The following is a 57,671-nucleotide window of genomic DNA, read 5'->3' on the forward strand; positions in this document are numbered from 1 at the left end:
GGAACACGGACTTAGCCGTGTCCATGCCGATACGCACTGGTGTAACCATGTTGCTCTCCTCTCGACTGGCTTGTTGACGCTAAGCGCCATCAAACCGTTGGGATGAGAGGCCGTCCACACCAACACACCGACTCAGCCCTTCAACCAGAGTTCGACGACCCAGCAGTCACCGTCCGGCTCGAACCCGAGAAGCTGTTGGACTGCTGCATGTTCAACGGCCGGATGAGCGGCCCAGAAATCGCGGTCGGTTTTCCATTCGCCGGACAGGCGCATGTCAGCGGGCCGATCAGGTTGCTCGGTCTCAGGCGCTTCCGGCCATTCCAGCTGAGCCAGAAAGATCCGAACGGCTTCCTGGTCGACGCCGGCGGGGGTGGCGTGCGCCTCGGCGATCAACGGATGCTTTTGCCAGAACCAATCGGGCGCCCGCGTGCCCGTGGCGATGAGGGCCGCGCCGTCGGCGTAGAGACGTCTCATCTCGCCGGTCTCGGAATTGACGGTCATCCAGTGGACGGTCTCGGCGGACATGCGGATCTCCTCGAATGGCAAGCTAACGACGGTCTTGAACGGCGCCTAGGGCAGGGGCGGGTACTTCAGGCGCCGCGCGACGGCGTTGTAGGCTGCCTTGGCGCGCGCCATCTCCTCACGCTCCTGCTGCGCCTGGGCCGCGGCCTGGCGCTCGCGAAGCGCCCTTAGAGGCCTGGCCGGACTGCCGTAGTGGAAGCCAACGCGGCCGCCGCAGCCCTCAACGCGGCAAGGGGCCGTCCGGTCGACGAGGCAATAGGTCGGCCCCTTCTGGCGTTGGATCTCGAGGAGATCGACGTGGCCCCAGGCCTTGCACGCGCGGCACGACCAGATCACCCGCTCCTGGGCGTCGATCATACCCGCGACCGTCCACAGATGAGTGTGAAGGTAAGCTGGATTTTTGCCCATTCACCCGCCTCCACCGGCTGCGGCGGGCTTTTGCGACGGAAAGCAGGGCCTTGTCTCCCAGGCGACGGCGCCGCAGCGCTCGCAGCCCCGCCGGAAGGTGTGCGCAAGCGCGCGTATCCCGGTGTGTTCATCGCCGAGGCGTCGCGCGATCAGGCCGGCGATCACCGCCTCGAGGTCAAGCAGGGTCATCTGGGCGCAGCTGTTGCAGTGGAGCTGGATGCTGGCGCCATGCTGTCTGTAGTGGTCCAGGGGTACGCCTGGGTCAAAAGCTTCAGGCATGGGCGAGCGCTCGCGCGCGCGGAAGAGCGCGTTTGGCCAGCATGGCGATGTCTCCGAATGTTCTTTTTCTGTTCTCATCGCGCGCCGTCGCGGAGTCAAGCGCGACAGTAGGGCGCAGCTGGGCGATCCCCGCCGACAAGGCTGTGGTGATCGCGTCCAAGCGGGCGCTATAACGCTGCCTCCGAAGGCTGCTCAAGGGGGCCCGTCATTCGAACCGGCACGCAAGGAAACCCCCTGACGGCCGCCGACCGCGTGCTCGCGGTCGCCCAACTGCCGGCGACGGCGCGCGGCCTGGCCGATCGCCTGCAGGTCAGCCGCCAGGCCGTTGAGCGCATTCTGCGCGCGCTCGTAAGCGACGGGCGCCTGGTCAAAGGCCCTCGAGGACCGGGCGGACACATCTATCACCGGCCTGGCGCGCCGCCCGCTGAGACCGGTCCCGCCCCGGCCGCGCGCGCGCTCCTGGATCTGCTCGCGGCGGATCGCTTCACCCCGCTGAGCGAGCTGCTGCCCAGGCTGGGTGTCGCGAGGACCTATGCGTCGACCTTGGCCAACGAGCTTGCCGATCGAGGGCTGGTCGAGAAAATCCGCCGGTCAGGCAAGCCCTATCTCAGGCTCAAGGTCGACACCCCGGCGGCGGCGGAGCCCACCTATGTCATCGCAGAAGGCAGACGGGCCATCCTTGAGGCCTTGGGGGTCCACGGCGCCCTAAGCACCGCCGAGATCCGTCAGCAAACCGGCCAAGAACGCTGGGCCTCGGCGAAGGTGCCCCTCAAGGTCGAGATGCAGATCCTTCGAAAGCAGGCCCTGATCGAGGCGGTGGACGAGGACACCGGCCGCCCACGCTATCGCCTAACGGAAATGGGGCAGGGCGGCTTGGCGCAATTGGAGCGGCCGAGCTGAGCGTCGTCCGGGCCGCTGGGCCTGTTCGCCTGGCTCAATGACACATCCTTGTCAGGATGGCCGCGCCGCGTTGTATTTTTCCGCGATGAGCCAGAACCAGTCTATGTCGAGGTCGGATAGTCTGGCTGTCTCGGTAATGGCGTCTTCCGCGCGGTTGAAGATCGCGTAGCAGGTCTCGAAGGGATCGTGGCGAGAACTGTAAGCAATGCCGTCGTATCGCGCCGGATGATCGTACAACGCTTTTGCCCAGTCTTGTGCGACGTCATAGGGTACGTCACCGTGAGTGACGGTGGCCGTCGCACCGAGAATTGCCAGGCCCGGCCCGTCCATATGCGCGAGCGTGAGCGGGCGCCCCACCTCTAGCTGGACATAGCCCTTGGACTGCACGAGCGCCATGTCGACCATCCGGCGCCCAGGCGTCCGGAGGAAGGTTTCGACAAATCCGCCGTCCGGGTGTTCAGCCGCGTACAGGGCCCCGAAGCTTGCGTCAGGCGCGTTGAACCGGCTTGTGGGACGGGTGTCGAAGAAGATCGGCTCAAAGGGCTTTGTGTAGAACCGGTGCAGGATCACGCCGCGCTCGAGCGTGATCAGCCTCGCAGTGCGTGAGGAAAGATCCGTCGGCGGTGGCGGCGTCACGCGCTACGAACACCAGACTGCATGGCCGCCTGAACCACCTTCGAGATCTCGCCACGCTTCAATAGGTCGGCGGGCTTGGCGTTCGACAGAAGGTCGTGCGGGTTGACCAGGAAATTGAGCACCGACCATGGACTGCTGAAGCCGAGCGCGGCCTGAACATCTTTCAGTCCACGCAACGGCGTGCCGTCATCACCAAACTGCACGACGGGGAAACGACGCTTCCCGCTGGGTCCCGGGACGGCAAGCAGCGATCCCTCGTTGACCTTCTTGTCGATGGCCTGGCGGCTCACGCCTCTCAGGAGCTTTCGGACGGTCTCGATATCGAACGCGCCGCCAGACTCCTTCAGGTCGAGTTCGGAAAACTCCACGCCCCGCAAAATGGCCCGCGCTTTTGGTCCCGGCTCGAAAGCTTCAGGCTTTAGCCGAGTTTTCGCTAACTTCCCGACCCGAATGGCTTCCGCTCGCGTGCCAGCAGTCGTGAAAATCCTGCTGCCAAACGCGCTCTTCCAAACCTTATATCCTTGGTGGCGCAGCTCTGTCTCGGCGTCTGCGGTCTTCGGAATAACCAGAAGTTCGGTCTGTGGCGGTAAGCTCGCCAACTTAGTAGGGGCCACGACAAACGCGTTGAATTGGCCGAACACGCCAGTGGTGGCGGCGCGCGAAACGCCTTTCGGACGAGGGGCGAGCTTGCTCATTCGGCTAATATGGGCGCAACTGGCTACTTCGGCAACCCGATGCTCGTGTATGGCGAGCTTACTGGTGATAAGACGTTTAGGACCAAGACGCCATGACCGCCGAACAGAACACCGCCATCGTCGAAGCCGCCCGCCAGTTGCTTGCCCAGCTCGCCGCTGCGCGCATACCCGGCGTCACCGACGAGGGCGTTGAGATGCACGCGGTGGACCTTGGCGAGCGCATCGGGCAAATCGCGGGCCTGGCGCTGCTGGTTGGCGCGCCCACAGAGGGGTTCAATTCCTTTGGAATCCTGTACGGACTGGGCGTCGCGATCGGCCAATGGACAGCAGGCGAGGCCGATTATCAGCGGGACGTCATGCTAGATGAGATCAAGAGAGGGATTGTCCACGGCGCCAGTCACCCCTTGCGCGCCGGAGGCCTATAGTCACTGCTTTGAATGCGCGGCAAGGTAGCGGAGAAATAACGTTCGCCTAACCAAGGGCGCTTAAGCCTATGCTATCGGCCAACTCTAGCTGGTGCATCTAATGACCCAACCTGTCGCCTTGTTGAACGCGCTACGAGCGGCGCCCTTGCGGTCAAAGCTGCAGCTTGCATCGCTGGCTATCAGCGCGACGGGCCTTCTCGTCATTCTTGGTTCCGGCGTGGCCTGGGCGATTTGGTCGCGGATCGGCGGGCCGGTCATGCTCTTCGACCCGCGGTTCGATCTTTGCCAGTCAATCGGGATGGCTGGGTTCGTGATGATGGCGCTCGGCGCCTGCGCCTTGGGCCTTGTTCACGGCGATTCCAGCTTTCGGTCTCGCCTTGGCCGTTACGGCGCGATCGCCTTTTGGGCGTCGCTTCTGGCCATGACTGCTCTGCCCCACATGTCGATTGCTGAGCTCACGACGTCCTTGGTCGGTAGAGTTTTGATTTTCGGGCTGGCCGTCGGTGTGCTGGCCAGCGCCGTGACGGTGGCTCTGGATCTCGCGGGCAAATTGTCGCCGAGCAGGCAACCTTCCGTCACGGACTAGCGGAGGGGGCCTCCGAAACTGGCGGGACAGCCAGTTCTGGACTTCGTCCAGCTCTCGGACCGCCCTCTCGACCTCGATCAAGGAGTCACGCAGCGCACATCTGAAATCGCCGAAGCGGGGCGACCTGAGAGGTGTCCAATCTGGCGAACTCGACGTATCGTTGCCCGCCGACGTGAATGGCGGCCATACGACATGGGTGCGGGATGATGGAAGCGGCCAGTGCAGGTTTGAGCGGTCCGCTTCGCGACGCCGTGCAAGATGTTGTTGCGCTCGTCCTGTATGTGATCGAGCGTAACCCCAGCGTTCACATAGACAGGCGTGCTCTGGGCGTCGTTACCGTCGCGGACTTGCTGGAGCAAGAGTGCCCGCCGGTGTCATATGGTTATCCAGACGATGGGGTTGGCGAGGTTAAACGGGCATTCCATCCGGCCCCTTCCAACGCCGGCCGCTTCACCGGAAAGGACGCGCTGCGGGAGCGTCTCACCGCTCCCCTTTTTGTCGGTGAGTATGCAATTTCCGACCTACAGACCGCCGATCGGGTTCACTATGCTCTGGTAGAGTTCGGTTCGACCAACATCCAGGATCTGTTCCGACGGCCGATATCGCCCAATGGTTGGCACCTCGATCCCGAACATCCTGATCAAAAGCCATTCTGGGAGCCTGTCCGCCATGAGAGCGACGGCCGCCCGCAGCCCAGTCGCTTGTTCACTTCAGCGCTTCCGGTCGGCCAACTGGTCGTCAGCATAGCTGACGACGGCTCCGACGAGTGCGTGTCATTCCGCCTTGTCACCGCGACATTGAGTGGGGACACCGGCGTCATTTTTCGGGCTAGAGGGGAGATAGTACGTCCGTCCGAGCAACTGAGTGACGCTGCCATCCAGGACGCGTGCGAACTGATCAGCGATGAACTTGGAGCCCTCTGCTTCGCATTCCTCCGCGAACATCCTTTTGCGCGCACGTTCCGTTACGGCGCTGCGCTGTTCTTTCTGCAAGACTGGGAATCTTGCACGACACCCCACACAGCTAAGGTCGCGATCGCAGAGATGATCAGGTTGGTGAAAAGGTCCTATGTGACACTGTCGCAAGTGATCGTGGACGCGACGCCTCTGCCCTATGAGCGTCACCCTCCGATCGGTCTAGCAGAGATGCTTGGCGACGAATTTGTCATAGAGATCGCCATGCGACTGGCCGACTTGCCGTTCGGCGAGCAAGCGCCGGGCGTCGCTCTGATTCCAGCCTTGCCATCGCGTGAGCTGACGGATCAAACCGGTGACGGACGGGTCATGGCTATCATGGCTAATTCGGACCGCGACGATGATGCAATCCTGCCGGTGACGGCGGCGTTGCGAATGGTTGGACGAACGATGGGACTTTCGATTGAAGATCGCTGACTACGAAAGAAAATAAGATAACGTAAGGATTATTATCGTATCTTATCGGTCCTTCGCGAGGGTCCGATGAGCATCACCCCCATAGGCGCCAAGGCCCTGGCCAAGGCCGACGTCCTCCGCGACAAGGCCGACCGGCCCGCCACCGTACGGGCCTACGGCCGCGACGTCGACCGCTACGCCGCCTGGTGCGTTCGCGCCGGGCTCACCGCGTTTCCGGCGACGCCGGCGGTCGTGGGTGCCTATCTGGCGGCCCATGCCGGCGACTTCGCCCATCGCACCCTGGTGCGCTGGGTGGCCGGGATCGCCTGGCAGGCGCGCCGCGAGGGACAGGGCCTGGACACCAAGCACACCGCCATCCGCGACGTGCTGCGAGGGATCAACCAGGAACGGCCCGAAGGCGCGAGCGGTCGCCGCGCCGCGGCCGTCACGATCGACGAGCTGCGCCCTCTGGTGGACTCCTGCGGCCAGGACATGGCCGGGGTCCGCGACCGCGCCTTGCTGCTGATCGGGTTCGCTGGAGCCCTGCGCCGCTCGGAACTGGCGGGTCTGGACGTCGGCGACGTCCGCTGGACCAAGTCGGGCCTGGTCCTTGCGCTCGGCCGGTCCAAGGGCGATCCGGACGGCGAGGGCGTGGCGGTGGCCATCGCGGGCGGCCGTCATCCGCAGACCTGTCCCGTGACGGCGCTGCGCGCCTGGCTGGACAAGGCTAAGATCTCGGCTGGGCCGGTCTTCCGCAAGGTGGCGCGGGGCGGTCACGTCCAGAAGGCTCGGCTCAGCGACGGCGGGGTCTGGCAGATCGTCACCCGGCGATGCCAAGCGGTCGGCCTGAAGGCGTCCAGCGGCGAGTATCTGAGCCCCCACAGCCTGCGGGCCGGGTTCGTGACCACGGCCTACGCCAACCAGATCCCCGACGAAGAGATAATGGATCAAACCCGCCACAAGAGCCTAACTACGATGCGTGGCTACGTGCGACGGGCCAAACTCAAAGGAGGCGGAGCGAGTGGCAAGGTCGGCTTGTAGCCGCAACGGCGTCTCAATGGGCGGTTCTAGCCCGTTTGCGAAGCGACCCCATGTAGTCGAGCATCAACAAGGCCTCGACCAAGCTTTCGGTAAGCTGATTAAGGAAAATGGCGGACCAGGTCACATTCTGCTGCGGGTGAAGTCCCTTTGGCATTGGGCTAGTTAGCAACCAATGATGTGACGCAGCTGCTGAGGCGTCTGGTCCGTTTAGTACCGCTCTCATGTAATCCGAAATTGGCCCCGAGAAGCCGACCGACGCTCCGCGCTGAGCCATATCGCCTGTAACGAGGGACAGATCGACCCAAGCCGTGTTCAACGCCTTATCGAGCGCTTGGCGCCCGAGGGGTGTCGCGAAGGTCATCAACATGTCGGCCGCTGCGCGTTCCTGCTGTTCCCGCGAGAACGTTGTTTTCGGCGCGAAGGAAACCCGTTCCCAGCGCTCATAGACCGAGGCTGCGTGCTCGCGGGTAAGAGCAAGTAGGTTGCCGTCCTGCCGACGCAGCCAATCCGATATCGTCTGCGCCCACCAGCGAAACTCAGGAGTCCGGCGAAGCCGACGGAAAGCCGTCTCCCGAACGATGACGTCTTCCGGATTGCGGAACGGACATTCACGCAAGAGCACCGTCGTCTGCTCTAAGAAGTAGCGAAGCCTTTGGTCACGAGCAAAAGCGGTCTTGGCGTCGATGTCCGAAGCGGTGAAGTTGCGCACCCTCAACTCACATTCGGAGTGAAGGCTTTTACTCTCCTGGTAATGCGCAAAATAGTGCGTTTCGCTTCGGATCCGCTTGAATAATGGTTCTCGGCAATTCGGGCAGACGATTTGGAAATCTTCGCAATCGCCGTAGTCCAGCACATCCGCCAAGACTAATTCGCCTAGGATGTTGCTGTACCCGTGCTTCACGCCGAACGCCTTGGTGACCGTTGGCAGCATATGAAGCGGTTTGCCCAGTCCGGACAAGGGCGCACGCTGCAGGAGGCGATCGGAGAGCTGTGTGGCTGTCGGCGCTATCCCCCTGCTTTTGCTGCCCCTTGCAGGAGGGCTCACCTCAAGGTTTGTGCGCTAAAAGGCGCTTAGAAGCACGAACCAAGAACATGAGCTAGCAGGCTGTTGAAATTCGATTTTTGCCCCCTGGTAAAGAGGCTGAAGTCACCAGGGCGAAATCAATAAGCCAATGTTTTCAATAGCCGGATTTGGCTACAGTTCGCGCTAAGCGAGCCAAATCGCGGAAATCGGCCTGTCGGAGCGACTTTTTCAACAGCCTGCTAGGCGACTCGGTAGAGCCTGTCAGCAGGATCGTTCAGCGGCCTGAGCCCGCCTGCCGTGGCAGCGTCGGCCCAGAGGTAGTCGCCCGTCAGACCGACATGGGCCCAGCTCATCGGCGAGAGGTGGGCTAGAAGCTCATCGGGCGCGGCCACGCCCCTCTCCCGCAGATGCTCGACGGCGCGCTGCATATATAATGTGTTCCAAAGCGCGATGGCGGCGATCACCAGGTTGAGGCCTGAAGCGCGGTGTTCCTGGTTCTGTAAAGTGCGATCGGCGATCCGCCCCTGCTTGTGGACGAACACCGCCTGGGCCAGCGCGTGGCGCGCCTCGCTCTTGTTGAGCCCGGCCTGACAGCGGCGGCGCAGTTCCGGGCTTTCCAGCCAGTCGAGCGTGAACAGCGTGCGCTCGATCCGGCCGACCTCGGCCAGGCCCATGTCGAGGCGATTTTGGCGTTTGAACGCCGATAGCTTCTTGAGCATCACCGACGGCGCGACCGATCCGGCTTTCAGCGACGCCGCCAGACGGACGATGTCCTCCCAATTTTCCTCGATGACATCGACCCGGATCGGACGGCCAAGGAGTGGTTCAAGGATCTTGTGGCGCGGCTTGGCTCCGATGATCGCCAAGCGGCGATCCTGCAGATCACGCAAGCGCGGTACGAACCGGTATCCGAGAAGGTGGCACAGGGCGAATACGTGGTCGGTCGCCCCGCCGGTGTCGGTGTAGTGCTCCCCGCCGCCACGACCAATCAGGCCGTCGAGCACATAGGGCGCCTCCGAGGAAGTGGCCGACAACACGCGGGTGTGGAACGAGCCGTGCATGTCCGACAGGTGGGTATAGATCCGCAAGCCAGGCTCAGGCCCGTACTTGGCGTTGACTTCACCCGCTCCGCCGCGTCGGCGGCCCGAGCGGAAGAATTGGCCGTCGGAAGACGAGGCCTGGCCATCGCCCCAGTGTCGGGCGAACGGCTGCGCGTGGTGGACCTCGATAATCCTAGCCAGCGCGGCCTTGTAGTTCTCTTCGCTCAGATACCAGCTCTGGGTCCAGGCGAGCTGAGCGTAGGTGACGCCTTGGCTGGCGTTGGCCATCCGCTCCAGACCAAGATTGGTGGCGTCGGCCAGGACCGCGGCGAGGATGCAGCTGGGATTGTCGTGGACCTTGCCCGACCTCAGCTCGCGGAACGTCGACGAGAAACCCGTCAGGGCGTCTATCTCTCTGAGCAACTCGGTGATCCGGACCCGGGGAAGCAGCGCGTCGATCGCCCGATCTAGCGACCTGGCCTCGTCCGGCGCATTGGCCTTCACCGGCGTCACCGACAGCTCGTCGCCTTTCAGCGTCACGCCGACCAGGTCGCCCTTGGCTAGGCGCCGTGAGAAGCTGGCGAGCCGCTGATCCAGCAGGCTGGCGCGCTCAGCCAGATAGGTTCCCATCTCGGTATCGACGGGCAAGGTCTCGGCTTCGGCGGCGACTTCGTCCTTGGGCAGCAGGTAGTCGGCGAAGCGCTTGTAGGATCGCGAACCTTCGATCCACACGTCGCCAGAACGGAGCCGATCACGCAACGTCGCCATCAACGCCGTCTCGTAGAGCCGTCGGTTGATCGGGCCACCGATGGGCTTGACCAGGGCTTTCCAATGCTTGGAGACGAACGGCATAGGCGCGTCGTCGGGAATCTCGCGCCGGCCGGACCGGTTGAGGTCGCGGAGGAGTTCAAGGGCCTTCAGCAATGAGGCGCCGCCCGTGCCTGACCGGAAGCGTATGTGTTCCAGGAAGGTCGGAACAAACCGGCGCAGGGCGCCGTAGCGGTCGGCGGCGCTAACCAGTGGATCTTCCACCGCCAGCGCCGCCAGGGCCTCGATCTTCGGTCTGGCCTGAATGACCTTCCACCATCCAACCTGGGCGTCGAGTGTGTCGAGCACGTCGCCGCCGTCGGCCCGGGCATGTTCGACCGCGCCGATCACGCCGCTGAACAACCGCATGAGGTTGCTGACCTCGCGGCTGCTGGCCTGGTACTTGCGCTCGCGCCCCCGACGGCCCTTGGCGAACAGCGAGCCGACCATCTTGTCGAACATATCGACCGCGGCGTCGCTCAGGCGGCTTTCGAGAAAGATCAGCTGCGCGACCACGGTCGCCCGGCGGCGACCCACGCCGTAACCGTTGAGCAGGAAGGCCGGCGCGACCGCTCCCTCTCGGACATACTGCTCGAAGCGCCGTTCGTGGATGGTCTCGGTGATCGCCGGATTGATACCGATGGCGCGAACGTAGGCCAGACGCTCGGTGATCCCCGCCATCGACGCGGCGCTCGGCGACTCCGGGATGTCGCGCAGCCAGGCCAGGGCCGATTTCTTGAGGTTGGCGTCATTGACCAACAGTTGGTCGATGCGGTCCAGTTGCGAGAGCGAGATCGGCGCCAGCAGATCCTCAGCCGCCTTGCGTCTTGCCTGGGAGCGGCCAGCCAGGCCGACGCGCTCCAAGGTGTCGGGAGACGGCAGGATGATCCGTCGCCGGCGCAGTTCTGCGATCAGGGCCTCCACGATGGCTCCGCCCTTGTCGGTGGCGACGGCCGCCGCGGCGGCGATCGACACCGCCAAGCGAATATCGCCACGGACAAACAAGCGTATCCCTAGTCGCTCATGAAGCTGACCTGCGTGCTCGCTGCGTGTTTTTAGTCTTTTGGCATAGTCGCCTAGCGCTTCAGGTGAAACATGCACTTGGTCGGACAAAAAGCGCAGCACGATCGGGGGAACAACTTGACCAGGCAGCCACCCAAAACCTGGATGGCGTAGCAGCGCCATTTGCACAGCGGAGCCCAGCTTGTTGGCTGGACGTTTACGCTCGTCGATCCACTTGAGATCGTCTGGCACCAGCGTGTAGCAGCGCGCCACCTCTCGGTCGGTGACCGGAGGCTCGAACAACCTTCGCCGTTCGTCACCCGTGAGCAAGCTTCGCCGCGCCATGGGATGGTCCTGACCGCTTCTGCAGGTGGCTCATAATTCGCGAAAAATGAGACGCTGACTAGCCTCAACGATTTCAGCGGCTTGCGTGTCTCGAATTATAGTCTCAGAAATAGGCGCATGATTTACGGATATGCACGGGTTTCGACCGACGGTCAGAGCGTCGAGGCGCAGGTCGCCGAGTTGACGGCGGCCGGTTGTGAAAAGGTGTTCAGCGAGACGGCGTCGGGCGCCAAGACCGACCGCAGCCAGCTCAAGCGCGCCATCGCTTCGCTGGCGGCAGGCGACGTGCTGATGGTCACTCGGCTCGATCGCCTGGCGCGCTCGACACGCGATCTTCTCAACGTTCTGGCCGCTCTCACCGAGAAGGACGCGAAGTTCCGCTCAATTCGGGACACCTGGGCCGACACCACCACCCCGCACGGCCGGTTGATGCTGACGGTGCTGGGCGGCTTGGCCGAGTTCGAGCGTGAATTGATCAGGTCGCGCACCAGCGAGGGCCGCGAACGCGCCAAGGCGCGCGGCGTCAAGCTTGGACGCCGCCACAGCCTGACCGTGGCGCAGCGCGCCTTCGTCGCCCAGCAGCGGGCCAATGGCGAAAGCGTGCGCCATCTGGCTCGGGTTCTGGGCGTCAGCAAGGCGACCATCGGTCGTATCCCGCCGTCCGAGGGATGAAGACACTTAGATGGTAGAGAATCGACAGGTTGGGCCGCTATGCTCTTGGCGCCGGCGCGCGGGGCTCGGCATAGAGGGTGTCGATCAGCGGACATCCTGGATCCTGCCCTGCGTCGCAAGCTCGGACGGAGTCAGCCAGGACCCGCTCCATCCGCTTGAGATCGGCGATCCGCGCTCGAACGTCCTTCAGATGAACGGCGGCCAAGTCGCGCACCTCTGCGCAGGTGGAGTGTCCGCCAGCCGCCAGGCCAAGCAGCGCTCGCACCTCATCGAGTGTGAAGCCGAGTTCGCGGGCGCGGCGCACAAATCCGAGCCGGACCACATCGCCTCCGCCGTAACTGCGGTAGCGGCCTCGCCGAGGCGGCGCGGGCATCAGGCCGATCCGCTCGTAGTAGCGGATCGTTTCGATGTTGCAGCCCGTGCGCCGGGACAGTTCGCCAATCGGGATCGCGGTATCCGCCATGCTGTTCTGCGCCTCTCAATTTTGGGCTTGAGTCTGTAGTCACTACAGATCGTATGTAGTGATCTTCAGCCCTCACGGGCAAGCTGCGGTCATGATCGCAGCGTCGCTCTGACGGTTCCACCGAAGTCGCCGAGGCCATTTGCGATGCCCATCCAGAATCCCCTCACACGCGCGGCTGACAAGGCGGGCGTCATCGGCTCGATTGTCACCGCCATGGGGTGCGCGGCGTGCTTCCCGGCGCTCGCGAGTCTTGGCGCCGCGCTGGGCCTTGGTTTCCTGAGCCAGTACGAAGGAGTCTTCATCCGTTACCTCCTGCCGCTGTTCGCCGTGATCGCCCTCATCGCCAACACGGTCGGCGGGCTTCGCCATCGTCGGTGGGCGCGAATGGCGCTGAGCGTCGTCGGGCCGACATTGGTGCTTGCGGCGGCTTTGCTCATGGCCACCCGCGGCTGGCCGACGGCGTGGCTCCTCTATCCCGGACTGACCTTGATGGTGGTCGTGGCGATCTGGGATCTCGCCGCGCCGCCTCGCAATGCTCCCGCGCGCCCCCGCGAAGGGGTGGTTTCTTGACGCCATGGCGAGGTTTATCGAAAGGAGATTCTCCGTGTCGGAATCCAAAAGCGGCCGCAGCGCGTTGGCGCTTGGCGGCTTGGCCGCCATTCTGGCCTCGACCTGTTGCCTCGGCCCACTCCTCTTGGTCGCCCTCGGATTCAGCGGGGCCTGGATCGGCAATCTGACCGTGCTGGAACCGTACCGTCCGTTGTTCATCGGCGCGGCGCTAGTCGCCATGGCCTTCGCCTATCGCCGAATCTTCCGCTCGGCCCGCGCCTGCGAGCCCGGCGAAGTCTGCGCCGTGCCCAAGGTCAGGACCACCTACAAAGTGATCTTCTGGGCGGTCGCGGCGCTCGTCCTTGTCGCGCTGGCGTTCCCCTACGTCCTGCCCCTGTTCTACTGAAAGGAAGCCCCCATGAAGAAGCTCGTCTCCCTGATCGCCCTGATGGGCGCGCTCAACTCTCCCGCGTGGGCCGCGACGAAGACGGTCACCCTGACGGTGCCCGGCATGACCTGCGCGGCCTGCCCGATCACCGTCAAGACAGCGCTTGCCAAGGTCGCCGGCGTCGAGAAAACCGAGGTCAGCTTCGAAAAGCGCGAGGCCGTCGTCACCTTCGATGACGCCAAGACGACGGTCGCCGCCCTGACCAAGGCGACTGCGGGCGCGGGCTACCCGTCCACCGTGAAGCGCTGAGGAACCTGCCCCGTGACCGACGTGATCGCCCTGCGCATTGACGGAATGACCTGCGACTCGTGCGCCACGCACGTGAGGGAGGCCCTGGAGCGCGTCCCAGGCGTGCGCTCGGCCGCCGTCTCCTATCCGAAGGCGCGGGCGGAGATCGCGGCCGATGCGGGGGTGAGCTCCGAGACCCTTGCGGCCACGGTCGCGACGCTCGGATATCTCGCCTCGGTCGACGACACGGGCGCGGCGCCCCCAAGTGTCTTCGACAAGGCGCTGGGCTTCCTGGCGGGCGGGGCGCAAAGCGGCGCCGGCGGCGTCCCGCTGCACATCGCCGTCATCGGCAGCGGCGGCGCGGCGATGGCGGCGGCGCTGAAGGCCGTCGAGCAGGGCGCCAAGGTCACCCTGATCGAGCGCGGCGTCATCGGCGGAACCTGCGTCAACGTCGGCTGCGTGCCGTCCAAGATCATGATCCGTGCGGCGCATATCGCCCATCTGCGCCGCGAAAGCCCGTTCGATGACGGGATCGGGGCCTGCACGCCCGCGATCCTGCGCGAGCGGCTGGTGGCCCAGCAGCAGGCGCGCGTCGATGATCTGCGGCAGGCGAAATACGAGACCATCCTCGCCGACACCCCGACCATCACGGTGTTGCGCGGCGATGCCCTCTTTCGGGACCGCCACAGTCTGCTCGTGCGCCAGGCCGGCGGGGTCGAGCAACATGTGCCCTTCGACCGCTGCCTGATCGCCACCGGCGCCAGCCCGGCCGAGCCACCCATTCCGGGCTTGTCGGATACGCCGTACTGGACCTCGACGGAGGCCCTTGAGAGCGAGACCCTCCCGTCGCGCCTGGCGGTAATCGGCTCGTCGGTCGTCGCCGTCGAACTGGCCCAGGCCTTCGCCCGGCTCGGCAGCAAGGTGACGATCCTGGCGCGCAACACCCTGTTCTTCCGTGAGGACCCGGCCATCGGCGAGGCGGTCACGGCCACCTTCCGCGCCGAGGGCATCGAGGTGCTGGAACACACCCAGGCGAGCAAGGTCGCCTACGCCGACGGCGAGTTCGTCCTCGCTACCGGCCAAGGCGAACTTCGCGCGGACAAGCTGCTCGTCGCGACGGGCCGGGCGCCCAACACCCGAGCGCTCGCCCTGGAGGCGGCCGGCGTCGCCGTCAACGCGCAGGGCGGCGTCGTGATCGACGCGGCCATGCGCAGCAGCACGCCGCACATCTACGCCGCCGGCGACTGCACCGACCAACCACAGTTCGTCTATGTCGCGGCGGCGGCCGGAACCCGGGCGGCGATCAACATGACCGGTGGCGAGGTCGCCCTAGACCTGGCCACGATGCCGGCGGTCGTGTTCAGCGATCCGCAGGTTGCCACGGTCGGGCTCAGCGAGACGGAGGCCCGCCGCGCCGGGATCGAGACCGACAGCCGGCTCCTGACCTTGGACAACGTCCCGCGCGCCCTCGCTAACTTCGACACACGCGGCTTCATCAAGCTCGTCGCGGAAGCCGGTAGCGGCCGGCTCATCGGCGTCCAGGCCGTGACGCCGGAGGCGGGCGAGATCATCCAGACGGCGGCGCTCGCCATCCGGGCGCGCATGACCGTCGGCGAGCTTGGCAACCAGCTGTTCCCCTACCTGACCATGGTGGAAGGCCTGAAGCTCGCGGCCCAGACCTTCTCCAAGGATGTGAAGCAGCTCTCCTGCTGCGCCGGTTGAAGGTTCAGTTTGGGCGGCGAGCGGAGCGCGCACCTCATGATGACGCCTAACCCTCCAGGCGAGAGACTGAAAGGTCTGCTTTCCGGCTAGCGAGCGCGCAGACGACCAGCCACGCGCCGACACGCGCGAACGCCGACTTCCGCACCAATGTTCTTGGTTCGTACTTCTAAGCGCCTTTTAGCGCACAAACCTTGAGGTGAACCCGTCCTCAACCCGATGCTGCGCCGTTCAGTCCGCCGCGTCGGTGATCCATGCGATTCCGTCCAAGGGGGCCAGAGCGCGGATCATTCGCTCGCGGTCCGCGCTCGCCGGCGTCAGCCAGCGCGACGCGGCCGCGCCAATCCGATCGTGTTCGAGCGCGATCGTAGCGGCGAGCAGGCCCCAGACCCTATCGAAGACAAGGGCCAAGCGGTCGATCTCGAACCCGACCATCGCGCCGACGCCAGGGTCGAGCGCGCTGATCAAGCCGATGACCTCGGCGCGTCGCACGCGAGGATGGGGATGATCGCGCCCGCCCAGGAAGGCGGCGGCTTTCAGTTGGGCAAGGTCGCTCGCCTGCTCCCGGGCGAAGAGCTCGGGGCTGACGATCTGGGTCAGCATGCGGTGGACGGTGTCGAGCGCCAGCAAGAAGGCGCCCGCGCCCGTCACGTTGCCCGGCAGGCTGTTGGTTCGCGATCCGTAGACGGCCACGCGGATCATCGCGTAGGCGTCGGCGTCGGACTCCTCGCGCTGGTGACGATAGGTCTGTCGCAGCCGCTCGGGGTCGAGGGTCAACCCGGCGCGAAGGCAAGCCTCCGCGAGGGCGGCGGCCATGCGCTCGGCGTCGCGCTCAACCGACTCGTGGTTGACCGCTGTGGGGTTGCCGCAGCCGACTTCCAGGTGCAGCGCCTCATGCCAGAGCACGAACGCGATGAACGATTGGAAAAGCGTGTCGGCATAACGCTCGACCAGGCTGGATCCGGCCAGCCGCGGGGAGGGGAAGTCGACCTCGCCCTGGGTGATGTAGTCGATGAAGAGCTGGGCGATGTCGAAACACGGGCCCTCGTCGGCCGCGACGAAGGCCTCGACCTGCTGTTTGGTGCGCACGAGGATTGCGCCGTCGCGCTCGAAGAACAACAAAGGCGTGACGAGGGCGCAAAGCCGGCGGGCCAGCCGGACGAGGCCTTCCTCCACAACGATGGCGCCGCGGTCGCCGAGCGGCACGGCCATGGCGTTGAAGTCGCCGGTCGGGGCGGTGGCCAGGATCACGTCCCGCACGTAGTCCGACTGGAACGGCAGGTGCACGGCGGTGTAGCGCCAGACCAATTGCAGCCAGGCCTGCAGGGCTGGGTCCTGCAACGGCGTGGCGGGGGTGATCGAGAACATTTCCTCGAGGCTGCCGACCAGCCCGTGATCGAGGGTGACGGACGGATCCAGTCCCCAGTCGAAGTCGAGATAGCCAGGCGCCGCATCGGCGAGGCGCCTGTAGGCCTGCCGGCGTTGTTCGAAGCGCTCGGCCAAGGCGCCTTCGTCGACGCCGATCCGCGCCCAGGCCCGGGCCTGGAGCCGGGCCACGATCTCGCGAAGGTCCAGAGGCGCGGCCTGAGCGCCGATCGGCACGGCTCAGAGCTCCGCGTAGGTCGGCCGGGGCGCGTCTCTATAGACAGCCAGCGCCTCGTGGAAGCGCGGGTGCACGCCGGCGTGGCCCAGGCGCACGAGAGCGGGGAAGGCGTTCATGAACAGCTTGTCGAACATCAGGTCGATGGCGTTGGCGAACGTCGCCGCCGGCCCCTCATAGTCACCCTTGGCGAACCAGAAAAACAAGGCCGCCGCCCGGATCCCCGGCGCGGGATGGGCGTCCTGCTCGCTGCGCCAGGCGGCGACCTCGGCGTGGACGCGGGCCCAATCTGTGCCGTGAGCGACAGTGTAGAGCGTCCGTTCGATCAGTTCGAAACTCTTGAAGGCCAGATAGGCGCCCCAGAACCCCGTCAGCGCGTCGCCGCGTTCATCCAGGGCCGCGTCGCATGCGATCTGCAACCCGAAAGCATCAGCTTCCATCTCTTGGGCCTGGGCGCGTTCCAGCGCAGTGAGCTCGCCCATATCGGCGATGGCGTCGGGAACGGCGCCGACGAGATGGCCTTGTGCGTGATGGGCGAACTCATGGGCCATGACGAAGGTCTCGAAGCCGCCGCAGAGGACAAGCGCCAGCTCCAGGACCGGCCGGGTGACCACCCATGGCGGCAGGGTGCGCACCCAGCCCTGGCCGATATAGTTGTCGAGAACGGCGGCGAACCACTGCGCCGCCTTTGGCGCCAAGGAGACCGGATCGGCCGCGCGTTCGAAGTCGAGATCGGCGTGATCCTCGGTGGCGCTGGCGGGCGTTATCAGGACGGTCGCCACCACCTTGCTCATCATGTAGGCGAACGACCGGATCTCGTCGTCGAACAGGATCGCGATCTCGCCTTGGTCGGCGCGGATGGCGCGTGCGTTGATCTGGCCCGTCGGCAGGGTGGCCAGCAAAGGGGGCTTGCCAAGCGTGCGGCCGCGGGAGCGGTTGAGGGCGTCGACACGGCCCCACAGGCGCCGCAGGCCCTCATAGGCCCACGGATCCTGTAAGGTCAGCGGCGATCGCGGCGGCGGCCCGGCCGCCGTGTCGTTGAACTGCCCGAGGAGATGTTGGGCGTCCGAGGGCAGCTCGACCCCGACGCGACCGTAGGCTTGCGCCAGGTCGTCCAGAAAGCCGGCCGTGCTGTCGACGTCCAGCTGGCGCATCAGCCAGGGCGCGTCGACATAGGCCGCCCGCTGCAGATCGTGGACGAGCGCGGCCAGGGAAGGGGCCTGGGCCCGGCGGCCGCGCAGGTTGATGACATTGCGCTCGCTTGAGCTTTCACCCATCACCTGCTCTCCGCCGATGGTCATGGCCAAGGTCATCACGCAAAAGGCGTGGCGCCTAGGGTTTACGGGCAAAGGCGGTCCGCAGTCGCGAACCGCCCTGCAGAGCTCACAAGGTCGGCTGGAACACCCGGCCGCTCAGTTCGCGCCAGGCGCCCAGGCGCCGCAGATCGCGGATCCAGAAGACGCGCTGGACCCACCGGATCGGCGCGCCGTCGGCCGTATAGCTCGGCTCGAAGGCGCCGCGTCCGTGACCCGCCACGCGGTTGTTGATCAGCAGCAGCATACCCGGCTGCAGGATCACCTCGCCGGCCACACTGTCCAGGGCGGCGTGGAAGCGGGTCAGGACGGCTCCGGCTTCCGCGTCCAGAGGCAGGGTCATGTCGCCGTAGAAGGCGAAGGCGAAGCTGAGATCCTCGTCCTCGCCCGCGACGATCGCGCAGACCTGGCGGCGGGTCTCGCCTTCACCCAACCAACGCTTGGGCAAGGAGATCGAGTACCGAGCCTGGCGCAGAACGGCCTGGTCCTCGGGCGATAGGCGCTCGAAGGCGGCGCGCGCATCGGCCACGCGGGTGGCCGGCGCGCCGCTGGGATCGGCGACGAGACCGATCAGCGCCAGGCCGTCGGCGCAAGGGTCGCCGGAGCAGCGACGCGCGGCCGCGGTCTCGATGTGGAGATCGAGCGGCTCGCGCGACCCCAAGCCGGTAAGGGCCGACCGATCCCGACGGCGCGGGCTGAGGTTGTTGATCAGGCCCCGTCCTTCGGGCGCGACGCCGTAGGGGGCGCCGACATGTCCCGCCGCGCCCAGCAGCAGGCCTTCACTGAGCCGGCTGGGCTTGCAGACCATTTCCTGATCGGTGTCCTCGGGGCCGTGGGTCAGGGTCGGATCGAACGGCAGGTTGGTGACAAGGACAGCCGCCGCGCCGCGGCCATCGGCCATGGCGGTCGTCGCGGCCAGCAGGGCCGGGGGCGCGAGGCGACGCCAGCGGTCCACGGCGTCGGACACGGCGGCGTCGACGGCGCTGATGGCGGTCGGCAACTGGAAATCAGCGAAGCCGTCCGCGAGGCGGATATGGGTCTGAGCGTCGAGGGCGTAGGTTTGGATGGAATGTTGGATGGACATGGTCGTCTCCAGTTCAAGGAAAGCGACCGCCTCAATAGGATCACGACAGGGAGCGTGGTCACGCCGATTCCCGAACCTGGTTCGGGAGCCCGGCCACGCGCGCGCGAGAAACAGGGGGACCGGTTGGGCGTGATCATCGAGGCCATGCGCGAGAAGCTCGGGCTCCTGAGCCATCTTCGCGGCGTCACCGCCGAGGCGTTGGCCGAACGCCTCGATCGCAGCAAGCAGACGGTCTCAGGCTGGGCGAACGGCACGAGGACCTCAGCGCCGGGCGAGACGCCCGAGGCGATGCTTCAGCCTCTGGCTGAGGCGCTGGCCGACATTGTCGACGCCCTGACGATCGACCAGGCCAGGGACCTTTGGCATGGTCCGCTCGACGCCTTCGAGCGGGCGATCCGCGATGCGGCGGATCCGCGCCTGGCCGACGTCCTGGCCAATGCGCCGCGCCGCAAGATGCTGACCTTCCGCAAGCTTGCCTCAGGCCAACGGCATTTGGTGCGATTCCGGCGCCAGGAGCCGGACTGGCCAGGATTGCGCGCCTCCGTCGGCGACTTTTTCGAACTGGACATCGACGGCCCCTTCGGCGGCTGGTTTATCCTCCTCATCAGCAGCCCCGTCGGACTGCATCTTGCCGAACCGATCGCGGGGCAGGGCGGGCGACTGGACAGCCGTGGTTTTGGCCGCGTGCCGGGCCCGGCCGGCAGCGCCGATTTCGGGCCGCCGGCCGGCCTGCATGAGTTCATTCTTCTCGCTGGAGAGGGGCCCGCCAGTTTCACGGTGGGGGACCGAAGCGACGAAGACGAGACGCCATTGGGTCAGTTCGAACAGGACCAGCTGGCGCGTGAACTCGTCACGCTGGCCCGCGGCCGCCCGTGGTCGAAGGATGCGATCCAGGTGATGGTCGAAGATTAGAGCCGCAAGGCCATGTCCCGGGCTGACCCGGACGCCACGCTTTTTCGCGGACATTTCCGTGTGCGTGCGGCCCCGACTCAGGGCGTCTTGGGCGCGGGTCGGAGCGGCAGGCGGCGATGGGCGAGAGACGATCGGTCAAGGACCAAAACAATGCGTTCGCCAACGCCGCGGTCATCGCGATCGAGAGCGTAGCCCATCCCTTGACGACGACCGAGTTCGGCATCGACCAGGAGGTTTTGACCTTCAACACAAAGGCAGGCACGGTCACGCGCCGCGTCCCTGGGCCTAAAAGTCCGGCGCCGATCAGTCCTCAGTTCAAGTTGGTGTTCGTGTCAGTGCTGGTGATCACCGGCGTGACCGGCCTTTTCTTCCTCGCTTCGTCGATGATGTTGGGAGCCCATCCGACGCCGCTTCAGAGCGCGGCCCTGGAATGGTCGAAGACCATCGCCCAGATGGGCGTGGGCGCGATCTTCGGGCTGCTCGGCGGCAAGGTCACTAAGTAGCCCATGGGCGCTGTCACCGCGCCGTAGGCCAGCCTGACGGTCCCCTGTCGCCAGCGGCTATGATCGCCGTCCGCGTGCGCCACAACCCAAACATGGTCCGCGTCCGCGTTCGGCGCCACAACCTTGGCCTTGCGGTGCGATCGCGCGGGGCGTGACCGAAATAGCCTTCAAGCTTGGCATTGCAAGCGCCACGCCGACGATCCACCTTCGGGGCAGGGGAGGGCCTGATGACGTCGCCGAAGAGACCTTGCTGCCTTGACGTCCAGGCGTGGCGGACGCCAACGCGTGCAGAGCACTTGGCCTATGTCGGCAAGCTCAAGGACAAGACCTCATCGGAGAGCGCAGCGGGCGCCAAGGGCGATGCGCTCAGCGTCCGGCATCACCTGAGCACGCTGGACATGTATTGCTATCTCATGGCGCGCTTCGGAGCGCCCAACGGCATCCAAAGCTTCCTGCGCCGCGACGACAGCGACAATCTGGTCCACTGGGACTTCAACCTGAAGGCCGGCGCGGCGGACGTCTACATCATAGCCACCTCGCGCGAGGTTCATTTCATGATCGCCGAGCCCATGGCCGACGCCGACTGGAAGGCCCTTATCCTCGCGCTGAAAGCGGATTTCGCCCGGGTCGGCCCGGAGAAGAAGACCATCCTGGACGGTCTTGAGAAGTGGTCTCTGTTTCCCAACAAATACGTGGCCATCGCCGGGCTATGCGCCGACCATCACGCCGTCATCACCGACGTCCTGGCCGGCGGTGACCCGTTTGAATTCGACGGCCGATCCGCCGTCGCAGCGCATCGGCCTGAAGACGATGAACCGGGCAAGACCCGCATGGTCGAGTCTCCCGACGCGGCGCTGTATGGCGCCTGTTTACAGCTGGCGCTCCTGACCCCGATCATGGCCGAGGCCTTCATCAACATGGTGATCCTGGTGCTGTGCCGTCCGGAGGTTCGGACCGACAAGCGCCGCTACGACGCGTTCATCCGCGAGCAGATCGACCTCAAGATCGCGGACCTCTCCTACAAATGCCGGGGTTTCGCCACAGCCGTCGACATGAAGTCCGACGTCGCCAAGGCCTTCAAGCGCGTCATGGACAAGCGCAACAATTCCATTCACGGCAACATCGATCCGGTCCGCGAAGGCATCGAAACCGTGTACTTCGACGGCAAGCGCCCGCTCTATCCCGAAGGCGGCGACCACATAGGCAAGTTCAAGGCCTCGCTGGCCAAACACTACCGGCCGCTGGACGCCGTGGCGGACTACGAGGCCACCCACATGATGCTTGTGGAGATCATCGAGGCGCTGGAGCCGAACCTTCAACAGCAGCTCTGGACGATCCTGGGCGATGCCTATCCGGGTTACGACGAACGTCGTCAAAAGGTCGGCAAGCTGTTTCCCGACCACTATGTCGGCGGCTACCTGCAGGGAATGCGCTATGACGACGACCTCGAGGTCGAATGGTGACGGGCCCGGCCTGACGTGACGCTCGACGGTATCCTGACGGTTCTGGGCCTGCTGGCGGCGATCTACGCGGTCATGTCGCCCGTGCAGCGCCTTCAGGCGCGCCTCGGCATGGCGGCGCAGCTGAGCTTGGCCACGCTCGCGTTCGGCGCAGCAATCTACTTGGAGTTCTTCGATTGGGCGGGACGGCCCTGCTGGCTGTCGGCCGATCTCTGTCGCCTGATCACGTTCCACGAGAACGGCATCAAGCCCAACCAGGTCGCGTTCCTCGTGCTGGTGGCTTGGATGCTGGGCGCCTTCGTTCTGCATCGCGTCTCGCGCCCTGGAACGGACGCGCTGCCGACGTTGCAGCGTCTGGTCGAGAAACTGCTCTACGAGCGACGGGAGGCCGAACTTGTCGACGCCATCGCGCCGTCCCTGCCGATGATCGGCCAGGTCGCTCGGCGGCGCCTGCGTCGGCAAAAGCTCGCCGACCAGTTCTGGATCTGGCGCAACCGCCACACGCCGCGGGGGCAAATGCGCGCGATGCTCACCGGTCAGCCGGACTTGCCCGACACCGGCTGGTCAGCATGGCGGCGAGCCCTTCCCCTGGTCGGCTGGGCTGGTGTCTGGGCGCCGTCGATGAAATGGGCCGAGACAATCGGGCGCGACCTGACCCAGACGTTCTACACTTCGCCGGCGCTCCTGGACTTCACCGTGGCGCTGCGGCCCTATTTCGGGCTCGCGCTCTTGGAAATGGACGGTGTTCGGGTTGGCGACTACGCCGACCGGTTCCTGGGACGTCTGATCGCCACGCCGTCGAGCATCCTCTATGCGGAACTTGAGGAGAGCCAGGTTCTGACGGGCGTTCCTCAACGCTACCAAATCTCCGAGCGCGCGCGCCTGCTTCGCTACCTCTTCGACGATGTGACCCGCGCTCAACGGCTCGGCGCCTGGACCCCTGTCGGCAACCACGTCCTGGCGCTGCTTCAGCCGGAGACCGACCCGGTCTATCGGCTTGCCCTCAATCGTCCGGCCAACCGCTTCGAGGCCGACAGCTTGAAGGACCCTACCTGGGCGGCGCTTTCGTTTTTCGACATGATGGTGACCGAGGCGGTCTTCCAGGACGTCGCCGACACCATGTGGCTGGCCTACTGGCCCGACATCGTCAAAGGCCTCGTCCAGGCCCACGATCAGTCGGCCGCGGAAGCCCGCCTCGATGAAGAGTTTTCGACCTTCGGCGCGCGGCTGCTCTACGAGATCTTCGAGACCTATGTGAAGTGGATCCGCCTGGCGCCGAGTCGGCCGGAGGGCTCGACGCACCACTACCTCGACGCTGCCCAGCTAGAAGAACCGACCAATAGCGTACCGCAGGCGGCGCTGCGCTGCATGGCCATCAGTCTCAAGCACGTCGTCGACAGCCTCTTCCTCGACGCCGAGATCAAACAAAGCATCGTCGGCTACCTTGTGAGGCGGATCGGCGATCTCGGTTGGGGTGCGGGCGACCAGTATCTGAAGGACAATTTCGTCCAGGCCCTGGTTACGGGCGCCAGCCTGTCCAAGGCCGGCGGTTCGGCCTATCGGGCCGCGCTCCTTGACGTCGTCGCCGGTCTCGACCCGGAGGAACGGTATCGTGCCACCGTGGTAGTCGAAGCCCTGCGCGAACGCCAAGCAGGCGGATAGGCGAGAGGCGCCACGCGCTGGGTGACGTCGTTCGCCGAATCCATCCACAGTTATCCACACCTCGCTTTAGAGCGCCGTGAGGTCGTCGATGACTAGTGCCGCGCGTGCCGTCGTTTTCGAACCGGATCCCGTATCCACGCCCACGATCAACGCGGCTCCCCACAACATGGAAGCCGAGCAGGCGCTGCTCGGGATCCTGCTCTACGACAACGCCGCCTACGAACGGCTGACCGACAGCCTGCAGGGGCGCTGCTTCTACGAGCCCTTCCACCAGCGCCTGTTCCAGGCGGTCGAGACCCATGTCCGCAAGGGCCAGCTGGCCGAGCCGATCCTGCTGGCCGACGAGTTCAAGGCCGATCCGGCGTTCCAGGAGCTGGGCGGCCTGCGCTACATGGCCGACCTGGTCGACCGCGCCCCGCCGGCGGCCAATGCCGGCGACTATGCCCGGGTGATCTTCGACCTGTCGTTGCGCCGCGAGTTGATCCGCATCGGCGGCGACATCGCCACGGCGGCCCAAGGCGGCAACGAGGAAAAGCGCACCGCCCGCGACCAGATCGAGGCGGCCGAACAGCAGCTCTACAGCCTGGCCGAAAGCGGCGCGGCCTCGTCCGGCTTCGTGTCGTTCGGCGACGCCCTGCGCGGCGCGGTCGAGATGACCGCCGAGGCCTACAGCCGCGACGGCGGCATGTCGGGCGTCTCGACCGATCTGATGGACCTGGACCAGAAGATCGGCGGCCTGCACCCCTCCGACTTGATCGTCCTGGCCGGTCGTCCCTCGATGGGCAAGACGGCGCTGGCGACCAACATCGCCTTCAACATCGCCAAGAAGTACGCCTACGAGATCCAGCCTGACGGCACCAAGAAGACCGTCCAGGGCGGGGTGGTGGCCTTCTACTCGCTGGAAATGAGCGCCGAGCAGCTGGCCCTGCGTATGCTGGCCGACGCCTCCGGCGTGTCGGGCGACAAGCTCCGCAAGGGCGAGATCGACGCTTCGGAGTTCGGCCGGGTCCGCGACGCGGCCATGGAGCTGCAGGAAGCGCCCCTCTTCATCGACGCCACCGGCGGCATCTCGATCGCCAAGCTGACCGCCCGCGCCCGTCGCCTGAAGCGCCAGGTGGGCCTTGATCTGGTCGTGGTCGACTACCTCCAGCTGGTCACCGGCTCCGACCTCGGCTCGAATGCCAATCGGGTCGCCGAGGTCAGCCAGATCACCATGGGCCTCAAGGCACTCGCCAAGGAGTTGGCCTGTCCGGTCATCGCCCTGTCGCAGTTGTCGCGAGAAGTCGAAAAGCGACCAGACAAACGACCCCAGCTCTCCGATCTTCGGGAGTCGGGCTCGATCGAGCAGGACGCTGACATGGTCTGGTTCGTTTATCGGGAGAGCTACTACGTCGGTCGCGCCGAACCGCGCGAGGGCACACCCGAACACCTGACCTGGCGCGACGAGATGGACCGCCTACAAGGCCTGGCCGAGGTGATCATCGCCAAGCAGCGTCACGGCCCTATCGGCACCGTGCGTCTGTCGTTCGATAGTGACACCACCCGCTTCGGCAACCTTGCCCGTGACCACCACTTCGCCCAGGGCCGACAGGGGCATGACGACTAGGCCTAGCGCTTCGGCCGGAACGAGCGCGCCTCGTTCGCGTCGGGGAGCCTTTCAGCGCCCGCGTCCCGCAGAAGATTGACCAACCTGCTGAGTCCGCCTCAACGTCGTTGCGAACATGGAGCCACCGATGGCCGACGCGTCAGATTTCCTGCCGACCAGCTTCACCCCCGTCGAGGAAGAGGTATTCGGGAAGGCCTACTGCAAGACGTGCGACCGCAAGCACTTTGACGATGCTCGCGCCTGGGCCCACCAGCATGTACGTGAGACTGGCCACGCTGTGGAGCTTCATTTCGGCTACGACGTCCGCGACGAGCACTGGATGGCCAGGCTGCCCTATGAACGCCTGGCCGAGCTGGAGAAGCTGGTCGCCGATCCGCAGTCGGCGCGCGCGCTAGCCAGCAAACTTCTGAAGGGGGACGACGAGGGCTAGACCATCGCCCTGGCCGCTTCCCCGAAATTCCGCCGCCGAAGCGCCTACCAGTCCCGACGCTCGGCGGACTGGTCTTCCCGGACCGCGTTGGCCTCATAATAGGCGGCCACGCGCTCCAAAACTCTGCCCATGCGGGGAAAACGGTGACCCACCTTTCTCGCCTCGTCACGGTAGCGTTGGACCAGAACCCGCTCCTGGGCGCCGTGGCGGCTCTTCTACGCCGCTCTCTGGATCAGGTCGTAAGACAAGCTTCAGAAGGCGCATGAAGAAGTCAGGCTCCGTCGCCATGGCCTTCTTGAGGCGACAGCGCGGTCTGTCGGACCAATTGGTCGACGGAGATGGCTTGGCCCTCTTGGAACCTGTGCCCCGCGAGCCCGATCGCAGGCAACGCCCGGCCCGACGCCACAATTTTCAGACAGCAATCGCCCGCGCGCCCAAAAACCACTTGCATGGTTTACGAGCGAAAGGCCAAGCTTAAACCCTGCCGAGTAGTGAGTGCGAGTTTGTCAGTCACGGGCCCGCGGGCCTAGCAATCGGTGAACAATGCCCGGACCTTTGCTGCAGGCCCACGTCGACTACCTTGCCGACTTACTGGCGACTGACCGTTTAGTTTTGTTCGTTGGCGCGGGCATCTCCCGCCAAGCGATCCCCAAGAAGAACATCGACCCCACCGACCAGATGCCGCTCTGGAAGGATCTGGCGGAGAAAGTCGCCCGTGAAACCGGCGAGGACATGTCTGCGTATAATGGCAACATCCTGGACCTGTTCGACGCCATCAAGGCGAACCAGTCGCGGATGACACTCGAGGAGGCCGTGCGCCGCGCCATCCCCGAAAACGACTTTGATCCGTCACCAGCGCATCTCGAGCTCGCAAAGCTTCCCTGGCATACCGTTTACACGACCAATTACGACAACCTTCTATCCCGGGTGTTGGGCGAGAAGACAGTTGTAGACACCGATCAGAAGTATGAGTGGATGGCGCGGGAAGACGGGAGTCGCCCACGCCTTATCCACCTCCACGGAACATTGGACAATCTTGGAACGCTGACCGGCTCTGACTACTCTCTTTGGCCGGAGAAGAACCCGCTCGGCTATGCGAACCTAAAGAACGTCGCGCTGAACAAGACCATCCTCTTCGCCGGCTATTCATTCTCCGATCCACACCTGATGTCAGGCCTCCTGCCTTGGATCCGGACAGCGATGACCGGCCGAGGAAAGCGCCACTATGCGTGGATGTGGCGGATCAATGCCGAACAGCGGACGTTGCTCGACAAGCGCGACGAAATCACAGCCCTTCCGATCGAAAACGACGAGGACTGGGTCAGAGCCTTCGCCCAGCTCGGCGAGGCGCTGAAACGGCGCCAGGCCATTTCGCCACCTCGGCGGAAGGAAGCGCCTCGCCCGAACGGCGCACCGACGCCCTCGTTCGATCGCGCGATCGTCAACGGCTACAAGCTCTATTTCCACCGCACTCGTCGCCAGATGACAGTGAAGCGCCTCAGCCAGCTGACAGGGATCGACGCACGCGAAATCAACAATCTCGAACAAGTGAAAACAAAGGTCTCCGCATCGGCGAAGTGCTTTGGGTCAATACAGCGGGAAAATCTTGCTCGGCTTGAACACGCGCTGGAATGTATTGGGGAACTCGAATTTGGCCGTCCCGACGATTTTCTTGCGACCTACATTTTATACTACACGGTGAACCGGGGCGTAGTGAAGGCCTCCAGTACGACGAAGCCGCTGGACTTCAAGCCCCAAACCAAGGCGGTCGTTTTCGACTTTGGAGGCACCCTTGCCCTCTCCAGCAGCGAGCTTAGCACTTGGGAGCGCATCTGGGCTTCGGTGGGCTATCAGATAGAGGATGCCGCCGAGCTGCACCGTCAGTTTCTTGCAAAAAAGATCACTCACCAAGAGTGGTGCAATCTGACCTGCACAAAGCTACGCGAGCGAAATTTCGGCCGCAAAGAAATGAAGTCGATTATCGGCGATATATATCCTGTCGCCGGACTTCCTGAAACAATCAAGACTCTGCACGACGCCGGCATCGCCCTATATGTCGTATCAGGCTCCATTAAGGAGATCATCTCCAACGTCATTGGAGACGCAACCTATAAGCTGTTCAGCGAGGTCAAGGCCAATGAGTTCATTTACGACGACACGGGCGTCATAAAGGAAATTCGTGGCCATCAGTTCGACTTCGAGGGCAAGGCGCATTTCATCACCAGGGTGATCGAGGAGCAGCGGTGCGCACCGCTGGAAGTCCTGTTCGTGGGCAATTCCCTAAACGATAGCTGGGCAAGCCGGTCAGGCGCGCGGACACTGTGCGTGAATCCCAGCAATGTCGATCACAGCAACACGCTTATCTGGACGGACTATATCAAAAAGATGGTCGACCTGTCGGAGATCATGCGGTTCGTGAACGGCAAGGCCGCGTAGCGTAATTCAAGAACCGACGGCCGACCCGAGCGTATTGCCCCTCGAAGGCCAGTACGTATTATTTCCGATAATGTTTATTAGACGCAAAATACGTGTAGTCGCCATTTAGTAATGTCACCGGCGTGCCTGTTAGAAATGGCACCCTCCCGCATTTTGCGAGGGAGGCCCTCCAAAGTGGCGTTGCACTTCATGAGCGACAAGGAGCTTAGCCGAGTCGAGATCCTGCGCGATCTGACGGCCGGACGGCTGACGGTTTCGGCGGCCAGCGAGCTGATGGGCCTGGAGCGCCGCCAGGTGCTGCGGTTGTCGAAGGCCTGCCAGGAGCAAGGCGCGACGGCCCTCATCTCCAAGAAGCGCGGCCGGGCCAGCAACCGGCAGACGCCCACGGCGATCAAGGGCCAGGCCCTGGAGCTGATCAAGGCGCGCTACACGGATTTCGGTCCGACGCTGGCCGCCGAGAAGCTGCGCGAGGTCCACGGCATCGTCGTCGGCCGCGAGACGCTGCGGCTGTGGATGCTCGACGCCGGCCTCTGGGCGGATCGCGTGAAGCGCCGCGGCCAGGTTTACCAGCCGCGCTATCGGCGCGAGTGCGTCGGCGAGCTGGTCCAAGTCGACGGCTCTGAGCACTGGTGGTTCGAGGATCTCCACCACCAACATCCCGATCTCGACCGCCCGGTTGAACCAAGCCGCCGTGCCTAAACCATCGGAATGAGGGGTCCCTTTTAGGCCCCTATCACCCCGCTAAGGGGGTCCTTCTTCCACGCCGCTGCACAATTGAAACGATCTAACTCCATCTAGAAAGCGACCCTGCCAGGTTGACATGTCAATTGTCGACGATCAACCTGCGACAAAGTGGCAGTTCTCTCCAGCGAAGATTCGGAGGGGCGGTCAGGTCAATAGTCGCCTTGCACGCATTGGCTGCTGCGCAGCCAATATTGTCCTTCAGCCTAATCAAAAATTGCAACCGCATCTTCGTTCGCTAAAATATATTCACAATAGAATAAAATGGAAATTATAGACTAACATTCGCAAGTTGCACAACTTGGCGTTGGCAACAATGTTTGCTTAGGTTGGTTTCTCGAACTCAAATATTTTTGCTGGAGAACAAATATGGACATGAAAAAATATCCTAGCTTAGTGAAATGCTTGACGACCTCAGCTTTCGCGCTTCACATTTCATTTGTCAGCGAAGCAGCGTTCGCGCAGGCGGCTACGCCTGCCAGCGTTCAGTTGAATTTAGATATGAGCCGCTCCGTCGGCGGCGTGAATACCTTATCGCGCGAGAAATACATCAACGTGCACGCAATCAATTCCGATCTTGATTGGTGGGGCGGCAACGGTCAAAGTCTAAATCAGCCCAATTTGATAGACGACTACCTGACCGATTTCGTCAAAGGAAATGACGTCTACTTCGGACGCGACAGTGGCGGGATCGGCTATGAAGTGAGCATCACGCCGCAATCTGCCACTCCGGGATATGCCGATCTCGCCTGGATGGTCAACACTCCCGCCACTCCCGCCACTCCCGCGGGCGCGAAGTCTCCTGCGAACAACTATAAGAATTACGGTTACCAGACGGCCGCGCATAAGGCCATTGTCGAAAGCAATGAGTTCGAGAAGCGCATGAACTCGTGGATCTTGACCATGATCCCCGAGAAATTCTATCCTGTTGGAGGCAAGGTTACCGGCGCAAAGTGTACAACCACCGGATCATGGTCGTTCTCGACCGGAGATTCCGCCACTGAACCCTACGGCACGGCCACCGGGAAGTTCGCCGGCAAATATCTGGCGAATTACTTCATCGGAGGTTCCATCACCAACCCAAGCACTGGCCATCCGCGGCCAACATTTGTCGAAGGTGTTAACGAGCCGATCTACAACCTTGTAGACATTGCCGTTCCAAATACAGGCTCTACCTTCGGCGATTGCGCAAAGAAGGCGACGTACGACGATATCTTCAAGTACCACACCAACGTGCGGGCTGAAATCAACGCTCTCAACTCGGGAACCAAGACGGTAAAATTCGGGGGATATACGCCCGCGTTCCCGGATCTGGAGGAATTCGAGAAATATCCGGCAGACCGTACGAGCGGCAGCACGGCCGTCTTTGCGAAATGGAATGCGCGCGATGCGCTCTGGATGAGCAACCATGCCAAGAATATGGATTTCCTGTCCCTGCACATCTACGACTTCGACGGTATCAAGTTTGACGGCGTCACCACCCGCCGGATCAATCACAAGGGCAACAACATCGAGGCGATCCTCGACACTTACGACAGTGCCCAGCTGTTCGCGTCGGGCGTGCTCAAACCTATTGTGATTTCTGAATTTGGCGGCCGCCTGCATACTGCGGAAGGAAGCGCATGGACCCCCCAGCGCGACTGGTCGTACATCAAGGCCATGAACTCATTGATGATCCAGTTCATGCAGCGCCCCGATCGAATCGCGAAGGCTGTCCCGTTCGTCCCGCTGAAGGCGGAATGGGGCCGCGTTAGTCCGACGATCCCTTACCAATGGAGACTGTTCCGTCAGGAGAAGGAGGACGGAGTCAGCACGAGTTCGAAGTGGACCTACACCGAGCTCGTGAAGTTCTATAAGCAGTGGAACGGTGTGAACGGTACCCGACTGGATACCTACGCCAACGATCAGGATATCCAGACAGACGCCTATTACGACAGCGCCAACAAGACTGTCTGGCTAATCCTCAATAACCTGGAAGAGAACGGTAAGACATTGAATCTTGCGACGGCCGGCCTCAATACCGGAAACGCAGTTTCGACCGTTGAAGTCCGTCATCTATACCCGAACACAACAACCGGCGTGCCGGTTCTTGACGTGTATAGCAATGCGACGATCCCCGCCAGCATCGGCATTGGCGCGGAAAGCACGATTATCATGAAGATAGTTTATAACAATACCCTCTCGATTTCAAACAGCAACTCCGAGACCAAATACTATGCAACCGTGAACGGCATCACGAGCGCGCTAAAAGCGATCGCCGCCAACACTGCGATGACGTTCAACATCAACAACGTAACGACCGGGGCTAACGGCGAGGCCGTATTGCGCGTGTCCGTTGGGAGGCCGATTACCGCATCGCTGCAACCGATTGTAACCCTCAACGGAACCGCGGTGACCGTGCCGACGGACTATCGCGGTTACGATCAAAACCGGAATGGTTCTGGCCGGTTCCGCTTCTTCGGAACGCTGGAAATCCCGGTCGCGCGGTCATTGATCCAGCAGAACAACACCATCGTGGTGACATTTCCGGACGCCGGTGGATCAGTCAGCGCGGTTGCGTTGCAGAACCGCATCACCACCCGGGCCTTGTCGCGGCCCTGACGAGGACGCTTTGCACCCGCCGCTTGCTTGCATAGAGCAGGCGGCGGATTGCAAAACCCTCGCACTTGCGCCTTGTTGGGATTGTCGGGATAGGAGCCATGCTGTCCGGCACAGAACTGCTTCGGAATGGTCATTTCCTTAAGGCGAACACGTTGTTTGCAGCGCTGACGCGCCCGCAGATGTTTGCCGGGGTTACCTCATTCTTCGTCGCCCCCATCCGCAATTATGCATTTTTTGAGCAGGCGGTTCTCAAGTGTGAGATCGGCCACGCAGTCCAGAGCAGCCTCGCATACGAATTTAGCTAGCTCTGGATCGTAGATTCCCGAGGCCATCTCGATGCTCAAGCGCAACAACTGCGGCAAGGCCCTGGCCATAGCCCGCGAGGCCCGCAACATCCACGGCGGCGACGGCATCTCGGGCGAGTATCACGTGATGCGCCACGCCGCGAGCCTGGAGACCGTCAACACCTACGAAGGCGCGCACGACGTCCACGCCCTGATCCTGGGCCGAGCGATCACCGGGCTCAACGCGTTCAGACGCCTTCCGAAAGGAAGGCGATCAGCGCCGTCTCGCCCTCCGAGACGACGTCCCGCCGACGTCGCATGAGGACGATATCGGTCTTCCAGGCGTCGCCGCCCAGGTCGCGGCGGGTAAACCCTGCCAGCGGCGCACGATAGCCAGCGGCAGGACGCACAAAAGGTCCTGCCGCGAGATCGTCGACAGGGCATAGAGGATCGAGGCAGTGACGGTGTCGATCGTCGGCGCCGCCACGCGCTCGGCCCGGAAGCGCGCGAAGATGGCAGCCTCCAGCGGCACCGATCTTGGCCCAGTCAACCAGCGTCCGCCGGCGAGATCCTTCAGACGGCCCGCGCCCTCCAGGAGCGGATGCCCTGCCCGCCCAGCCACCACCCAGGTCTCCTGACCGATCACCTGGGCCAGGATCAACGCGTCGGGTGCCTCGATCGACGAGGCCACCGCCAGGTCGATCCGGCCCGCCAGCAGCGCCTGGGTGAACGACAGTTCCGGCCCCTCAGCCACTTCGATCCGCAGATTGGCGTTGGCCGCCTGGAACTCCGCCACCCGCCGCCCCACTCCCCCACCGAGGTGCTGGGGCTGAGCCCCACCACCACGGACGCGGGCCCTCGCCCCAGCAGAGCTTCGATGTCGCGCCGCAGCCGCCCGTCCTCGGCGATAATCGTTCACGCGCTCTCCAGAAGCCGAGCACTGATACGAGTGGCAACGATGCCCTTGGGCGTCCACTCGCCCAACCAACCTCGCTTCGCGCTTTCTTGCGGCCTCGAGCGGTTTTCCTGTCATTTCGCAAAAAAATGCCCGGCGTCGACGACGCCGGGCTTGCGCAGTAAGGGAGGAGAAGCGCGCAGTAAATTAGTCAGACAGACAAAACCTCAATTGCCGACCAGCTGCCAAAAGCATCAAAAACATCACTAATTCAATTTACTTCGTCTTTCCATATCGACGTGAATAAAGCGTATAATTAAATCTCTTGGCAGCGTCACGCATTTCTGGATACGGTATATCTGTGTTGGTAACCCAGCCGACATTGTAATTCTCACCGTCATAGGCGCGACCAGTCACATTGTCGTCGATATATTGAAACCAGTGAGCTCCAACCATCATCGGATTGGCGAGCACCGAGTTCATGTAGATCTCGTACATGCGGCCGCGGTCTTTCTGATCAACCGCCAGCACGAGACCAGGGTTGTAAAGCCCGGTGTCCGTTGCGCTCCCGATATGGAACTCGCCCACGATCGTTGGCCGATCAAGCTTATTGAGAAAGCCCCAAGACTCCGGGTGAAGCTCTTCACGGTAGATATTATAACTTAGAACGTCCGAATACTTTACTGCGGCCTGCGTGACTTCGCTTGGCATGCCCCATTCAGCCATTCTGACGCCCATATAGAGCTGATTTGGCAGGACTCTCCGGATCTCCTCGCGGACCGTTCGGAAGTAGGTGTCAGCATAGTCTGCGAAAAGCCACGACAGGTCCGGCTGCGCCGCCTCCGGAGCGGCGACTCTGACCCCTGCGTCAAACTCGTCCCAGGAGCCGAAGCTCGTCTTCCAAGCCGCATTCAACGCGGCGATCGACTTGTACTTGCCCCGGAGCATGCGCGAGAACGCGGCCTTGGCCGGGCTGTCAGAGGTGGATTTCGACAGCGCATCGAGCACCGCACCATATTGATGGGCGACGCTGTCGGTCAGGCCCCAGCTCTTCTCGTTGTCGATGAACACGCCTACGCACCACGGACTGCTCTTCACCTCACGGCCAACCTGCTCGATGGTCAGCCGAGCGCGACGCTTGAACTCGGGGTCATAGACGTCGGGCAGCGGCGCCCAATAGTCATTGCCCGACGACAGGGTCTTGTACTTGCCGATGATCCAGCCGTTGGCGAAGTACGGCATCTGCTGGTTGTCATAGTACATCGGATCGATCCAGTTGCCGAACGAGGTCATGCCCCAGTCCTTCATCCGATCGAGCGTCACTTGCCGCCAGGTTTGCATGTAGCCGGCACCGTAGCGCCGCTGCAGATTGGCCTTGTAGAAGCTGTAGACTTCGCCGTGCTCGACGGCGCCCTGGTGCAGCGTCCGCCGATAGCCGTAGGCCTCACCGAGCGGCTCCTCATAGGTCGGCAGCCACTGAAACATGTTGCGCCGCAGGGTCGACGACAGGAACCGGGTTCCCACCGATGCGGCCGGCACCGGCACGATGTCGCGCGAGTCTTCCGGGGTCAGCTCTTCCGGATCGATCTTGCGCACAGCGGGATCGCCGAAGTCATAGCCGGTGATGGTCTCAAGGTTGGCCATCCGCACATTGGCGATACCGCTAGAGAAGAATAGGTAGCCCTCCGGATCGACCAGCCACCACTTGCCATTGACCTTCTCGGTCCGGAAGAAGCCGGTCGCCTTCAGCTTCGGCCCCGCCGCCCAGCCGCCAAAACGCGACCGCTCCGGCGCCCCCTTGGAGGCGGCGAGTTCGGCCAGTTCCATCTTGGCCGCCTTCTTTAGTTCGGCGTCCGAGTGGATCTTGACCGGATATTCTTCCTTGGCCGCCTGCCCCCAACGGTCGACGATCTCGGTCAGAAAGAAGGGATCGGCCGGCGGGCTCTGACGAACCCGGACGTTGTCGATGTAGAGCGTCCGTGGCGCGGTCAGCGCCTCGGTTTCGAACGAAATGCTCTTGATCTGAGCCATGTTGGCCGCACGATCGCCATTCCGCCAAAAGAGCTTTTGATCCTTACTTTGCCAGCCTGGAGGATTCTCACGGAGCCCGGTGATAACGTTGCCCTCATAGCCCGTCAGCGGCGCGTAGAACGTCACGGACGCCCCTGCTGCGATCACGCCGGTACGGCGCTGCCCTCGGCCCGAAGCGTCCGTCAGGGTGAAGAAGAACTGGGTCGAAACTGAACCGGGATTATAGATGTCGAAGGCGAGATTGACATCTCCGCGACCGGTCAGGTCCCAGGGCGTGGCCGGTGTGAGCGTCAGCGTGTTTTCAACCTTGGGGCCGTAGGTGACTTGGAGAGATTGCCGCCCCTCCGAAGCGTGCACTGCGACCATCTTGGCGTCGGCGTTCCGCCCCGTGATCTTCACTGCCCCGACGCCCTCGAAACCTTCGAGCACAGTCGCGCCACCGGCGCTAACCTGAGCGAGCACTGGGCTCGCCGAAACCAGCGCCAAGGCAGAAAGTCCCATCAACAGCGCCATTCGAGTCCGCCGAGCCATCTTCAACCTCCCAACCGTTTTGTTAGCGGCGTCACGCGTCGCTTTAACCCCCTTCTGGCCCAACCACTATTTATTGTCAATTGTCGACATTCTTTGCTAGGCCGCTGATTTCAAACTTCGGCGCGAGCCACTGCACCGCGATGAACGCCGCCAGATAGGCAACCGAGGCCCCCCAAAAGACTATCTCGAACGATCCCGTCTCCTGCAGGATCCGCCCTACAACCAGAGCCATGATCATGCCCCCAACAGCCCCGACAGTACCGCCAAAGCCAGCCACCGAGGCGGCTTGGCGGCTTGGGAACATATCCGAGACCATTGTCAGCGCATTGGCCGACCATGCCTGGTGAGCTGCCACGGCGAGACTGATCAGCAGCACGGCGGGCCACAAGCCTTCGACCCTTGGAACGATGGCGGCCGGCGCAGCAAGGCAGGCGCACACCAGCATCGTCGTCTTTCGTGATCGGTTGGGGCTCCATCCAACATCGATCAGCTTCGATGACGCCCAGCCACCAACAATGCTGCCCAAGTCCGCCAGGATGTATACCGTCAGCAAGGGCGGGCCGAACTGATTGATTTGGAGGCCGTGTTGTTTGTGAAGAAAGTCAGGCAGCCAGAATAGGTAAAACCACCACACCGGGTCGGTGAGAAACTTCGCGACCGCATAGGCCAGAGCCCGCCGATTGAAGAGCAGTAGGCGGCTGGCAGCCCCTCGCCCCGCAACAGCCGCCGAACCGCTATCCCTTTTCCCTGACCCTGTCTCGCGCAGCCACAGGATCAACCAGATCAGCCCCGGAACGCCGGCGATGACGAAGGCCCAACGCCAACTTAGCCTGGCCAGAACGATGACAACGAAGATCGGTGCGATCATCGCGCCAAGGTTCGACCCGGCATTGAATAGTCCGGTGGCGAAGGCGCGCTGGCGCTGAGGAAAATATTCCGCAACCGTCTTGACGGCGGCCGGGTAATTGCCCGCCTCGCTCAGGCCCAACGCGAAACGCGCGCCCATGAAACCGCCGGCGGTGCTGACCAAGGCATGGGCCATGATCGCGACGCTCCACGCCAGCGTTGATACGGCATAACCGATGCGGGCACCCACCCTGTCGAGCAACCAGCCCGCCGAGGTCAGGCCGATCGCATAGGCGGCCTGGAAGCCAAAAACCACGTTTCCAAAATCTTGTTCCGACCAACCGATGTCATGGTCGAGTACGGGCTTGAGCACGCCCAGCAGCTGTCGGTCGAAATAATTGATGGTGGTCGCGCAGAACAGCAGGGCGCAGATGCGCCATCGCCTTGGATGCACGCTCTCCCCGTCTGATCGAGCATCTGGCCTCATCGGCACGCCTCCGGCTAGCCTAATAAGCTTCGGGCGGCTCAAAGGCCTTGAGCCGCCTGAGATCGACCTATATTGTCGACACTCGACAATGCGTCAACCGCGCCGTTAAAGCGCGCAGAACGCTTATTTGGGGATCGGAGACCAATGCAGTCCTATCAATGCTTCATCGACGGAGAATGGGTGGACGGCGGCAAGGACGGCGGCTGGATCGAGGTCGCCAATCCCGCTTCTGGCCAGGTGTGGGCGCGCGTCCCGGCGGGACGGCCGGATGACTGCGACGAGGCCCTGGCCGCGGCCGAGCGCGCCGGTCACGCTTGGCGCGCCCTGACCCCGATGCAGCGCGCGGACTATCTCGAGGCGATCAATGTCCGACTCGAAGCCCAGAAGGAGCACTTCGCCCGGCTCCTGGTCCTCGAGCAGGGCAAGACCTATCGCGAAGCGCTTGGCGAGGTGGCCGACACGATCGGCTACATGCGCTATGCGGCCCAGTCGGCGCGCTGGCTGCGGGGCGACATTCTGCCCGCGGACACTCCCGGCGAGCGCCTGATGACGTTCAAGGTGCCGTTCGGCGTCTGCGTCGCGATCTGCGCCTACAACTATCCCCTCGCCCTGATCGGGCGGAAACTCGGCCCCGCCCTGGTCACGGGCAATACGGTGGTCATCAAGCCGCACGAGGCGACGCCGGTCACCGCCAGCGAGTTCTGCAAGCTGGTGGAAGACGCCGGCGTGCCGAAGGGGGTGATCAACATGGTCACCGGCGATGGCGCGAACGTCGGGGCCAAGCTGGTCTCCGACAAGCGGACGCGCGTGATCTCTCTGACGGGCAGCATCGCCGCCGGTCAGCGCGTCGCGCGCCTGGCGGCGGACAATCTCGCCAATCTCGTGCTGGAACTTGGCGGCAAGGCCCCCTTCATCGTCCTGGCCGACGCCGACATTGACGCCGCTGTCGAGGCCGCCGCCGTCGCCCGGTTCGCCAACGGCGGCCAGGTCTGCATCTGCAACGAGATGGCCTTCATCGATCGTCGGGTGGCCAATGAGTTCACCGACAAGCTGCTGAAACGCGTCGCCAAGATCTCGCTCGGCGACCCTATGAACAATCCGGACATGGGCCCGATCACGACTCCGCAAGCCCGGGACCGCATCGCCAACCTCGTCTCGACCGCCAAGGCCGCCGGCGCCGAGGTGCTGATGGGCGGCCGTCCCGCCGCCCCCGCAGGCCTGGACGGCGGCTATTGGTTCGAGCCGACCGTGATCACCGGCAGCGATGCGTCGACGCCGCTGATCCGCGACGAGATCTTCGGCCCCGTCTTGCCCCTGCTGACGATCGACGGGATCGACGAAGCCATCGCCCTGACCAACCAGCGCGACGATGGTCTTTCGGCCTATCTCTGGACTCGGGACAACAGCACGATCAACCACGCTATCGACAGGCTCGAGACTGGCACGGTCTTCGTCAACAAGGGCATCACCGGCTCGTTCCACGGCTACCACAACGGCCACAAGCTCAGCGGCGTCGGCGGGAAGACGGTCCCTACGGTCTCGAGAACTACATGCAGAAGCGCAGCGTCTACATGGCCTATTGATGTCGTCGAGCCCGCGCCCAGACCATTTCCTTGCCATTGACTGGGGCACCACGAACCGCCGGATCTTCGAGATCGCCAACGGGGTCGGGGTGTCCGAACAGCGTGACGAGCAGGGCGTCCGTGCTCTCGAAAGCCGGACAGTACGACCAAGCGCTTGCGTCTACCGCCGCGCGGTTTGGCCAGTTGCCGATCCTGATGGCCGGCATTGATCGGTTCGACCCGCGGCCATGGTCGATGCCGGCTACTGTCCTACGCCCTGCGCTGGGCGACTGGCCGCACGTCTGGTTCCAGGTGGCGGAGAACGCCTGGATCGTGCCTGGCGCCAGCCACAGCGACACCGCCCCATGGCGACGTCATCATGCGCGGGGAAGAGGTGCAGTTCCTGGCGCGATGCGGGTCGGGGCATTACCTCCAAACGCCCTGCTCTGCCAGCCCGGCACCCACTGCCAAATGGGCGCAACTGGTCGACGACGCCATCGCGTCCTTCGAGACGGCGATGACGGGAGAAATGTTCGATCTGTTGCGCACCCACGCGCTGATTGCCCCCCAACTGCAGGGAGAGATCAAGCCTGGCTCGGCCTTTCGCGAAGGCGTGGCGGCGGCGCGGGGCGGAGACCTACTGGGGGGCCTGTTCGGCGTTCGTGCGGACGCGCTCCTCAAACGTCGACCGGCGAACCAGATGGCGTCGTACGCCAGCGGCCTGCTGATCGGCGCCGACTGCGTGGCCCACGCAACGCACACCGTCGTCACCGTCCTGGCCGACAACCGGCTCGGCCCGCTCTATGCCACCGCCCTCGACGAACTCGGCATTACGTCAAGAAATATCGACAGCCAGGCGGCCTTTGTCGCCGGCATCGTCGCCATACGGGAACTGAGCCGTTGACACCTCAAGACACCGAACATCTCGCCGCCCACCCGCTGGTGGCGATCCTACGTGGCGTGCGCCCCACTGAGGTGGTCGACATCGGGCGCGAGGTGATTGCCGCGGGAATCCGGACCCTCGAAGTGCCGTTGAATTCTCCCGAGCCCTTCGACAGCATTAGGTTGCTGGTGGCCGAGTTCGGCGACGAGGCCCTGATCGGCGCAGGGACCGTGCTGACCGCCCATGATGTGCAACGAACGCTTGAGGCGGGCGGCCGGCTCCTGGTCAGCCCAAATACCGATCCAGGCGTGATCACCTACGGATCGAGCGCCGGCGCGGTATGCCTTCCGGGTTTCGAGACGGCCAGCGAAGCCTTTACAGCGCTCGCGGCGGGGGCGATCGGTTTGAAGCTCTTTCCGGCAGAGGCCAAAACCCCGGCGTATCTGAAGGCGCTAAAGGCGGTTCTTCCCGCCGATACGCCAGTGTTTCCAGTCGGAGGCATCTCGCCGGAGACCATGCCAGCTTGGCGCGAGGCCGGTGCGGCGGGCTTTGGCCTCGGATCTGGCTTGTACAAGCCCGGCATGGGTGCGCGGGAAGTGGGCGACAAGGCGCGCGCCTATGTCGCGGCCTTTCGCGACATCTAGTAGAGCCGATGGAGAAGATCAGCTTCGAGGATTATTCCGCACTCATTCTTCCGGACCTGGGCGGAGCCTTGGGCTGCCTTCATTGGCGAGGCATCGCACTCACTCAAGCCTATGACGCTTCGCGACTAGGCAGGGGCGATCCGGCGCGGGTGGGCATGTTTCCGATGACGCCGTTTGCTGGGCGGATTGAGAACGCACGGTTTGAATGGCGCGACGGCCTCCACCAAGTCAGTCGGCCGCCCGGCGAACCTCATGGCCTTCACGGAGATGGCTGGCTAAGCACTTGGGCCGTCATAGGACAAACTCGCGAAACGATAGAGCTTGAACACTGCGGCGACTGTGGCGCGCTGGCTTATCGCGCGACCCTCTTCTATGGGCTCGACGCCGAAGGGCTGAAAGTGAGCCTGACCCTTCGTAGTGACGCCCGCCATCCGCTGCCGTTTGGACTGGGCTTCCACCCCTGGTTTGCCCGTCGTCCTGGCGCGCGCGTTTGCTTTCAGGCTCAGCGCTTTTGGCTTGAGGCTCCCGGCGGTTTTCCCTCCACCTCAATCAGCCTGCCGCAGGAACTCGACTTCGCACAGGGCGCGCCCATACCTAGCACATGGCGCAATAACGTTTACGAGGGCTGGCACCGTCGCTTGGCGATCACTTATCCCGATTTGAACCTCAAAATCTCGATGCAGGCATCGGCTAATCTCAACTGGCTCATGGTCTATGCCAATCCCGAGCTTGACTACATCTGCTTCGAACCCCAGTCACACCGGCCGGCGGCGCATAACTCGCCGGGTCGGGGCCCCCGGTATGGTCTTATGGAACTCATGCCTGGCGAAACTCTCACCGGGGAGGTTCACATCTCCGCGCATAGCCTGTTGGCGACCCACTAGATCAGCCTCTCGAGATTGATCATCGAGATCGCCAGAAGGTGGATGGCGAATAGATAGCCCTGTCGGCTCAACGCCTCCAGCGCTGGACCGGGAAGCGCGGCCAGGGCCTTGGTGTCGATCGCGTACCATCCCTCAAGGGTCGGTGCCTCATCGCCTTTCCCAAGGGCGATCTTGGCAGGCGCCATGAGCCGGTGGTCGCAGATCGCCCGGATAAGATCGCGCGTGACCGCCACGCCAGCCATCATCTCTGACAGGGCCGCCTGCGCTGACCGCACGCCGGCGCTCGGCTGACCGCCGGCGTCGAACAGCGCCTCGCCCTCGGCCGCGGCGACCCGTGGATTGGCCAGGTCGATCGTCAGGGCGGCCTGGCCGTCACGCATCGCCAGGCCGAACGGTCCGCGCCGAACGTCGAGCGGGACGTAGCGTCCCAGCCAGGCGCCGTCGGGCCCGACCATGCGGTTCTCGCCCGGGCGCAGGCCAAGCAGGGCGAACATGCCGAACTGCCCGGTCTGTCCGTCCTTGATGAAGCATATCGGCGCCTCGACCGCGACGCGGTCGAGTTCTTTCGCCACGACGGCGACCATGCACAGCTGGCCCGGGCTCGAGACCTGCAGCGACGGGGACAGTCTCAAGGCCCCGTGGGTCCTGGGGTCGAGCACAGCGACATGGGTCAAGGGACACTCCGTCAAACGGCCGGCATCAGATGGCCGCCAGGCCATAGCGGGAAATCTTGGCGAGCAGGTCGCGGTTTGCGTCGAGCGCGCCGACGAGGGCTTCGGTCTCGTCCCGCACCTTGTCCATCAGCTTCTGGGCGCGCAGGGTCTCATCAGCCGAAAGGCCGCGCGGGCTCGGCTCGGTCTGAAAGCCCATCCCATAGAGAATGTACTGGTAGCTCGCGGCGGGAAACACCTCGACGGCCCGGTCGAAATCATCATGCCAGGGCGGCTGGTGGCGATAGAGACGAAGCGCCTCGCTGAGGCTTTCGGGGATGGTGTCGGTCGCCCGGTTGTCGATCCAGAACGCGTCGTCCTCTCGCCGGCTGAGGATGTAGTGCAGCTTGAGGAAGTCGATGATCCGCTCCCAGCGATAGCGGAAGGTGTTGTTGAACCGCCGCGCCACGACCTCCATGGCGCTCCTCGTCGTTGGCATCTGCTCGCCGATGAACTGGGCCGCGATCTCGATCAGCAGGATGGCGGAGGCTTCGAGCGGTTCCAGGAACCCCGCAGCCAACCCGACCCCCACGCAGTTGCGGACCCAGAACTGTTCGCGGTGGCCCGGTTCGATCCGGATCGTGCGGGACGACAGCTGACGCGGGTCGGCGCCGAGACCCTGAACATAGGCGTGCAAGCGCTCTTCCGCCTGCTCGTCGCTGCAGTGCGCGCTGGAATAGACCATGCCGGTGCCGCGTCGCGACTGAAGTCCGATGTCCCAAATCCAGCCGGCGGGCTGAGCCGTGGAGATGGTGTGCGAGGCGATCGGGCTTTGCGGCTCGGCATAGGGCGCCTGCATGGCCAGAGCGCGGTCGATGAACAGCGTGTCCTTGCAGCTCTTGAAAGGAACCTGGAAATGGCCGCCCAGAAGCACCGAGCGCATGCCCGTGCAGTCGACGAAAAGGTCGGCGTCGATGCGGCCGGCCTGCTGTGTTTCGATGGCCGCGATGTCGCCGTTCTCGGCGGGGATGACCTGGGTGACATCGGCCAGGACGTGCCGCACGCCCAACTGGTCGACGCAGTGGCGCCTGAGGAAGTCGGCGAATTTTCCCGCGTCCAGATGGTAAGCGTAGTTGGCGGTGGCCTCGAACTCGGCCGAGGTGATCTTCTTGGGCGCGAGGCCGTTCTCGCAAAGCGCTTCTTGCGGACAGACGGCGCGGGAAAACGAGAGGTCGGCGTTCGATTGAAGCCAGTGGGGAACGAGATTGGTCTCGAAATACCCCTTCGGAAGCACCAGCGGGTGATAGTAGAAATCGTCGGGTTCGCCGGTGACCCACCGGGCGAACTTCGCCCCTTGTTTGAACGAGGCGTCGCACTCCCGAATAAAATCGGCTTCCTTGATCCCCATCCGCTTGAGGGTCCGGCGCATGGTGGGCCAAGTGCCCTCCCCCACGCCGATGATCGGAACATTCGGGGACTCGACGAGCGCTACTTCAAGCGGTCGTGCGTCCTTGCCGCGCGACATCGCCGCCAACGTGCCGGCTGTAAGCCACCCGGCCGTTCCGCCGCCAACCACCAAAACCCGTTGGATCGCGCGGTCCATGATTGCTCCCTTAAAGCGCCAGGCTAGGAAAAAATAGGGGGTCAATCCACCAGGATTGACCCCGCTTAGGCGCGCAAGATTTTCGCTTCCAGCGCTATCCCACCTAGAACTTCATCCGCACACCGACGGCATAGCGGGCGCCGAACTGCTCAGCGTCCAGAACCTGTTCCTTGAAACGGCCATAACGCCGCGTGTTTGCGTTGGTAAGGTTCAACCCTTCGGCAAACACGGTCATGCTATTGTTGATGTCATAGCTGGCGCTGGCGTCCAACTGACCGTAGGCCGCAACATTGGTTGGCTCAGCACCCAGGCCCAACAGGAACTTGTCGCGCCAGTTGTAGGCCAATCGCGCCTGCAGGCCGTTCTTCTCGTAGAAGCCGACAATGTTATAGGAGTTGCTGAGGCCCGTAAGCGCCAGCACCTGACTAAAGTCATATGGATCCAGCTTCAGGTTACCATCCACAAGCGTGCCGTTCAGGATGACGCCGAAGCCCGTCTCACCGAACGTATGCTGGAGGGTGGCTTCTAGGCCTTGGACCGACGCGGACTTCAGGTTCCCGACCGTGTTGACCTGCCAAGTGATGATCGGGTCGCTGGCTTGCGACAAGCAAGCTGGGTTAGGCGTGGCCGACAGGTCCGGGCAACCTGGGCGCGGATTGACGCTCGGATCGCGCAGCGGATTGCCATTCTTGTCAAGCACCGGCTTGTTCAGGCTGGTCGCGCCGATGAAGTTCGAGACCCATTTCTTGAAGACGCCCACCGAGACGTAGCTCGAGGGTTTGTAGTAGTATTCAGCCGAGAAATCGATGTTGTTTGACGTATAGGGCAGCAGGTTCGGGTTGCCCTGCGAGACGATGAACGGCCCGCCCGGGCGTGAGTTGAGGAACGACGTCTTGGGGAACATCGCGGAAAGACTGCTGCGAGCGATCGTCTTGCTATAGGCCGCGCGAGCAACAAGCTTATCTGTGACGTCCATACGGAAGTCCACGTTGGGCAAGAACTCGGTGTAGCCGCCCTTCAGCGTTTGAGACGTCGGGGTGGTGTCACGAATGACCTGGAGTTCTTGGGGGTGGCGGTAGTTCAAAGCCACGATACCGTTCGCAATGGAATAGGACTGAACGTCCGTCCGCTCGTAACGCAGACCAGCGTTGATCTTGACCGGCATGTCGTTGAAGTCGGTAGCGATATCGAACGAGACGTAGCCAGACCAAGTCTTCTCACCGACGCCGTCCATCGCCGGCGGATCCAGAGCATACTGGTTGTTAGCTTTGACCAAATCGACAAACTGCGTAGCGCTGTAAATCGGAATCTGAGAGAAGAGTTGAGAGGCCCCCGGGAAACTGCTCAGGGCGTTGCCCCGAGGCTCGTACCCATAGGCCAGCCCCTTGAGGGGCACGTTGACGAAGCGGAAGGTCGACAGCGTTAGCGTATCGACCTTGTAGTCTGTAAAGCTACCACCGAAGTTGATGGCTTTGAGCGCCCCGTCGCTCTTCCAATGGCCGGATAGTTGAACCTGATTGATCCGGTTCTTCACCTCGTAACCGCGGACTTGGTAGAGGTCGGACACGATGTTGGAAAAGTCGTAACCGCTGCCAGGAATGGTGGTGTCGTCAAACGCGGCGGTCGGAAGCTTTCCGCTGAACGTGCCGCGGATGTAGTCGATACTGCCGGCCGGGTTACGCAGATCAGCCAGGACCTCTGCGGCCTGCCCGTTCTTAGTGTCGGGATTCGAGTGCGAGGTCGAGGAATGAGCGTCGAGCTCAAAGCTCAGACGATCCGACGCGTCCCACTTGATGTTGCCACCAAAGGAATCGTTGCTGGTATCATTCAGGAACTTCCAAGACCAGAAGTTCAACTCGTCCGTCAGGGTGGTGACATCGACCAATGTCCCGTTCGCGTCAGCCTTGCCCGCGTCGGGCGCATCGAACCAAAAGCTCATTCGATGCATGTCGGTTTTTTCTTTGTAACGCGACATGGTGTAGTCGGCTGTCAGCGTCAATCCGTTGACCGGCTCGGCCTGCAGGACCACCTGACCATTGATCCGCTTGCGGTTGGAATCCCAGGTATCGAGATCAACCGTCCAAGGCGTCCAAAATGCTTTGGTAGGATTTTTCGACGCATCGATGGCGCTGAGGTTCAGCGCGGGATTGTTGCGATCCCCACGGTTGCGGACCCAACCCTGGGTCCCGGCCCTATCCTTGCGAGAGTTACGCTCCGAGTAGGAGCCATTGACCAGGATGCCAAAACGATCATCTGCGAAGGTCGTGCTCAGCAGGCCAGCCACTTCGGGGGTAACCTTGGCGCCCTTCTCTGTGCTTGAATCGTACTGCGCTTTGGCGCTCGCTACAGCCCGGAAACCCGGCCGATCCAGCGGCCGCGGGCTACGGACATTGATCGTCGCGCCAAGACCACCCGAGGTTAGGTCCGCACGGCCGGTCTTATAGACCTCCACCGCAGAGACGCTTTCTGAGGCCAAATCCCGGAAATTGAAACTACGCCCAATGCCTTCGGAAATCAGCGAGGTGGAATTTGGCATCTGGCGCCCATTGAGAGTCACCAGATTAAAGCCAGGCCCGAAACCGCGGACGGTAACGCCATTGCCTTCGTTGTTCGACCGGTCGATGGAAACGCCGGAAATGCGTTGCAGCGATTCGGCAAGGTTCGCGTCAGGAAACTTACCGATGTCCTCAGCGGAAATGGCGTCCACCACGCCGCTGGCGGTGCGCTTCACGGTCATCGAGTCGTTGAGCGATTTACGGATACCGGTGACGACGATCTCGCCGACCATGTCCGATTCTGCGGCCGTGGGCTCGGTGGTTTGCGCCATCGCAGGCGCAGCCAAAAGCGAACCGGCGACGACCATCGCTCCGACGGACGCGCGATACCAAAGCATGGATTTTTCCATTGTTTCCTCCCCTGCGACCTGAGACCGCAGAGGCGGCCCTTGGTGCGTTCTTATCTTGGATATCCTATGCGACCCATCCGGTCGATTGTCAACAATGGACATTGTTAATCATATCGCACGACAATTCTTCAGCGGCGGTAGGATCCCATGGGTCTATCTCTTGCAAGCTCGCCAGAACCGGCGCCCGTCGCTCGACGACGCGTCGCCAAGGGGCTGACGACGGACAATTTTTCGACGAGGGCGACCTGATCCGCGAGCGCCTGATGAACGCGGAGGTCATCCGGTCCTCGCGCTCGCGGCGCCCCTCAGTTGTTGGCGCCGCGTAGATCCCTAGTACGTCGAGCGCCCGCCGGTCATGTCGAACACCGCTGCGGTTGAAAACGCGGCGCGGTCCGAGGCGAGAAACGCGATCATCTCGGCGACCTCTTCGGCGGTACCCGGTCGGCCCATGGGGATCTTGGCCAGCATGTAGCCCAGCTGCTCTTCTGACACGTCCGCCAGCATCTCGGTCTGGATGACCGCCGGGGTGACGACGTTACAGGTGATGTTGGATCGGGCTAGCTCTTTGCCCAGAGATTTGGTCAGGGCGATCACGCCCGCCTTCGATGCCGAATAGGCCGAGGCGTTGGGATTGCCTTCCTTCCCCGCCACGGAGGCGAGGTTGACGATCCGGCCGTAGCCCGCCCGGCGCATATGGGGGACGGCGGCGCGGCAGCAGTGGAAGATCCCGCCCAGATTGACCGCCATCACCTTATGCCAGACCTCGATCGGGAAATCCTCGACCAGCGCATTGACGCCGGCAATCCCGGCGCAATTGATCAGAATGTGCACGCCGCCGCCGGCCTGAGCCGCCTCGGCCATCGCCTGTTCGACCGCGGCGTAGTCCGCGATGTCGACGACCGCGACCGCCGCACCCTCGCCCAGACGGGCCTGCGCGGATTCGAGGGCCTCGGCGTTGACGTCCCACAGGGTGACCGTGCCGCCCGCCGCAAGCAGGCGCTGGGCAGCGGCGAACCCCATGCCTCGGGCGCCGCCGGTGATCACCGCATGTTTGCCGGAGAATTCGCGATCCGCGCTCATAGCGAGGTCACCTTCTGTCGCTGCTGGCCCAATCCTTCGATGCCCAGGGTCACCGTCTCGCCGGCCTTCAGCCAGCGTTGCGGCGACATGCCCGCGCCGACGCCAGGCGGCGTGCCGGTGCAGATCAAGTCGCCCGGCTCAAGCCGGCAGAACTCGCTCATATAGGAGACGATGGTCAGCGGATCGAAGATCATGGTCGAGGTCGAACCGGTCTGCATCCGCTCCCCGTCGACATCCAGCCACATCGACAGATCGCCGGCGTCGACCTCGTCGGCGGTAACCAGCCAGGGGCCGACCGGGCAGAAGTTCGGGAAGCTCTTGCCCTTCACCCACTGCCCCTCGCGCTCCATCTGCCAGGCGCGCTCGGAGACGTCGTTGACCACGACATATCCAAAGATGCAGTCCGCCGCCTGGTCCCGGCTGATCCGCAGAGCGGGCTTGCCGATGACGATGCCCAGCTCGACTTCCCAGTCGAGCTTGGTCATTTCGGGGCTGCGCAGGATGGGGTCGTACGGACCGCAGAACGTCCCGCTCGACTTGTTGAACAGGATCGGCTCTTTGGGCACCGGCAAACCGGCCTCGGCGGCGTGATCCGAGTAGTTGAGACCGACGCACCAGATGTTCTTGGGCTGGGCTATGGGCGGCGCCGTTCGAACCTTCGCCGCGTCGAACACGGGAAGGCTCGCCAGGTCCGCGCCCGTCACGGCGTCGGCCAAGGCCCCGCCAAGCGTCGCCGGGCCGATGTCGCCGACCAAGCCGGAGATGTCTCGGAGCGCGCCGTCCGCATCCAGGACGCAGGGGGTCTTGGGGCCGCCTTGCTCGCCAAACCGCATGAACTTCATTGCTTCTTCCCCCACCAGGTGTTCGCCAGGGCCCGACCGCCGACAAAGCCGCCCATGCCGGGCGCGCTCTGCATGCGCAGGCATTCATTCCATTTGGCCATGCGCTCGGAGCGCGTGAACGAGCCCACCTTCAGCTGCGCGGCGTCCAACCCCGCGGCCAGGTGACTGATCGAGACGTCTTCGGTCTCGCCCGAGCGCGCCGAGACGATCGCGCCAAAGCCATGACGACCGGCGGCCGCGAACGCCTCCGCAGCCTCGCTCACCGTTCCAGCCTGGTTGACCTTGATCAGGACGGCGTTGCACGCGCCATCCGCCGCGGCCTGGTCGACCAGCGCGGCGTTCGTCACCAGATAGTCGTCGCCAATGATCTGCACCCGGTCACCAAAGGCCTGGGTGAAGGCGATCATCCCGTTGCGGTCGTCCTCGGCGAGCGGATCTTCGATCGACGCGATAGGATACCGGTCGAGCCAACCTTCCAGCATCGCCGCCATGTCATCGGACCCGAGCGCCCGCCCCTCCAGGGCCAGCACATAGCGCCCATCAACGAAGAACTCCGAGGCCGCGATGTCGAGCGAGATCACCACCCGATCGCCGGGGGTTTCGCCAGCGCCTTCGATGGCGCGCATCAGGCAGTCGAGCGCTTCCTCGTTGGACGTGAAGTTCGGCCACCAGCCCCCTTCGTCGGCGACGCCCGCAAGGCCACCGCGCTCCTCCATCACCTTGCCGGCGGCCCAATAGATCCGAGACGTGATCTCCATCACCTCTTCGAAGGCACGCGCACCAGGGACCATGACCATGAAGTCCTGGATGTCGACCCGACGCCCCGCATGGGCCCCGCCACCGAAGATCTGGATCTCCGGAAGCGGCAGGCTGGGACGGCGCCCATAGAGATCTGCGACACGCCGCCACAACGGCGTCCCGGCGGCGGCGGCCGAGGCGTGCAGGACGGCGAGCGAGGTCGCGACCATCGCATTTCCGCCGAGCTTGCTCTTGTTGGCCGTGCCGTCGAGCGCGCACAGCGCCGCGTCGATGTCCCGCTGATCGCAAGCGTCCCGTCCGCTCAGCGCCGCAGCGATCGGCCCGTTCACATTCTCGACCGCGTGGCTGACATCGAGTCCGGCCAATCGCTCGCCACCGTCTCGCAGGTCGATCGCCTCGCGACGGCCGCGCGAGGCCCCGGCCGGTGCGATGGCCCGCCCCTGCGCTCCGCCCGCAAGCGTCACCTCGACTTCCACGGTCGGACGACCGCGGGAATCCCAGATGCGCCGGCCAACGATTTTCTCGATTGCGGCCTTGCTCAATGCAGGTCCCCTTCAAATGCGGTCAAGATTGCGCCAACAGTCTCGGGCGGCCCGGCGATGAGCGGCACGGCCAGGCTCCGGACGGCCTGTCGTTGGACCTCATCCAGGTATTCGACCGGCGATTTGCCATCGATGCGGGCGAGTAGGAGCATGGGGAGAAGACGCGCGAGCCGCACCTCGAAGGCGCTTTGATCCTCCCACGTCAGCGCCTGGCCATATTCGTCCAGAAAGTGGCGAACAGCATCCAGCAAGGCGCGCGCGCGTGCCGGCGCACGGATGGCCTTGAGCAAGAAGTGGTTCAGGCAAAAGGCGACGTCGAACACGGGGTCGCCCATCGTCGCGCACTCGGCGTCGAGCAAGACCGGGCGAGCGCCGACAAACAGGATGTTCTTGGGACTGACATCGCCATGGACCAGGACCGTCCGGGCGAGCGCCAGGTCCTGCGCCATGCGACCGATCGGCTCCGTCAGTTTCGGGTAGACGACGATCAAGCTACGCAGATAGGGCTCGATCCGCAGCGCTTCGAAGTCCTCCTGGTTGGCGAACTTTGTCGCCAGCCCCTCCTCCGCTGACGAGCGGGCATGGATCATTCCGATCAGTCGAGCGAGGCCTCGAACGTCAGCCTCCCTGGGCCGATTGGCCAACAGATCCGTTTTCCAATTCCGCAGGTCGGGAGCATCCAGGAGCTCCATGGCAAACCCGCCAAGTGCGGCGCTGCGCCCGAAGAGCTTGGGGACATTGTCCGGCGCGAAGGCCGCAACGAACTCGAGCCAGCGATACTCGGCAGCGTTGCGATGCACCGGCGCCTTCCAGTCAGCTGAGACCCGAAGCTGTTCCAGAGCGAACTTGACACAGTAGCGGCCATGGTCGGTGTCGACCCGCAGGACGTCGGAGGAAACTCCCCCCGTCAGCGGGCGCACGCTGATCGACGCACCTGGCCGCGTTAGACCCAGCTCGCCCATCAAACGATGACAACGGTCAAATAGCTCAGGCTCAACCATGAAAACCAATATTGTTCACGTGAACAATGGCGCTATTGCACGAATAGCCGTATTGTCGCAAGAGAAATCATGCGTGCCTGAGAACCCAGATCGTGCCAGCCAAGGTCACCCTCAAAACCCTAGCGCGCGAGCTTGGGATGTCACACATGACCGTCTCTCGGGCGCTCAACGACCACCCCAATGTCAGCGCGAACGTGCGCGAACGGGTGCTCAAGCTTGCGACCGAAGCCGGCTATGTTCAGTCGGCTTCCGCCAAGTCGCTGCGCGGCCTGAAGTCCGGCGCCGTCGGCCTGCTGCTGCCTAATATCGTCAATGAGTTCTATGCCCAGTTCGCCCAGGCGTTCGGCGACCTTTGCGCCCAGCAGCGGCTCAACCTGGTCATCCATCTGACCGGCGAGGACGAAGATAGAGAAAGGCAGGCGCTGACCCAGCTTCGGGGCCTGCACGCCGATACGGCGATCATCGTGCCCACGGTCCGCGGTCACTATGGCCTGGCCGGCCCGATCGGCTCGGGCATGCGCTTGCTGTTTCTGACAAGAACGCCGTCCGACGCCCCGCCGGCCGCCGCCGTCGAGATCGACGATCAAGGCGCCATCGCACAGGCGGTGTCCCACCTCGCGAACGCGGGACATCAGGAGATCGCCTTCATCGGCCCGACGACGGCGCTGTCGACGGGTCGTAGCCGTCATGACGCTTTCCTTCGGGCCATGCACGCCGCTTCTCTCGCTACGCCGCCTGAGAGGGTCATCGCCGGCCCGCCGGTCTACGGCCACGGTCGCGACGCCGTCAGGACGCTGCTCGCCAGCCAGGCTCGTCCTACGGCGATCCTTTGCGGCGGTGTTGAAATCACCCGCGGCGCCATCGAGCAGCTGCTGGAGGCCAACATCGCGCTCGGCGACGATCTCGCCTTCGTGGGCTACGGGGACCCGACGATCTACAGCTGGCTGTGCGGCGGCGTCTCGTCCATCGCCCTGCCCATCGACGCGCTGGCGCGCTCGGCTTTCGATCTGGCGACCGCCGTCAGCCCGCCGCCGGCCCAGCGCATGACCCACGACGCTCGACTGGTCGTTCGCCGGTCCTCCCGGGCGATCAATCGCCCTTAGACGACCAGGGCACGGGTCCAGACCCGTGCGCCGGCTATCGGACGTTGGCCTGCAACGCTGCGATCGCCGCATCCTCGTCGCCCGCCAGGATGGCGTTGTAGATCGCCTCATGTTCAGCGATCGACTCTTCGGGCGTGGTGATGCGCTGATAGTTCATGCGCATCCGCATGATCACCGGCTGCCAGAGGTTCACGAGGTCCTCACCGCCGCCCGCGCGGACAATCGAGCGGTGACAGGCGATGTCGGCCTTGGTCACCTCGGCGAAATTGCCAGATTGGAAGCTCTGAGCCAGATCGGCCAGGGCGCGCTTGAAGCTTTTCTCCAGTTCTTCGCCGGGTCTCTTGATGGCTTGTCGAACCGCGAACGTCTCGATCGACAGTCGGAGTTTGATCAACAGCGCCTGCACGTCCGGCGGGGCGACATCAGCGACGGAGGTGCCCTTGTTGGCGCGCAGGACGAGCAGCCCCTCCTTGGACAGCTCGAAGAGGACGTCCCGTATACGTCCGCGCGAGACGCCAAATCGTTCGGCGAGCTCGATCTCTGTGAGCTTCTGATTAGGAGCGAGCTCGCCGGAAATGATCTCGGAGCGAAGACGCTCGGCGATCTGCTCCTTGACTGCCAAAACGGTCGTTTGCTGCATCACTTCAGTCCAATTCTTTCGCCGACTCGGTCCGCTCGTCCAAGGGTCCGACCCAGAATGTATAGGCAGCCAAGCCGATTAGGGTAACCGCTGTCACGTAAATCAGCGCTCCGGAAAAGTCCTGCGCCCTGACCAGAACACCGATCACCGTGGGCGTTACGGCAGCCGACAGGCCTCCGACCAGGTTGAAAACCCCGCCCACGAGCCCGAGCTGGTCACGCGGCGCGAGCAACGAGACGAAGATCCAGGTGATCGATGCCATGCCATTGCCGAAGAAGGCAATGGACATCAGCACCAGCGCCACGTCGTTCGACTTCGCCCACAGCGCCCCCAGGATAAGGCACGAGAGGAGAATGCCCGTAATGACGGGCCCCTTGCGTGCGATCCCGGCGCCGACGCCCCGGCGCACAAGCCAGTCAGAGATGGCGCCGGACAGCAGCACCCCGGCCAGGGCGCAGAGGAACGGAACGCCGGCCATGAACCCGACCTTGTCGAAGGCGATCCCGCGCGCCTGGACCAGATAGGTCGGAAACCAAGTCAGGAAGAAGATGCTGACGGTTCCGATGCAGAACTGGCCCAGATAGACGCCCCGCATCCGCCGATTGGCGAAGGCGGACCAGATCTCCTTCAACGAAGGCAGGAGGGCCTTGCGTCTCGAGCCGCCCCAGTCGACGGCGGCGCCCGAGGCCCGTAAGGCCTCAAGCTCCGTCCGACTGACGCGCGTATCCGCCTGCGGGTCGCGGTAGATGGCGAACCAAACGCCGGCCCAGGCCAATCCTAGTAGACCGCAAGCGTAGAATAGGCAGCGCCAGCCGAAGTGGGCCTGAAACGCGACAAGCACCGGCGCCAGTACAGCGAGGCCAAGAAATTGCCCGGAGGTGTAGAACCCGATCGCGCCCGCCCGCTCCCGTGTCGAGAACCAGCTCGTCACCACCCGATTGTTGATCGGATAGGACGGCGCTTCAAACGCGCCGATCAGCACGCGGCAGACCAGCAGCAACAAGACCGAACCGGCCAGGCCCTGCAACATGGTGACGAGGGACCAGAGACCGAGCAGCACCGGATAGAGGATGCGCGGCGCGATCCGGTCCGCCAAGATTCCGCCGGGGATTTGGCACAGGGAATAGGACCAGGCGAAGGCCGAGAACACCAACCCCATCTGCACGCTGGACAGCCCAAGACTGCGCGTCAGATCGATCGCCGCGATGGCGATGTTCGTCCGGTCGAGATAGTTGATCACGACCGTGACGAAGAGGGCCAGCAGCATGACGAACCGCTGCGACGGCAGGACGCTGCGCCCTACCAATTGGTGTAAGACCCATCAGGCTTGTAGCGCCTTGGCGGTTCCCAATACGCAAAATGGGCTGCGGCGACCGCGTCTTCGTCCACCGTCAGGCCAAGGCCCGGCGCTTGCGGAACGGCGAATGACGCGCCGTCCAGCTGCGGCCTGTCCGGGAACATCCGGTCGTAGTCCGTCATGTCCAGGCCGTAGGGGTCGACTTCCTGCCAGGCCAGGTTCGGCGCCGCCGCCGACATGTGGATGGTCGCCATCGTGCAGATCGGCCCCAGCGGATCGTGCGGCATGAGGTCGATATAATGCGCCTCGGCCATGGCGGCGATCTTCATGGCCTCGGTGAACCCGCCGACATTGCAGATGTCCACCCGGGCGAAATTGGTTAGCCCGCCTTCGATGTACGGCAGGAAATCCCACTTGCTGGCGAACTCCTCGCCGATCGCGAAGGGCACGGCTGTCATGTCGCGAAGCGTACGATAGGCCCCCGGACATTGCTGCCGAATGGGCTCCTCCAGAAAGTCGAGGGTGCCCGACGGCATCCGCTGACAAAAGCTGGCGGCCTCGGCGACCTGCAGTCGGTGATGGAAGTCGATGCCCAGGGTGACCGCGGAGCCGAGCTCCTGTCGCGCCTCGACCAGCGCGCCCGCCGCTTGGGCGATCGCCTGCCGGGGATCATAGATATGCCCGCTGGGCTTGGCCTCGCCGACCGTGGCGCGAATGCAGTCCCAGCCCCGCGACTTGAGCGCGACCATGTCGGCAATCATCGCCTCGCCGTGCGCCGCCGTGCTGGTGATGAAGCACGGGATCCGGTCGCGCTGGGCGCCGCCCAGCAGACGATGGATCGGTACACCCAACGCCTTGCCGGCGATATCCCACAGGGCGATATCGATCGCGGAGATCGCCGCGGTGATGGTGCGGCCGCCTTCGAAATACTGCCCGCGGTACATCTCCTGCCATAGGGCGCCGATATTCCGGGCGTCCTTGCCGATCAGGAACTCGCGGAAGTGTCCTACCATCGCGGCGACCGCCTGCTCCCGGCTCGACAATCCCGATTCCCCCCAACCGAAGAGCCCTTCGTCCGTCTCGACCTTTACCAGACAGAGATTTCGGTGCCCGGCCCAGACGGGATAAGCGGTTACAGCGGTGATTTTCATGCGAACTGCCTTCCGAGCGCTATTTCAGGTCATCGTCGCGGCACAGCTGCGCAGCCATGCCGTGGTCGGCCAGAAGCTCGGCTCCCGTCATCGCACTGGCGCGTTCTGACACCAAAAAAGCCGCGATGGCCCCGATTTCCTCGATCGTCGCGAACCCGCCGTCGGCGTGCATGGCGTTGAAGCCGGTCTCCAGGCTCGGCGAGCGGTCGATCACACCTTGCACCGCCTCGGTGCGCGTCAAGCCAGGACTTAGCGTGTTGGCGCGGATGCCGCGCTTGCCCAGGCTCCAGGCCATCGCCCGGGTCATGGCCGAAATGGCGCCCTTGGTCGCCGCATACATTTCATAGCCGGCGACGCTGGAGGTCCCGTGGTTGGACGAGACGTTCACGATCGCCGCGCCGCGCGGCATGACCGGCGCAAGCCACTGGGTGAGCAGGAACATCGACCGGACGTTCGTATTCCAGAGCCTGTCGGCGTCCGCGATCGAGAACTCGAGGAAATCACCTTCGATGGTGACACCGGCGTTGTTGATCAAGCCGTCCACGGTCGTCAGATGGTCCTTGGCGGCCTCGGCGAAGGCCTTCAGGCTTTCGATCGAGGAGATGTCGCAGGGCATGAAGGTCACGTCATGGCCTTGGGCGCGCAGCGCCTGCGCCCGGTCCTCGCCATTGCTGCGCTGGCAGAACACCACCCGCGCGCCCGCCGCGCAGCAGGCCTGGACTATGCCCCATCCGATGCCCGCGCCGCCGCCAGTGACGACGATCGACTTACCGTTCAGAAATTTGTCTTGCATCATGACTTAACGCCTCCACGCGCTGAGTTCGCGCGCGACCTCTTCGATGGTTTTGCCGCGGGTCTCGGGCAGCATTTTCCAGAGCACCAGCAAGCCGGCGACAACGAACGCCGCGTAGACGCCAAACACCGACGCGGCGCCAAAGCTGATCAGTTGCCAGGGGAACAGCTGCTGCACGGCGTAGTTCACCAGACTGGTCGCAAGCGCGCAGGTCGGGATGGCCACGCCCCGCACGGCGGTCGGAAAGATCTCCGACAGAATCACCCACATGATCGGCCCGATGGAAAACTGGAACGCCGTGACGAAGGCGGCGATGCCGATCAGCACCAGCGGGATGTTCAGCGAGGTGGCCGCCTTCAGCAGTTCGGCTTCATTGGCCTGGGCGACCTCGGCCCCCAACGTGTTCGCCAGTTCGCGCTTCAGCACGACATCGCTCGGGAAGGACTTGCCGACCAGGGGCTGCAGGGCCGCGCGGTCGATCGAGGCCGGCAGTTCGGCGACGCGTTCGGCCGGCAGTTGATAGGTCGCGGTGGCGAACGCCAAAGAACAGGCGATCAGGCTCGCGGCCGCGACGCTCAGGCCGCCCAGCAGAATGGTGCGACGCCCCACCCGATCGATGAAGACCAGCGCCAGGGACGTGGCGATGATGCTGAAAACGCCGTTCACGACGGGCACCAGGAACGAGGCGTCGGCGCCGACGCCCGCCTGTTCGACCACGTAGGGCGCATAGAACATGATCGCGTTGATGCCGGTCGCCGGCTGGATGGCGGCGATAATGAACCCGATCACGGCCGCCTTGCGGATGCTGGGCGAGAACATTTCTCGAAGCTTCTGCAGTGTGCCGGCCTCGCCCTCGGTCGTTTCCGAGCGAATGGTCTGATCGATCTCGGTAAGCGCCTGCTCGACCTCGCCCGGTCCGATCAATCCACTCATGACCGTGCGGGCTTCTTCGACGCGCCCTTTGAGCATCAGCCAGCGCGGGCTCTCGGGGACACGCATCAGGAAGAGCACCCAAAGGATCGACGGCGGGATCTGAACCCCCAGCATCCACTGCCACGTGTACTGGGCCATCCCGGTGCTGACCGCGATCGGACTTCCGTCGGTGACCCAACCCTGAATGAAGTAGTTGGCCAGATAGGCCACGAAGAGGCCGACGACGATGTTCAGCTGGTTGACGGCCACGAGCAGGCCGCGTCGGGCCGGCGGGGCGATTTCGCCGACATACATCGAGGACACCGAGAGCGAGGCGAACGCCAATCCGCCCAGGAAGCGCGCGGCGACCAACTGGGCGATGTTCTGCGAGACGACGGCCAGCAGCACCGAAAGTAGATAGAGCCAGCCGATGATCAGCAAGGTCCTGCGCCGACCCAAACGGTCGCAGACCGTTCCGGTCACGAGCAACGCCAGCACCACGCCCAGCGCCGGCGAACTGACCGCATAGCCGAAGCCGATGGCGTCGGTATGCAGTTTCTCGATGATGTAGGCCTTGGTGCCGGAGATCAGAGCGGCGTCCAGGCCGAACACGAAGCCGCCGAAACACACCATGATCGCCAGGATCAGGGCCCGTCGATTGGTTTGGACTTGGCTCACCGCCCCCGAAGGGGTGCTGACTACGGGACCGGCCATCAGTGGAACTTCCGAATATGGGATTGGAACAGCCGCTGTTGGCCGTACGAAAGCGGATGGAAAACGACAACCGCGCCATTTAGGGGGTGTCCGGACAACAGCGTCTGACTCATCTATCCTCCCGGGCGGCGCCGGCTTCCTCGTCTAGCGCTCGCCGCGCGTCAATTGTCAACAATTCCGAGTGACGCCCTAGAGACCCTTCACTTGGGTCTCCACGCGAAGGAGCACGTCATGGGCGGTGATGAACAGGGTTGAGCCCTGCTCGCCGAAACAACAGTTGCCGGTCGCCTTTCCGGTGACGATGCGCCCCAGCGCCTTGCCCTCGGGATCGATGATGGCCACGCCGCCGGGCGCGGTGGCGAAAAGCACGCCTTCGGTCGTGACCTTCAGGCCGTCCGGCATGCCGGGGCTGCCGTCCGCCTGGAAGACGCGCATGTCGAACCAGACGCCCGCGTCACGCCGCCACTCCCCGCTTTGGCTCGAATACCGAACGATCCGCGGCGCCTCGCTGTCGGACGTCGAGACGTACAGATGCTCGCCGTCGGGGGACAGTGCGACGCCGTTCGGAAAGGCCAGGGTCCCGTCCACCAGGGCGACGCGCCCGTCCGGACTCCGGCGATAGACGCCGTTGACGCTCCGCTTCTGCGACGGCGCGTACTTGCCTTCGATCAGCCCGGTCGGCGGATCCGAAAAATAGACGGTCCCGTCCGCAGCGCGGACCAGGTCGTTGGGACTGTTGAACGGATCGGCGTTGGGTCCCCGCACGAACGGCGCGGCCTGGCCCGTGGTCAGGTCGTAGAGGAGGATCGAGCGACTGTCCTGGTCGCACATCAGGACCTTGTCGTCGGGGCGCAAATAGAGAAGGCCGTTTGTGCCCGGCATGACGAACGCCGGCGCGCCGCCGAACCCGCCGGGTGATCTCAGCACGCCCAGTCCGGCCTCGCGGCTCCACATCCGGACCAGATTGGCCGGGATGTCCGAAAAATAGAGACGGCCGCGCTTGCTGTCCCAAGTGGGCCCTTCGCTCCACGAGAAACCGCCGCCGAGGCGTTCGATCTTCGTGTCTACGGGCAGGATTTTGTCGAGTGCGGCCGAGAAGCGATCGACGCGAAACGCCTCGGAGGG

General features: G+C 63.7%; 51 protein-coding genes and 1 pseudogene (1 of these 52 running past the window's edge). 26 read left to right on the forward strand and 26 right to left on the reverse strand.

Annotation, left to right across the window (positions count from 1 at the left end; translation table 11 throughout):
* Positions 1 to 132: 132 nt before the first annotated feature.
* A complete protein-coding gene (locus CSW60_RS21860; RefSeq protein WP_099539214.1) occupies positions 133 to 525 on the reverse strand; it encodes a hypothetical protein in 393 nt (130 codons plus the stop codon).
* Between the two features lie 45 nt (positions 526 to 570).
* Positions 571 to 879 (reverse strand): hypothetical protein, encoded by a 309-nt coding sequence (locus tag CSW60_RS21865; RefSeq protein WP_143324238.1) that lies wholly within the window; start codon positions 877 to 879, stop codon positions 571 to 573.
* Between the two features lie 582 nt (positions 880 to 1,461).
* Between CSW60_RS21865 and CSW60_RS21875 the strand changes: the two genes are divergently transcribed.
* Positions 1,462 to 2,109 carry a hypothetical protein gene (locus tag CSW60_RS21875; protein ID WP_099539217.1) on the forward strand — a complete coding sequence of 216 codons (648 nt, stop codon included), beginning with the start codon at positions 1,462 to 1,464 and terminating at the stop codon, positions 2,107 to 2,109.
* A 51-nt stretch (positions 2,110 to 2,160) separates the two neighbouring features.
* Here the strand turns inward: CSW60_RS21875 and CSW60_RS21880 are convergent, their stop codons facing one another.
* On the reverse strand, positions 2,161 to 2,679 hold the full coding sequence (locus CSW60_RS21880; protein WP_236634341.1) for an RES family NAD+ phosphorylase: 519 nt from the start codon (positions 2,677 to 2,679) through the stop codon (positions 2,161 to 2,163).
* A gap of 62 nt (positions 2,680 to 2,741) precedes the next feature.
* Positions 2,742 to 3,440, reverse strand: coding sequence for a hypothetical protein (locus CSW60_RS23325; protein ID WP_143324239.1), 699 nt, complete (start codon positions 3,438 to 3,440; stop codon positions 2,742 to 2,744).
* 92 nt (positions 3,441 to 3,532) lie between these two features.
* On the opposite strand from CSW60_RS23325, the gene CSW60_RS21890 reads away from it, so the two are divergent.
* The 4 genes from CSW60_RS21890 to CSW60_RS21905 all read left to right on the forward strand — a co-directional run bounded on the left by CSW60_RS21890 (position 3,533) and on the right by CSW60_RS21905 (position 6,862).
* Positions 3,533 to 3,865 (forward strand): hypothetical protein, encoded by a 333-nt coding sequence (locus CSW60_RS21890; RefSeq protein WP_099539220.1) that lies wholly within the window; start codon positions 3,533 to 3,535, stop codon positions 3,863 to 3,865.
* 100 nt (positions 3,866 to 3,965) lie between these two features.
* Positions 3,966 to 4,451, forward strand: coding sequence for a hypothetical protein (locus tag CSW60_RS21895; RefSeq protein WP_099539221.1), 486 nt, complete (start codon positions 3,966 to 3,968; stop codon positions 4,449 to 4,451).
* 203 nt (positions 4,452 to 4,654) lie between these two features.
* Positions 4,655 to 5,842 (forward strand): hypothetical protein, encoded by a 1,188-nt coding sequence (locus CSW60_RS21900; RefSeq protein ID WP_099539222.1) that lies wholly within the window; start codon positions 4,655 to 4,657, stop codon positions 5,840 to 5,842.
* Between the two features lie 66 nt (positions 5,843 to 5,908).
* Positions 5,909 to 6,862, forward strand: coding sequence for a site-specific integrase (locus tag CSW60_RS21905; protein ID WP_099539223.1), 954 nt, complete (start codon positions 5,909 to 5,911; stop codon positions 6,860 to 6,862).
* Between the two features lie 13 nt (positions 6,863 to 6,875).
* On the opposite strand, the gene CSW60_RS21910 is transcribed toward CSW60_RS21905, so the two are convergent.
* On the reverse strand, positions 6,876 to 7,820 hold the full coding sequence (locus CSW60_RS21910) for a hypothetical protein (protein ID WP_143324240.1): 945 nt from the start codon (positions 7,818 to 7,820) through the stop codon (positions 6,876 to 6,878).
* Positions 7,821 to 8,125: 305 nt separating this feature from the next.
* Positions 8,126 to 11,080 (reverse strand): Tn3 family transposase, encoded by a 2,955-nt coding sequence (locus tag CSW60_RS21915; protein WP_062099745.1) that lies wholly within the window; start codon positions 11,078 to 11,080, stop codon positions 8,126 to 8,128.
* A gap of 117 nt (positions 11,081 to 11,197) precedes the next feature.
* Here CSW60_RS21915 and CSW60_RS21920 point away from each other — a divergent pair, with 117 nt between their 5' ends.
* The gene (locus CSW60_RS21920) at positions 11,198 to 11,752 is read left to right on the forward strand and encodes a recombinase family protein (RefSeq protein ID WP_062099744.1); all 555 of its coding nucleotides are present in this window, start codon (positions 11,198 to 11,200) and stop codon (positions 11,750 to 11,752) included.
* 37 nt (positions 11,753 to 11,789) lie between these two features.
* On the opposite strand, the gene CSW60_RS21925 is transcribed toward CSW60_RS21920, so the two are convergent.
* Positions 11,790 to 12,215, reverse strand: coding sequence for a helix-turn-helix domain-containing protein (locus CSW60_RS21925; protein ID WP_062099743.1), 426 nt, complete (start codon positions 12,213 to 12,215; stop codon positions 11,790 to 11,792).
* A 144-nt stretch (positions 12,216 to 12,359) separates the two neighbouring features.
* Between CSW60_RS21925 and merC the strand changes: the two genes are divergently transcribed.
* The 4 genes from merC to merA are packed head-to-tail and all read left to right on the forward strand — an operon-like array spanning position 12,360 to position 15,162.
* Entirely contained in the window at positions 12,360 to 12,785 is a 426-nt protein-coding gene (gene merC / locus CSW60_RS21930) for an organomercurial transporter MerC (protein ID WP_062099742.1), read from the forward strand.
* Between the two features lie 34 nt (positions 12,786 to 12,819).
* The gene (gene merT / locus CSW60_RS21935; protein ID WP_062099741.1) at positions 12,820 to 13,170 is read left to right on the forward strand and encodes a mercuric ion transporter MerT; all 351 of its coding nucleotides are present in this window, start codon (positions 12,820 to 12,822) and stop codon (positions 13,168 to 13,170) included.
* A gap of 12 nt (positions 13,171 to 13,182) precedes the next feature.
* Entirely contained in the window at positions 13,183 to 13,461 is a 279-nt protein-coding gene (gene merP, locus CSW60_RS21940; protein ID WP_062099740.1) for a mercury resistance system periplasmic binding protein MerP, read from the forward strand.
* 45 nt (positions 13,462 to 13,506) lie between these two features.
* Positions 13,507 to 15,162: a mercury(II) reductase gene (merA, locus tag CSW60_RS21945; protein WP_369797890.1), complete on the forward strand. Its 1,656-nt coding sequence runs from the start codon at positions 13,507 to 13,509 to the stop codon at positions 15,160 to 15,162.
* 228 nt (positions 15,163 to 15,390) lie between these two features.
* Here merA and CSW60_RS21950 read toward each other — a convergent pair whose 3' ends face one another.
* The 3 genes from CSW60_RS21950 to CSW60_RS21960 all read right to left on the reverse strand — a co-directional run bounded on the left by CSW60_RS21950 (position 15,391) and on the right by CSW60_RS21960 (position 19,156).
* A complete protein-coding gene (locus CSW60_RS21950; protein ID WP_099539225.1) occupies positions 15,391 to 16,761 on the reverse strand; it encodes a hypothetical protein in 1,371 nt (456 codons plus the stop codon).
* A 3-nt stretch (positions 16,762 to 16,764) separates the two neighbouring features.
* Positions 16,765 to 18,060 (reverse strand): hypothetical protein, encoded by a 1,296-nt coding sequence (locus tag CSW60_RS21955; RefSeq protein WP_143324241.1) that lies wholly within the window; start codon positions 18,058 to 18,060, stop codon positions 16,765 to 16,767.
* 82 nt (positions 18,061 to 18,142) lie between these two features.
* On the reverse strand, positions 18,143 to 19,156 hold the full coding sequence (locus CSW60_RS21960; protein WP_161495670.1) for a TauD/TfdA family dioxygenase: 1,014 nt from the start codon (positions 19,154 to 19,156) through the stop codon (positions 18,143 to 18,145).
* A 123-nt stretch (positions 19,157 to 19,279) separates the two neighbouring features.
* Between CSW60_RS21960 and CSW60_RS21965 the strand changes: the two genes are divergently transcribed.
* The 11 genes and pseudogenes from CSW60_RS21965 to CSW60_RS22015 all read left to right on the forward strand — a co-directional run.
* Positions 19,280 to 20,068, forward strand: a complete 789-nt coding sequence (locus tag CSW60_RS21965; RefSeq protein ID WP_143324242.1) for a helix-turn-helix transcriptional regulator — start codon at positions 19,280 to 19,282, stop codon at positions 20,066 to 20,068.
* Between the two features lie 200 nt (positions 20,069 to 20,268).
* The gene (locus tag CSW60_RS21970; protein ID WP_143324243.1) at positions 20,269 to 20,571 is read left to right on the forward strand and encodes a hypothetical protein; all 303 of its coding nucleotides are present in this window, start codon (positions 20,269 to 20,271) and stop codon (positions 20,569 to 20,571) included.
* 227 nt (positions 20,572 to 20,798) lie between these two features.
* Complete coding sequence (locus CSW60_RS21975) at positions 20,799 to 22,034, forward strand: hypothetical protein (protein ID WP_143324244.1); 1,236 nt, start codon at positions 20,799 to 20,801, stop codon at positions 22,032 to 22,034.
* Positions 22,035 to 22,049: 15 nt separating this feature from the next.
* The gene (locus CSW60_RS21980) at positions 22,050 to 23,693 is read left to right on the forward strand and encodes a hypothetical protein (RefSeq protein ID WP_099539231.1); all 1,644 of its coding nucleotides are present in this window, start codon (positions 22,050 to 22,052) and stop codon (positions 23,691 to 23,693) included.
* An 88-nt stretch (positions 23,694 to 23,781) separates the two neighbouring features.
* Positions 23,782 to 25,299, forward strand: coding sequence for a replicative DNA helicase (locus CSW60_RS21985; protein ID WP_099539232.1), 1,518 nt, complete (start codon positions 23,782 to 23,784; stop codon positions 25,297 to 25,299).
* Positions 25,300 to 25,426: 127 nt separating this feature from the next.
* A complete protein-coding gene (locus CSW60_RS21990) occupies positions 25,427 to 25,729 on the forward strand; it encodes a hypothetical protein (RefSeq protein WP_099539233.1) in 303 nt (100 codons plus the stop codon).
* 555 nt (positions 25,730 to 26,284) lie between these two features.
* Positions 26,285 to 28,165 (forward strand): SIR2 family protein, encoded by a 1,881-nt coding sequence (locus CSW60_RS21995; RefSeq protein WP_161495671.1) that lies wholly within the window; start codon positions 26,285 to 26,287, stop codon positions 28,163 to 28,165.
* A 189-nt stretch (positions 28,166 to 28,354) separates the two neighbouring features.
* Positions 28,355 to 28,864 (forward strand): helix-turn-helix domain-containing protein, encoded by a 510-nt coding sequence (locus CSW60_RS22000; RefSeq protein ID WP_236634342.1) that lies wholly within the window; start codon positions 28,355 to 28,357, stop codon positions 28,862 to 28,864.
* Positions 28,865 to 29,275: 411 nt separating this feature from the next.
* Positions 29,276 to 31,507 (forward strand): agarase, encoded by a 2,232-nt coding sequence (locus CSW60_RS22005; RefSeq protein WP_099539235.1) that lies wholly within the window; start codon positions 29,276 to 29,278, stop codon positions 31,505 to 31,507.
* A gap of 98 nt (positions 31,508 to 31,605) precedes the next feature.
* Complete coding sequence (locus CSW60_RS22010) at positions 31,606 to 31,812, forward strand: hypothetical protein (RefSeq protein ID WP_099539236.1); 207 nt, start codon at positions 31,606 to 31,608, stop codon at positions 31,810 to 31,812.
* A 19-nt stretch (positions 31,813 to 31,831) separates the two neighbouring features.
* Positions 31,832 to 32,041, forward strand: a pseudogene (locus CSW60_RS22015) (acyl-CoA dehydrogenase family protein); the annotation flags it as partial.
* A 24-nt stretch (positions 32,042 to 32,065) separates the two neighbouring features.
* On the opposite strand, the gene CSW60_RS22020 reads toward CSW60_RS22015, so the two are convergent.
* From CSW60_RS22020 to CSW60_RS22030, 3 genes are all read right to left on the reverse strand, one after another.
* Complete coding sequence (locus CSW60_RS22020) at positions 32,066 to 32,587, reverse strand: LysR substrate-binding domain-containing protein (protein WP_161495672.1); 522 nt, start codon at positions 32,585 to 32,587, stop codon at positions 32,066 to 32,068.
* 375 nt (positions 32,588 to 32,962) lie between these two features.
* Positions 32,963 to 35,230 (reverse strand): beta-galactosidase, encoded by a 2,268-nt coding sequence (locus CSW60_RS22025; protein WP_143324245.1) that lies wholly within the window; start codon positions 35,228 to 35,230, stop codon positions 32,963 to 32,965.
* A gap of 94 nt (positions 35,231 to 35,324) precedes the next feature.
* Positions 35,325 to 36,581, reverse strand: a complete 1,257-nt coding sequence (locus tag CSW60_RS22030) for an MFS transporter (RefSeq protein ID WP_099539239.1) — start codon at positions 36,579 to 36,581, stop codon at positions 35,325 to 35,327.
* 144 nt (positions 36,582 to 36,725) lie between these two features.
* Here CSW60_RS22030 and CSW60_RS22035 point away from each other — a divergent pair, with 144 nt between their 5' ends.
* The 4 genes from CSW60_RS22035 to CSW60_RS22050 all read left to right on the forward strand — a co-directional run bounded on the left by CSW60_RS22035 (position 36,726) and on the right by CSW60_RS22050 (position 40,554).
* Positions 36,726 to 38,204 carry an aldehyde dehydrogenase family protein gene (locus CSW60_RS22035; protein WP_201723112.1) on the forward strand — a complete coding sequence of 493 codons (1,479 nt, stop codon included), beginning with the start codon at positions 36,726 to 36,728 and terminating at the stop codon, positions 38,202 to 38,204.
* A 165-nt stretch (positions 38,205 to 38,369) separates the two neighbouring features.
* Positions 38,370 to 39,047, forward strand: coding sequence for a 2-dehydro-3-deoxygalactonokinase (locus tag CSW60_RS22040; protein WP_255409026.1), 678 nt, complete (start codon positions 38,370 to 38,372; stop codon positions 39,045 to 39,047).
* Positions 39,044 to 39,670 carry a 2-dehydro-3-deoxy-6-phosphogalactonate aldolase gene (locus CSW60_RS22045; RefSeq protein ID WP_099539241.1) on the forward strand — a complete coding sequence of 209 codons (627 nt, stop codon included), beginning with the start codon at positions 39,044 to 39,046 and terminating at the stop codon, positions 39,668 to 39,670. The genes CSW60_RS22040 and CSW60_RS22045 overlap by 4 nt, the downstream gene beginning before the upstream one ends.
* An 8-nt stretch (positions 39,671 to 39,678) precedes the next feature.
* Positions 39,679 to 40,554: an aldose 1-epimerase gene (locus tag CSW60_RS22050; RefSeq protein ID WP_099539242.1), complete on the forward strand. Its 876-nt coding sequence runs from the start codon at positions 39,679 to 39,681 to the stop codon at positions 40,552 to 40,554.
* Here the strand turns inward: CSW60_RS22050 and CSW60_RS22055 are convergent.
* The 7 genes from CSW60_RS22055 to CSW60_RS22085 all read right to left on the reverse strand — a co-directional run bounded on the left by CSW60_RS22055 (position 40,551) and on the right by CSW60_RS22085 (position 49,936).
* Positions 40,551 to 41,228 (reverse strand): SapC family protein, encoded by a 678-nt coding sequence (locus CSW60_RS22055; RefSeq protein ID WP_161495673.1) that lies wholly within the window; start codon positions 41,226 to 41,228, stop codon positions 40,551 to 40,553. The two genes, CSW60_RS22050 and CSW60_RS22055, sit on opposite strands and share 4 nt — an antisense overlap.
* Before the next feature lie 25 nt (positions 41,229 to 41,253).
* The gene (locus tag CSW60_RS22060) at positions 41,254 to 42,807 is read right to left on the reverse strand and encodes a tryptophan halogenase family protein (RefSeq protein WP_099539244.1); all 1,554 of its coding nucleotides are present in this window, start codon (positions 42,805 to 42,807) and stop codon (positions 41,254 to 41,256) included.
* Between the two features lie 103 nt (positions 42,808 to 42,910).
* A complete protein-coding gene (locus CSW60_RS22065) occupies positions 42,911 to 45,712 on the reverse strand; it encodes a TonB-dependent receptor (RefSeq protein WP_201723113.1) in 2,802 nt (933 codons plus the stop codon).
* A gap of 330 nt (positions 45,713 to 46,042) precedes the next feature.
* Positions 46,043 to 46,792 (reverse strand): SDR family NAD(P)-dependent oxidoreductase, encoded by a 750-nt coding sequence (locus CSW60_RS22070; protein WP_099539246.1) that lies wholly within the window; start codon positions 46,790 to 46,792, stop codon positions 46,043 to 46,045.
* Positions 46,789 to 47,634, reverse strand: coding sequence for a fumarylacetoacetate hydrolase family protein (locus CSW60_RS22075; RefSeq protein WP_099539247.1), 846 nt, complete (start codon positions 47,632 to 47,634; stop codon positions 46,789 to 46,791). Before CSW60_RS22075 ends, CSW60_RS22070 begins: the two co-directional genes overlap by 4 nt.
* Positions 47,631 to 48,935, reverse strand: coding sequence for a phosphopyruvate hydratase (gene eno / locus CSW60_RS22080; protein ID WP_099539248.1), 1,305 nt, complete (start codon positions 48,933 to 48,935; stop codon positions 47,631 to 47,633). The genes CSW60_RS22075 and eno overlap by 4 nt, the downstream gene beginning before the upstream one ends.
* Positions 48,932 to 49,936 (reverse strand): phosphotransferase family protein, encoded by a 1,005-nt coding sequence (locus tag CSW60_RS22085; RefSeq protein ID WP_236634347.1) that lies wholly within the window; start codon positions 49,934 to 49,936, stop codon positions 48,932 to 48,934. The genes eno and CSW60_RS22085 overlap by 4 nt, the downstream gene beginning before the upstream one ends.
* A gap of 92 nt (positions 49,937 to 50,028) precedes the next feature.
* Here CSW60_RS22085 and CSW60_RS22090 point away from each other — a divergent pair, with 92 nt between their 5' ends.
* On the forward strand, positions 50,029 to 51,039 hold the full coding sequence (locus CSW60_RS22090) for a LacI family DNA-binding transcriptional regulator (RefSeq protein WP_255409027.1): 1,011 nt from the start codon (positions 50,029 to 50,031) through the stop codon (positions 51,037 to 51,039).
* A gap of 34 nt (positions 51,040 to 51,073) precedes the next feature.
* Here the strand turns inward: CSW60_RS22090 and CSW60_RS22095 are convergent, their stop codons facing one another.
* The 6 genes from CSW60_RS22095 to CSW60_RS22120 form a co-directional block, all read right to left on the reverse strand.
* The gene (locus tag CSW60_RS22095) at positions 51,074 to 51,679 is read right to left on the reverse strand and encodes a GntR family transcriptional regulator (RefSeq protein WP_099539384.1); all 606 of its coding nucleotides are present in this window, start codon (positions 51,677 to 51,679) and stop codon (positions 51,074 to 51,076) included.
* Between the two features lie 4 nt (positions 51,680 to 51,683).
* Positions 51,684 to 52,946, reverse strand: coding sequence for an MFS transporter (locus tag CSW60_RS22100; protein ID WP_099539385.1), 1,263 nt, complete (start codon positions 52,944 to 52,946; stop codon positions 51,684 to 51,686).
* 32 nt (positions 52,947 to 52,978) lie between these two features.
* Positions 52,979 to 54,127 (reverse strand): mandelate racemase/muconate lactonizing enzyme family protein, encoded by a 1,149-nt coding sequence (locus CSW60_RS22105; protein ID WP_099539250.1) that lies wholly within the window; start codon positions 54,125 to 54,127, stop codon positions 52,979 to 52,981.
* Positions 54,128 to 54,146: 19 nt separating this feature from the next.
* Positions 54,147 to 54,923, reverse strand: a complete 777-nt coding sequence (locus tag CSW60_RS22110; protein ID WP_201723114.1) for an SDR family oxidoreductase — start codon at positions 54,921 to 54,923, stop codon at positions 54,147 to 54,149.
* A gap of 3 nt (positions 54,924 to 54,926) precedes the next feature.
* Positions 54,927 to 56,546, reverse strand: coding sequence for an MFS transporter (locus CSW60_RS22115; protein WP_099539251.1), 1,620 nt, complete (start codon positions 56,544 to 56,546; stop codon positions 54,927 to 54,929).
* Between the two features lie 189 nt (positions 56,547 to 56,735).
* A protein-coding gene (locus CSW60_RS22120; protein ID WP_099539252.1) for an SMP-30/gluconolactonase/LRE family protein crosses the window boundary here: on the reverse strand, positions 56,736 to 57,671 show its 3' portion. 117 nt of this gene lie beyond the right edge of the window; 936 of the gene's 1,053 nt are visible here — the last part of the coding sequence; its start codon lies off the right edge, out of view — the gene reads right to left on this strand; it ends in the stop codon at positions 56,736 to 56,738.

The organism is Caulobacter sp. X, assembly GCF_002742635.1.
Lineage (GTDB): Bacteria > Pseudomonadota > Alphaproteobacteria > Caulobacterales > Caulobacteraceae > Caulobacter.

Coding starts and splice junctions, on each gene's coding strand:
- CSW60_RS23325 (WP_143324239.1), bottom strand. CDS start 3,440: ATGAGCAAGCTCGCCCCTCGTCCGAAAGGCGTTTCGCGCGCCGCCACC.
- CSW60_RS22035 (WP_201723112.1), top strand. CDS start 36,726: ATGCAGTCCTATCAATGCTTCATCGACGGAGAATGGGTGGACGGCGGC.
- CSW60_RS21985 (WP_099539232.1), top strand. CDS start 23,782: ATGACTAGTGCCGCGCGTGCCGTCGTTTTCGAACCGGATCCCGTATCC.
- CSW60_RS22030 (WP_099539239.1), bottom strand. CDS start 36,581: ATGAGGCCAGATGCTCGATCAGACGGGGAGAGCGTGCATCCAAGGCGA.
- CSW60_RS22100 (WP_099539385.1), bottom strand. CDS start 52,946: ATGCTGCTGGCCCTCTTCGTCACGGTCGTGATCAACTATCTCGACCGG.
- CSW60_RS21975 (WP_143324244.1), top strand. CDS start 20,799: ATGACGTCGCCGAAGAGACCTTGCTGCCTTGACGTCCAGGCGTGGCGG.
- CSW60_RS21955 (WP_143324241.1), bottom strand. CDS start 18,060: ATGACCATCGGCGGAGAGCAGGTGATGGGTGAAAGCTCAAGCGAGCGC.
- CSW60_RS22110 (WP_201723114.1), bottom strand. CDS start 54,923: ATGATGCAAGACAAATTTCTGAACGGTAAGTCGATCGTCGTCACTGGC.
- CSW60_RS22010 (WP_099539236.1), top strand. CDS start 31,606: ATGCTGTCCGGCACAGAACTGCTTCGGAATGGTCATTTCCTTAAGGCG.
- CSW60_RS22095 (WP_099539384.1), bottom strand. CDS start 51,679: ATGCAGCAAACGACCGTTTTGGCAGTCAAGGAGCAGATCGCCGAGCGT.
- CSW60_RS21895 (WP_099539221.1), top strand. CDS start 3,966: ATGACCCAACCTGTCGCCTTGTTGAACGCGCTACGAGCGGCGCCCTTG.
- CSW60_RS21960 (WP_161495670.1), bottom strand. CDS start 19,156: ATGTCCATCCAACATTCCATCCAAACCTACGCCCTCGACGCTCAGACC.
- CSW60_RS22060 (WP_099539244.1), bottom strand. CDS start 42,807: ATGGACCGCGCGATCCAACGGGTTTTGGTGGTTGGCGGCGGAACGGCC.
- CSW60_RS22070 (WP_099539246.1), bottom strand. CDS start 46,792: ATGAGCGCGGATCGCGAATTCTCCGGCAAACATGCGGTGATCACCGGC.
- CSW60_RS22105 (WP_099539250.1), bottom strand. CDS start 54,127: ATGAAAATCACCGCTGTAACCGCTTATCCCGTCTGGGCCGGGCACCGA.
- merA (WP_369797890.1), top strand. CDS start 13,507: ATGACCTGCGACTCGTGCGCCACGCACGTGAGGGAGGCCCTGGAGCGC.
- CSW60_RS21920 (WP_062099744.1), top strand. CDS start 11,198: ATGATTTACGGATATGCACGGGTTTCGACCGACGGTCAGAGCGTCGAG.
- CSW60_RS21890 (WP_099539220.1), top strand. CDS start 3,533: ATGACCGCCGAACAGAACACCGCCATCGTCGAAGCCGCCCGCCAGTTG.
- CSW60_RS22000 (WP_236634342.1), top strand. CDS start 28,355: ATGAGCGACAAGGAGCTTAGCCGAGTCGAGATCCTGCGCGATCTGACG.
- merP (WP_062099740.1), top strand. CDS start 13,183: ATGAAGAAGCTCGTCTCCCTGATCGCCCTGATGGGCGCGCTCAACTCT.
- CSW60_RS22025 (WP_143324245.1), bottom strand. CDS start 35,230: ATGGCGCTGTTGATGGGACTTTCTGCCTTGGCGCTGGTTTCGGCGAGC.
- CSW60_RS22005 (WP_099539235.1), top strand. CDS start 29,276: ATGGACATGAAAAAATATCCTAGCTTAGTGAAATGCTTGACGACCTCA.
- CSW60_RS22115 (WP_099539251.1), bottom strand. CDS start 56,546: ATGGCCGGTCCCGTAGTCAGCACCCCTTCGGGGGCGGTGAGCCAAGTC.
- CSW60_RS22075 (WP_099539247.1), bottom strand. CDS start 47,634: ATGAAGTTCATGCGGTTTGGCGAGCAAGGCGGCCCCAAGACCCCCTGC.
- CSW60_RS21900 (WP_099539222.1), top strand. CDS start 4,655: ATGATGGAAGCGGCCAGTGCAGGTTTGAGCGGTCCGCTTCGCGACGCC.
- merC (WP_062099742.1), top strand. CDS start 12,360: ATGCCCATCCAGAATCCCCTCACACGCGCGGCTGACAAGGCGGGCGTC.
- CSW60_RS21860 (WP_099539214.1), bottom strand. CDS start 525: ATGTCCGCCGAGACCGTCCACTGGATGACCGTCAATTCCGAGACCGGC.
- CSW60_RS21915 (WP_062099745.1), bottom strand. CDS start 11,080: ATGGCGCGGCGAAGCTTGCTCACGGGTGACGAACGGCGAAGGTTGTTC.
- CSW60_RS21925 (WP_062099743.1), bottom strand. CDS start 12,215: ATGGCGGATACCGCGATCCCGATTGGCGAACTGTCCCGGCGCACGGGC.
- CSW60_RS22065 (WP_201723113.1), bottom strand. CDS start 45,712: ATGGAAAAATCCATGCTTTGGTATCGCGCGTCCGTCGGAGCGATGGTC.
- CSW60_RS21990 (WP_099539233.1), top strand. CDS start 25,427: ATGGCCGACGCGTCAGATTTCCTGCCGACCAGCTTCACCCCCGTCGAG.
- CSW60_RS21905 (WP_099539223.1), top strand. CDS start 5,909: ATGAGCATCACCCCCATAGGCGCCAAGGCCCTGGCCAAGGCCGACGTC.
- CSW60_RS21865 (WP_143324238.1), bottom strand. CDS start 879: ATGATCGACGCCCAGGAGCGGGTGATCTGGTCGTGCCGCGCGTGCAAG.
- CSW60_RS22050 (WP_099539242.1), top strand. CDS start 39,679: ATGGAGAAGATCAGCTTCGAGGATTATTCCGCACTCATTCTTCCGGAC.
- CSW60_RS22085 (WP_236634347.1), bottom strand. CDS start 49,936: ATGGTTGAGCCTGAGCTATTTGACCGTTGTCATCGTTTGATGGGCGAG.